This is a genomic window from Streptomyces sp. NPDC014991 (assembly GCF_043080665.1).
Taxonomy (GTDB): domain Bacteria; phylum Actinomycetota; class Actinomycetes; order Streptomycetales; family Streptomycetaceae; genus Streptomyces.
Genome location: NZ_JBIBVY010000016.1, coordinates 112,758 through 170,428 on the forward strand (window position 1 = coordinate 112,758; position 57,671 = coordinate 170,428).

Sequence of the window (57,671 nt, forward strand, 5' to 3'; positions counted from 1 at the left end):
GATGGCGTCGCGCTGCATGACCTGGACGACGGAGGAGGGGAAGTAGGTGCGGATGTCCCCGAGCCAGCGCGCCACGGACGGTGCCGAGGCGCCGAGCCCCGCCGAGCGCTCCCGGCCCGCCTGAGCGGTGGCACTCCTGCCGTAGAGCGCGGCCAGGGTGCCGTCCATCGCCGCGTCCCGGCCGGACAGGGCGCAGCCGGTGCCGTCGGCCTGGTCCCCGCCGAGCACCAGCCGCCAGCGCCGCAACCGCTCCCGCGCCGGGTCGGGCGGCTCGGTCGCCGTCGGTTCGGTCGTCCGGTTCGTCATGCGCCCACTCCCGCGAGGCCGATGTCGTTCGTCGTGTCACTGTCGGGGTCCAGGCCGAGCAGCAGTCGCAGCACCGGCAGGACGGCGTCGGCACGCCCGGTGTCCGGTTCGGCGGCGAAGCCGGGCACCGCGACTGTCCGGGTGGCGGTCCCGCCGCGCCGGTTTCCGGGGCCGCGCCGGACCAGCTCACCGAGGGTCCTGCGCACCCCCGGCTCGTACGCCGCGAACGTGCGCCGCAGCAGTGGCAGCACGTCCGTGAAGGCCGCCGCCGGCACCCCGGTCAGCCACGTGTCGAGCAGACCGAGCAGCCGCTCGTCGTGCACCAGCAGCAGTCCGCCCCCGCCGCCGGCGAACCCCTCGATCCAGGCGGCGGCAGCGGCGGGCGGCGTGCCCGGCGACAGCGCGAGCCCCATCAGCCGGGCCGCCTCCTCCGCCCGCAGCGCCCCGTCGTCCAGCAGCAGCCGCACGGCCCGCCCCCGGATGACAGCGGACGCGGTGTCCCGCAACGCCAGAGCCCGCAACACGGCCCGCCAACGCCCACGCAACCCGGCGTGACCGTCAAGCCGCCCTTCACCGTTCCGCTGGTCCCCGGTGTTCCCGCGATGCCCGGGGTTCCCACGGGCACCGTCGCCCTCAGGGGCGAGCTGGTCCCCGGCGCACCGCCGTTCCCCGGGGTTCCCGCGACCACCACCGCCCCCACCCTCGCCCTGACCGCCGCCGCTCCGCCGGCCCACGGCATCCCCGGGACCACCGCCCTTGTCCCTCTGCCCCCCGGCACTCCACTGCCCCCCGGGCTTCTCCCGGCCACCCGCGCCCCCGCTGTCCTCCTGGCCGTCGGGGTTCTGCTGATCCCCGGGGCTTCCGCGATCGCCACCGTCTCGGTCGCTCCCGGCGCTGCGCCGCCCCGCGGGGTTCCCGCGGGCCCCGTCGCCCGCGGGGGCCGGGGTGTCCGGGGCCGTCAGGCTCTCCGCCAGGAGTGCCACCGCGGTGTGGACGGCGTCCACGTGGCCGCGCATCTCCTCCGCCGCGTCCGCGTCCAGCGCGGCACAGGCCGGTGGCAGGCCGACGAAGACGCGCTCGGCGAGGGCCGCCGCGACCTCGGCCAGCGCACCGGTGTCGGTGCCGCGTACGTCGCCGTAGCGCAGGGCCCGGACCAGGGCGGGCAGGGCCTGGGCGAGGTGACCCACGTCCGTGTCGAGGGCGGCCCGGTCGGCCAGTACCCGCATGACCACGGGCAGCGCGTCCGGCAGGCCGGCCAGCAGGCACTGCTCGGCGAGCGCGGTGACGTCGGCGAGGGCACGCGCGGCGGTCGCGTCGGCCTCGGCCCTGGCCCGCGCCGCGGCGAGTACGGTCGTCCCCCACACGCCCGCCTCGGCGACCCGCACCGACAGCTCGGGCTCCCAGCGCAGCCGCCAGGTTTCCCGGAAGGTGCCCGTACTCCCCCGGGACCGGGCCGGCTCGCCCCAGCCGACGCCGAGCAGCCGCAACCGGTGCAGCAGCCTGCTGCGGCCCGCGTCGGTGTCCCCGCGCAGGTCCAGCTCCAGCTCGCGCTCCGCCGCCTCGGGCTTGAGCCGCAACGCGCGCTGCTGCCCGGCGAGGTCGCGCTGGAGCGGCACCGCGGGCGCCGACTCGGGCACCTCGCCCAGGACGTCCCCGACCACCAACCGGTCGTACACCAGGGACAGCGGCACGTCCGAGCCCTCGCACAGCACCGCGCGGACCGCGTCGGTGGTCTCCCCCAGGCCGGGCAGCGGGCGCCCCCGCAGCACCGCCAGGGTCTCCGCGAGCCGCACGGCCTCGATGACGTGCGCGGAGGAGACGATCCGGTCCTCCTCGCGCAGCAACCCCGCCACCTTGGTCAGCCAGCGCTCGACCGGCCGGTCGGCGGCGTGGAACAGATGCGCGTACCAGCCGGGCGATTCGACGCCCGCGCCGTAGCCGCCGGCCCGGGCCAGCCGGCGGTGCGTCCACGGCACCCAGGTCAGGTCCGTCCTCACCTTGGGCAGCCCCTTGAGCAGCGCCCGGTCGGCGGTGACGGTGGTCTTCTCGCGCAGCGCGGGCACGTGCCAGGCTCCGCACACGACGGCCACGGCGTCCCCCGCCTCCTTGCGGGCGTCGCGCAGCCGCAGCCGCATGTGCGCCTCGCGCACGAGGTCCCTGGGGCGCCCACCGGCGCCGTAGCGCTCGCGCAGCACGCCCATGGCCTCCGCCACCGCGGCGAACGGCGCGAAGGGGTCCCGGCCGCCCGGCCCCCGGTGCTCGACGACGTCCTCCCACCAGCGTTCCGGATCGTCGTACCCGGCGGACTCCGCGAGCACGGCGAGGGGGTCGACGCGGAGCAGGTCGCCGTCGGCGGCGAGAGCGGACGCGGGAACGGACACGGGAGCGCCGTCCCCGGCGGCGGAGGCGGACGCGGGACCGTCCTGCCCGCCCTCCGCATCCCTCTCGCCGCCCACGTCCGTCTCGCTTCGACCGGTGTCCTGCCACGCGAGCGTGTGCGTGGCGGGCAGATCGACGAAGCGGGCCGGGACACCGTGTTCGACGGCCCAGCGGATGGCCACCCACTCGGGACTGAACTCGGCGAACGGCCAGAAGGCCGAGCGGCCGGGTTCGTCCACGGCGTGGGCGAGCAGGGCGACCGGGGGTCGCAGCCCCGGGTCGGCGGCCAGTGCGATCAGCGCGTCGGCCTCGGGAGGGCCCTCGATCAGCACGACGCCGGGCCGGGCGGCGTCCAGCGCGGCCCGCACCGCGCGCGCGGAGCCGGGCCCGTGGTGCCGTACGCCGAGCAGCAGGGGCCCGGAGTCGTACGCCGTGCCCGCGCCGGTGCCGGTCATGCGCTCACCTCCCGGCAGGCGCGGTAGAAGTCCGTCCAGCCGTCGCGCTCGCGGACCACTGTCTCCAGGTACTCCTGCCAGATCACCCGGTCGGCCGCCGGGTCGCGGACGACGGCACCGAGGATGCCGGCGGCGATGTCACCCGGGCGCAGCACACCGTCACCGAAGTGGGTGGCGAGCGCGAGGCCGTTGGTGACGACGGAGATCGCCTCCGCCGTGGACAGCGTGCCGCTGGGTGACTTCAGCTTGGTGCGGCCGTCGGCGGTGACGCCGTCGCGCAGCTCGCGGAAGACGGTCACGACACGCCGGATCTCCTCGATGCCGTCGGGCGCGGCCGGCAGCTCCAGGGAGCGGCCGAGCTGTTCCACCCGGCGGGTGACGATGTCGACCTCGGCGTCGGCGCTCTCCGGCAGCGGCAGCACCACGGTGTTGAAGCGGCGGCGCAGCGCGCTGGAGAGGTCGTTGACGCCGCGGTCACGGTCGTTGGCGGTGGCGATGAGGTTGAAGCCGCGGACCGCCTGGACCTCCTCGCCCAGCTCGGGGACGGGCAGGGTCTTCTCCGACAGGATGGTGATCAGCGTGTCCTGCACATCGGCCGGGATGCGGGTCAGCTCCTCCACGCGGGCGGTCATGCCCTCCGCCATGGCGCGCATGACGGGGCTGGGGACCAGGGCGTCCCGGCTGGGGCCGTGCGCGAGGAGCCGCGCGTAGTTCCAGCCGTAGCGGATCGCCTCTTCCGGGGTCCCGGCCGTGCCCTGCACCAGCAGCGTCGAGTCTCCGCTGACGGCGGCGGCCAGATGTTCCGACACCCAGGTCTTGGCGGTGCCGGGCACACCGAGCAGGAGCAGGGCGCGGTCGGTGGCGAGCGTGGTGACGGCGACCTCGACGATCCGGCGCGGCCCCACGTACTTGGGTGTGATCACCGTGCCGTCCGGCAGTGTGCCGCCGAGCAGGTACGTCGCCACCGCCCACGGCGACAGCTTCCAGCGGGCCGGGCGCGGGCGGTCGTCCTGCTCGGCGAGCGCGGCGAGTTCGGCCGCGAAGGCCTGCTCGGCGTGCGGGCGCAGCACCTGCCCGGACTCGTCGCGGTCGGATGCGGCGGTCGTCGGTTCCACGGACTCCACGGACACAGACATGGCTGAGGCCCCCTCCAGCTCGGCCGTTTCGGATCTGCCACCCACCGTGCACCACGCCACTGACAATCGCTGTGACCTGCACGAATGCACTCGCCGGGGCGATTGTCAGTGGTGGGACCTACCGTCGGTGGCATGACTGAGCAGGGGGTGCGCTGGACCGCGGATCAGGTGCTGGCACTGGCGCCTGACGCCGCGTCACGCAAGGCGGGGAGCAGACTCGGCGTGGCCGGGCCGTGGTCCGGGGCGGGGAGCGGGAAGGGGTCGGTGTGGGGGCTGTGCAAGGGCAGCGGCAGCAGGCCGTACCAGACGGTGGTGGACCTGGCGGACGTGGCCGGGCCGGCGTACAGGTGCAGTTGTCCGAGCCGTAAGTTCCCGTGCAAGCACGCGCTCGGCCTGCTGCTGCTCTGGGCGGGCGGTGACGACGCGGTGCCGGGGTCCGCGCAGCCGCCGGACTGGGCAGAGCAGTGGCTCGCGGGCCGGCGCGGACGCGAGGCGCCGAGAGCGGCACAGGCCGACGATGGTTCGCCGGCCCGTGCCGCCGCTCCGGAGGGGGCCCGGAGGCGGGCCGAGCGCCGGGCCGAGCGGGTCACGGCGGGCGCGACGGAACTGGAACAGCGCCTGACGGATCTGCTGCGTGGCGGCCTGGCGGCGGCCGAACAGGCGGGGTACGGGCTGTGGGACGAGACGGCGGCCCGCATGGTCGACGCACAGGCCCCCGGGCTGGCCGCCCGGGTGCGGGAACTGGGGGCGATACCGGCCTCGGGTGCGGGCTGGCCCGCCCGGCTGCTGGAGGAGTGCGCGCTGCTGCACCTCCTCGACCAGGGCTGGTTGCGCCGCGACACACTGCCGGACGTCCTCGCGGCCACGGTCCGCTCCCGGCTCGGCCTGCCCGCCACGCCGGACGGCCCGCCGGTGCGTGACCGCTGGCTGGTCCTCGCCCAGTACGACACGGCGGACGCCAAACTGACGACCCGCCGGATATGGCTGTACGGCGCCGGGTCCGGCCACACCCGGCTGCTGTTGTCCTACGGCGCGGGCGGACGAGCGCCGGAGACGGCGCTGCCGGTCGGACTGGCCCTGGACGCGGACCTGTCCGCCTATCCGGGCGCCGGCCGGTCCCGGGCCGCCCTGGGCGAACGGTTCGCCGCCCCGGCCCCGGCCGCGTTCCGCCCGCCGGGCGTGACCGCCACGGAGGCGGCGGCCCGGTACGGCGAGGCCCTGTGCGACGACCCCTGGCTGGAGTCGGTCCCGGTGACGTTGGGCCGGGTGATACCGGTCCCGGACGGCGACCAGTGGCAGCTGGCCGACGCCGACACGGACACGGCCCTGCCACTGACCCGGGCCGCCCTTTCCCGTGCCGGCCTGTGGCGGCTGGTCGCCCTCTCTGGCGGCGCCCCCGTCACGGTCTTCGGCGAGTCCGGCCACCGCGGCTTCACCCCGCTCACCGCCTGGCCGGAGGGAACGGGCGACGCGGTGCCCCTGTGCTGACCGTGCGCGCAGAGCCCCCAGGGACACCCCGCCAGGCGAACGGAAGGGAAACACGATGAACGGAACACCACCCGGCAAGGACACCCCGGCCGACGAGGGGACACCGGCCCGCACGCAGACACCGGACAGCCGGGACAGCAGCGGGACCCGGGACGGCAGTGATGCCCCGGGCGACGACGCGACACCGGCCGACAGCGGGGACACGGCCGGCAACGGGAACCCGGGCCACGGGGGGTCCGGGGCCGGCACCCGCACACCGTCCGACGACGCGGCACCGGCCGACAGCCCGACGCCGGGCGTGAGCGCGGCGCCGGGCGGCAACGGGACACCGGCCGCCGGCGGGACACCGGACGGTCACGGGACCCCGGCGGGCGGCGCCGGGCCGGGCAGCGGCACGGGGTCGGTCGGCGCCGCGTCGGACCGCATGGCGCCCGCAGGTCCCGGCGGCTCCTGGGAGGACCTGGTGACCGCCGCGCTCCTCGGCACCGACCGGCGCGCACCGGCGTACGGCGCGCCCGGGCGCGCCGCGCCGGTCGCGCTTCTGGACGCGGCCGCCGTGGCGACCGTACGGCGGCGGGCCGGGCTACGGCCCGCGCGGGCGGCACGGCGGCCGGAGCGAGCTCCCGCGGACCCGCGGCCCGCCCTGCCCACGGCGGCGGCGCACCGGCTCACCACGCTGCTCGCCGACCGTTCCGCCGGCGCCGGCGGCCGGCGGGGCAGCTCCCCGGACCTCATGGAGCTGCTCCCGCAGTGGCTCGCGACGGCCAACGCGCACGGGTACGCGGCACCCCCGCAGACGCTGCCCGCGCTGCTGGACGCGGCCCGCGGCCGTACGGACCTGCGGCCGGCTGTGCTGGCGTTCGCGGGACCGCGCGCCCTGTGGCTGGCCCGGCTGAACCCGGACTGGCGCTTCGCCCTGCGCGCGGCCCCGGGCGGCGGCGCCACCCTGCCCGGCCCCGAGGACGCCGAGGCGGTGCGCCGGCTGTGGTCGGAAGGACTGTTCGCCGAGCGCGTGGCGCTGCTGGGCGCCCTGCGCGCCCGTACCCCGGCGCTCGGGCGCGACCTGCTGGCGTCGACGTGGGCGACGGAGCGGGCGGAAGACCGGCTGATGTTCCTCGACTCGCTGCGTACCGGCCTGTCGGACGCGGACGAGCCGTTCCTGGAGCAGGCGCTGGGCGACCGCAGCCGCAATGTCCGGGCGACCGCGGCGGACCTGCTGTCGGCGCTGCCGGGTTCCGCCCTCGCCGCGCGGATGGCCGTACGGGCCGCGGCATGTGTGGCCCTGGACCGTACGGGGAACTCGCCCGTGATCGTGGTGGAGCCGCCGCCCGAGTGCGACTCCGGCATGCGACGCGACGGTGTGGTGGCCACACCGCCCTCGGGCAGAGGGGAGCGATCGTGGTGGCTGGGGCAGGTGGTGGAAGCCGCCCCGCTCGGCACCTGGACCGGGCGGTTCGGCGGGCGGACGACCCAGGACATCGTGGCGCTGCCGGTCGCGGACGGCTGGCAGGGCGAGCTGCACGCGGCCTGGTGCCGGGCGGCGGTACGGCAGCGGGACGCCGCGTGGTCCCGGGCGCTGCTCGGCTCGCCGTCGGCGCCGGAGGCGGGCGGCCCGGGCGCGGTGTCCCTGGCGGAACGGGCGAAGCTGCTGGCAGCGCTGGCCCCGGCGGAGCGGGCCGCGTGGGTGGCCGGGTTCATCGCGACGCACGGCTTGTCGGAGGCGTTCCAGCTGCTCGGGGTGTGCGCCGTCCCCTGGGCCGCCCCGCTGGGCCGGGCGGTGGTGGACGCCCTGAACATCGCGCGGGACGCGGGCAGTTACCCGTGGAGCTTCAGCGGGGTGATGGGGCTGGCGGAGCGCTGCCTGGACCCGGCGAAGACCGCTCGGCTGGAGGCGCTGCTGGCGGTACCCGACGAGCGGGAGGACTCCGCGCCGGGGGCCGGCGGGTACTGGGCGGAGGCGTTCCAGCGCCTGGTCACGACGCTGCGGCTACGGGCGGTGATGGCACAGGAGCTGACACCGCCGCGCACCGGCGCCCCGGCTCGACCACTACCGGCAACCGTTCGGCCACCACAGACACCGGCACCACCACCCGCACCCGTCCCACCGCCGCGGGCAGTTCCTCCGCCGTCGCGGGAAGCCCCTCAGCCGCCGGACGCGGCCGGCTGACCGGCGTTCTCCCGCACCCACTCCACGATCGACGTCATGGTGGCGCCCGGCGTGAAGATCGCGGCGACGCCCTTCTCCTTCAGCGGCGCGATGTCCTCCTCCGGGATGATGCCGCCCCCGAAGACGAGGATGTCCGCCGCGTCCCGCTCCCTGAGCAGGTCGATGACCGCGGCGAACAGCGTGTTGTGTGCGCCGGACAGGATGGAGAGGCCGATCGCGTCGGCGTCCTCCTGGATGGCCGTGTCGACGATCTGTTCCGGGGTCTGGTGAAGCCCGGTGTAGATGACCTCCATGCCGGCGTCGCGCAACGCGCGCGCGATGACCTTGGCCCCACGATCGTGGCCGTCGAGCCCCGGCTTGGCGACGACCACGCGGATCGGACCGGCTGCCACACCCATCACTGCCTCCATCAAGCGACCACGGAAGCGATCGCTTCCGTCCCTACCGACAAGTACCGCACTTTTGGCGCGTCCCGCCACTGTCGCGAAGTGAACGAACGTTATCCCCAGCATCCCGCAACCCGCGGTTTCACGGCGCGCAGGGAGGGGGAAATCACATGGTGGGACATGAGGGCACACGGGGGATCGAGCCGTCTCCCGGCGTGCCGACAGGAGGTCGGCCATGAAGGTCACCGGGGTACTGCCACTCTTCCTCCCGGTCTGCCGCCGCCTGTGGCCCGGCAGACTGACCGGACTGTCCATGGCGCTGCTCAAGGCGACCGCCCTCGAGGCGGCGATCCTCGCCGGGCATCTCCTGCTGTATCCGACGGGCCTCGCCCAGGAGCGCCGCTCGGCGGCCCTGGCCGCGGCGAAGGGCGCCGCCCAGCTGCCGGCCCATCCGGGCACGCCGGTCGTGCTGCTGCACGGCTTCATCGACAACCGCTCGGTGTTCGTCCTGCTGCGCCGCACCCTCGCCCAGCACGGCAGGCAGCGTGTCGAGTCGCTGAACTACTCCCCGCTGACCTGTGACATAAGGGCCGCGGCCGACCTCCTCGGCCGCCACATCGAGGAGATCTGCGAGCGCACCGGCAGCGCCCGGGTCGACATCGTGGGACACAGCCTCGGCGGCCTGATCGCCCGCTACTACGTCCAGTGCCTGAGCGGTGACCTGCGCGTACGGACGCTGGTGACGCTCGGTACACCGCACTCCGGGACCAGGGTGGCACCGCTGGCCGACGCCCATCCGATCGTGCGGCAGATGCGGCCCGGATCGCCGGTGATCAAGGAGCTGGCCCGGCCCGCGCCCGGCTGCCGTACGCGCTTCGTGAGCTTCTGGAGCGACCTCGACTCCATGATGGACCCGCTGGAGACGGCCTGCCTGGAGCGCTCCGATCTGGACGCGCGCAACGTCCGGGTGACCGGCATCGGCCATCTCGCCCTGCCCGTGCACCCCGCCGTGGCCGCCGGGATACGCGAGGTCCTCGACGCTCCGCACCCCGGGGAGCGGGTCGGCGAGGGCCTGACCGTGGCCTGAGGCGGTTCCGACCGGGAAACGGTCCGTCTCTTGTAGCTGACTCGGAGTCACCCGACATCGAACAGTCTTCGAACGCAAGGCCAAGCTCGCGTTCCGCACCCCCCGAAACACATCCGAATGCCCGTTTCAGGCCCACGGGAAACAAGCCGAAGATTGTCGTGCCCGCGTACCGCCGGGTACAGTCGCCGCACTGCTCTGGCAGCCCCTGTTGTCGAGGCGAAAGAGAAGTTGGTGAACGATCGTCACCCGTCGGGGACCATGACCACCCCGGCCCCGGCTTCCGACGCCTCCACCGCGCACTACGCGCCGTACGGGGCACAGGAAGGCCCCTACGACGACCTCACCACGTACGGCGGCTATGACGCCACCGGTTTCACGAGTGGCTCCACGGGCACCACGGCCTTCGCCACCGACCCGCTCTTCGGCAGTTTTCCGGGCAGTGAGCACACCACCGGCGCGTACGACACGGCCCAGTGGCAGCAGAGCAGCGGCCAGCCCGCCGACTACGACCCGTACGCGGCCCAGCACCAAGCCGGTTACGACTCCGGCGTCTACGACACCACCGCCTGGACGGTCCCCGCGCAGGCCACCGGCAACGACGTCAGCGGCCAGTGGGACACGGGCGCATGGCTCCCGACCGACCGGCCCGGCGCAGCCGACCCCGCCCAGCAGTGGGAGTGGGGCACCCAGACCTTCGACACGGGCGCGTACGACGCCACGCAGTGGAACTCCGCCGGGCAGCAGGCCGGGACGGCGGAATCCGAGCAGGGTGGCGAGCCCTTCGACCAGCAGGCCACGGCGACGTTCGAGGCGGCCGGCGAGCCGCGGGCCGCGGCCTTCGAGCGGGTGCCGTACGAGGACACCGCCTACGACGAACAGCCTTCCGACGGGGACGAGCCGGACTCCACCGGCGAACTGCCCGCAGTGACCGGCCTGCTGGACGGCCAGGAGGACACCGGCTCGGCACCGGAGACGCGCGCCGGCTCACGCGGCGCGGCGCGCTCCCGGCGCCGTACGCCCGCGAAGCGCTCCGCGCTGCTGACCGTCGCCGTGCCCTCGGCCTGCGTGATGGGGGTCGCCGGAGTCGCCGCGGCCTCGGTCGGCGCGCTCGGCGACAGCTCGGAGGACACCACCGCCTCCGCCCCGGACGTGCAGGTGGTCAAGCCGTCGATCGCCAACAGCAAGCTGGACACCCAGCTCAGGACGCTCTCCGACGGCGCCCACGACTTCGCCGACCGCGCGAGCCGCACCCAGGAGCGGATCGACCTCGTGGCGCAGCAGGCGCTGGAGAAGAAGAAGGCCGCGGCGGAGGCCGCGCTCAAGGAACGGCTGCGCCCCAAGTTCGTGCTGCCGGTCGCACAGCGCGGACTCAGCGCGTACTTCGGCCAGGCGGGCGTCAACTGGATGTCGGTGCACACCGGCATCGACTTCCCGGTCTCCTACGGCACCACGGTGATGGCCGCCACCGACGGCACGGTCACCACCCAGTGGAACAGCGCCTACGGCAACATGCTGATCCTGACGTCGAAGGACGGCACGCAGACCTGGTACTGCCACCTGTCCAGCTACCGCGTCGCCTCCGGTACGACCGTCAAGGCAGGCCAGCCGATCGCCTACTCCGGCAACTCCGGCAACTCCACGGGCCCGCACCTGCACTTCGAGGTGCGCCCGGCGGGCGGGGCGGCCATAGACCCGTTGCCGTGGCTGCGTAGTCACGGACTCGATCCGACGTAGGGACCGGCAGGCCCCCGCCGCCCGGCGGGGGCCCTTTCGCACTACAGCTTCTCCACCGGCGCGTACCGCAGCAGCAGCCGCTTCGGCTTGGTGTCCCCGAAGTCGACCGTGGCCTCCGCGTTCCCACCCGTGCCCTTCACCCCGACGACCGTGCCCAGCCCGAACTGGTCGTGGGTGACCCGGTCGCCGACGGCCAGCGCGACCACCGGCTTCTCGGCCGTGCGCCGCGTGGCGAACCCCGACGCGCCCGATGCCGAGGAGCGCGAACGGGACGAGGACAGCGAGGACGCGATCCCGGACACCGGTCCGGACGACACCGGCGCCGCGGCCCCCGTCCGCTTCCACTCCAGGTGGACGGCCGGGATCTCCTCCAGGAAGCGGGAGGGCGGGTTGTACGACGGCTGGCCCCAGGCGCTGCGCAACGCCGACCGCGTGAGGTACAGCCGCTCCCGGGCGCGGGTGATGCCGACGTAGGCCAGGCGCCGCTCCTCCTCCAGCTCCTTGGCCTCGCCGAGGGCGCGCATGTGCGGGAAGACGCCGTCCTCCATGCCGGTCAGGAACACGACCGGGAACTCCAGGCCCTTGGCGGTGTGCAGCGTCATCAGCGTGATGACGCCGTCGCCGCCCTCCTCGTCGGGGATCTGGTCGGAGTCGGCGACCAGGGCGACCTGTTCCAGGAAGTCGGCGAGCGTGCCGGCCTCCCCTTCGCCGCGCTCCTGTTCGAACTCGAGCGCCACGGCCGCGAGTTCCTGGAGGTTCTCGATGCGGGTCTCGTCCTGCGGGTCGGTGGAGGCCTGCAACTCGGCCAGGTACCCGGTGCGTTCGAGCACGGCTTCGAGGACGGTCGCGGGGCCGGCGCCGGATTCGACGATCGTGCGCAGGTCCTCCATCAGCGTGTTGAACCGCTTCACGGCGTTCGTCGACCGCGCGGCCATGCCGTACGCCTCGTCGACCCGCTTCAGGGCCTGCGGGAAGCTGATCTTCTCCCGCTGGGCGAGGGCGTCGACCATGGCCTCCGCGCGGTCGCCGATGCCCCGCTTGGGCACGTTGAGAATGCGGCGCAGCGGCACCGAGTCCTCGGGGTTGGCGAGAACGCGCAGGTAGGCCAGGACGTCCCGGACCTCCTTGCGCTCGTAGAAGCGGACGCCGCCGACCACCTTGTACGGCAGGCCGACACGGATGAAGACCTCTTCGAAGACACGGGACTGGGCGTTGGTGCGGTAGAAGACGGCGACGTCCCCGGCGCGTGCCTCGCCCGCGTCGGTGAGCCGGTCTATCTCGTCCGCGACGAACTGGGCCTCGTCGTGCTCGGTGTCGGCGACGTAACCGGTGATGCGGGCGCCGTGGCCGGCGTTGGTCCACAGGTTCTTCGGGCGGCGGGACTCGTTGCGCTCGATGACCGCGTTCGCGGCGGAAAGGATCGTCTGCGTGGAGCGGTAGTTCTGCTCCAGCAGGATCGTCGTCGCGTTCGGGTAGTCCTCCTCGAACTGGAGGATGTTGCGGATCGTCGCGCCCCGGAAGGCGTAGATCGACTGGTCGGCGTCACCCACGACACACAGCTCGGCGGGCGGCAGGTCGCCCTCACCGGGCGGTACGTCGACGTCCTCGGCGGCACGCTCGCCCGTCCCCACCAGCTCGCGCACCAGGGCGTACTGGGCGTGGTTGGTGTCCTGGTACTCGTCGACCAGGACGTGCCGGAAGCGGCGGCGGTAGTGGTCGGCGACGTCCGGGAAGGCGCGCAGCAGGTGGACCGTCGTCATGATCAGGTCGTCGAAGTCGAGGGCGTTGGCCTCGCGCAGCCGCGACTGGTAGAGCGCGTACGCCTGGGCGAGGGTCTTCTCGAAGCCGTCGGTGGCCTGGGCGGCGAAGTCCTCCTCGTCGATCAGCTCGTTCTTGAGGTTGCTGATCTTGGCGCTGAAGGACTTGGGCGGGTAGCGCTTGGGGTCGAGGTCGAGATCCCGGCAGACCAGGGCCATCAGGCGCTTGCTGTCGGCCGCGTCGTAGATCGAGAACGACGAGGTGAAACCGAGCTTCTTGGACTCGCGGCGGAGGATGCGCACGCAGGCGCTGTGGAAGGTCATCACCCACATCGCGTTGGCGCGTGGGCCGACGAGCTGCTCGACGCGCTCCTTCATCTCGCCGGCGGCCTTGTTGGTGAAGGTGATCGCGAGGATCTGACCCGGGTGGACGCTCCGCTCGGCGAGCAGGTGGGCGATGCGGTGGGTGAGCACACGGGTCTTGCCGGAGCCGGCGCCGGCGACGATCAGCAGCGGCGAGCCGGCGTGCACGACCGCGGCGCGCTGGTTCTCGTTCAGCCCCTCCAGGAGTGCCGCCGCGTCGATCACGGGGCGCGGGGCGCCGTCGCGGTAGTGGGAGTCCCGGTCCGGCGGCACGTCGAACTTCCCGCCGAACAGATCGTCCGGAAGCGGCTCCGGAGCGTGGTCGTGCTCGGGCGGCGGCGGGAGCTCCTCGTCGTGCCCACGCGGGGGCTGGAGGTCCGCCAGGAAGCTGTCGTCAAAGAGGCTGCTCATCGCTCTCCGAGTCTAGGGCGCCCCACCGACAACCGGTCACCGTCCCGAAGGACGATCTTCGCCGCACAGGTCCCCCACGACCCTCACGCACCGGAAGCACCTGGTCACGCGTGCGTGAAACCTTCCCGAGGTCACGGAAATGTATCGGACATACTGCGCACCAACCTTCACAGAAGACACACGAGTTGGCTAGGTTGCCGTCAGGCCGCACGACCCCCCTCCGGCGAACGTCGCCGGGCCGCGCGGCCTCCGCCGAGTCCGGCGTGCCCCCTGAGCGGCGCCCGGAGCCGGGGACCCACCGAATCCTGGGGTGAATCGGCCGACTCCCGCCCGGGACGACGCCGTAGGGCAACCCTTCCGTCCGCCCGAACCCGACAGCTAACCCGGTAGGCGGCAGCTAGGAAGGAGTCGCCTCCCTTGGCGTCGCACCGCAAGCCGCGCCCCGGCGGAACCCCCGGAGCGGGCATCCGCACCCCCGCTCTCGCCACCGCCGCCCTCACCTCCCTGGCCGTGCTCTCCCAGACCGCGGAGGCCGGTGCCGAGGCCGGTCACGGCAGGCCGAGCCCGGAGGAGGTCGAGCGGAAGATCGACGACCTCTACCGCCGGGCGGAGTCCGCGACCGGGACGGCCGGAACGGCCGAGGAACCGGCCCGCGCTCCACGGCGGCAGGCCGACAGCCTCCAGCGACTCCGTGACGAGGTCGCCCGACGCGCGGCCCGGGCCCGCGCCGTCCCCGCCCCCCGCGGCCCCGTCCCCGCCGCGAACGCGGCCACCCTCCCGCCCGAGCGGGGCGGGGACGCCGTGGCACCCACCGGGAGAGCGGGCGCCGCGACACCGGCGGAGGGCCGGGCCGCCGTAACACCCGGACGGAGCGGGGGCGGCGTGGCGCCGGCCCCCGGGGGAGACGTCACGACGCTCGCACCGGCGGCACCGGCTGGGGACGCCGTCATGCCGGTTCGGGGCGTGGCCCTCGTACCGCCGGGCGAGGCCATGGTGCCGGGCCGGGCCGCAGTCGTCGTACCGCCCGCGGACTCCGCCGTACCGCCCGCGGACAGCCTGCCGGAGGTCACCGCGGGGGCTGGGAGGGACCCCAAGGCCGTGAAGGCCGCCGTGCAGCGAAAGCTCGCCCACGCGCGCGTGCTGCTGGCGCGCCGGACCGCCCAGGGCTCCGCGCCGTCCGGCACGGATGCGGCCAAGGCCGGGAAGGCCGTCGCCTTCGCCCGGGCCCAGCTCGGCAAGCCCTGCGTGTGGGGTGCCGCCGGCCCCGGCTCCTACGACTGCTCGGGCCTGACCCAGGCCGCCTGGAAGTCCGCCGGCGTCACCCTGCCGCGTACCGCCCGCGACCAGGCCGCCGCCGGCACCACGGTGCCGCCGGCCGACGCCCGCCCCGGCGACCTCGTCTTCTTCCACGACGACCGCCGCCACGTCGGGCTCTGCACGGGCGACGGCATGATGATCCACGCGCCCAGGCCGGGCGCGTACGTCCGTGAGGAGCCGATCTCCTCCGCCGGTGAGTCGGCCGTCCACAGCGTGGTGCGGCCGGTCTGACCTGCGGGGCCGGCGGGTCAGCCCTACCGGCCCTGAGTCGGCCGGCCTGCCGGCCCCGCGTGGACTGACCCTCTGGGCCGGCGTGGGCGACCTTCTGGGCCGGCGATCAGGTCCAGAGGACGGCGATGAAGATGTTCGCCGTGGTCAGCAGGCCGACCAGCGCGAACTGGCCCTTGTCGATCCGCTCCTCGTCGCGCTTTACGTAGACCAGCCCGAGGATCACGATCAGCAGGGCCAGCTTCACGCCGATCTTCAGGGTGTTGACGTGGTGGTCGTCGGCCTGGTTGAGGCCGACCAGCGCCACGCCCGTGACCAGCATGGTCAGCGCGCCGTGCAGCATTGCGGGCACGAACCGGGCCGTGCCCCGGCCCATCGCCTTCATCTGGGTGAGGAAACCGCCGAGCAGCGCGGCGATACCGACGATGTGCAGGCCGACGAAGAGATGGATGAGTACGTCCATGGGGCCGGAGCCTAACCAGGGGTGTCCCGGCCTTCCGTCACCGGCCCCACCCCAGGGCCCGTGACGGGGCCGGAGGTCGCCGGCGGGTGTCGCATATATGCGAGCCATAGCACCCCAGCATCCCCGCCAGTCCCGATCCCCACGCTTTGATCATCACGCAACGTCAAGGGAACGACTCCGGCCGGGCGACGCGATCACATGTGGTCACATCCCGGCCCGTCCAGAACAGTTCCGTACAGTGCGTTACCGGCTCGTCACCGTTCGGCCTAGCGTCCTCCCTCAGGTGACCGGCTCCCCACCCGCCCGGACCGGGGCGGCAGTCGGCCACCCGCGCCGAGAAGGACCCGGCGGCGGCCCGTCCCCCCTGTGCGGACCGCCGCCGGGCGCACTGACCGCTCGACATACGAGCCGTACGGAAGGACGTGACGGTCCAGGTGGCAGCGCACCGCAAGCCCCGGCAACGCTCGCTCAGTGGCCATACGGCCCGCACAGCCGCCACACTCGCCCTGGCCGGCGCGGCCACCGCGACGGGCTTCGACGGGACCGGCCACGCCGAGCCCCAGCTGACGCCCGGGCAGGTGAAGGGCGAGGTGGACCGCCTGTACCGGGAGGCCGAGACGGCCACCGAGAAGTACAACGGGGCGAAGGAGAGGGCCGAGGCCGCCCAGGGGCGGATCGCCGGGCTCCAGGACCAGGCCGCCCGCAGACAGCAGAAACTCAGCTCGGCCCGTGACGCTCTGGGCTCGGTCGCGGCGGCGCAGTACCGGGGCGGCGGCATCGACCCGGCCTGGCAACTGGCCCTCTCCAGTGATCCCGACCGGTACCTGGACGGCGCCTCGTTCGCGGAACGGGCCGGTCACCGGCAGGCCGCCGCCGTCTCCCGCGTACGCGACCAGCTGCGGGAGATCGAGCGGCTGCGCGGTGCGGCGCGCATCGAGCTGAGGTCGCTGCGCTCACGGCAGGCGGAGCTGAACCTGCAGAAGAGGACCGTCACCGGCAAGCTGGACGAGGCACGGCGCCTGCTCGCGCGACTGACGCCCCGGCAGATGAGCGAGGTCACCGGCGCCGACGCCACGGGCCGGCACGTCTCCCGGTCGGCCGCGGGCCCGCGGGACCCGGTGCGGGCCGGGAACTCACCGGCCACCACCGCACGCGCGGCGGCGGCCGTCGCCTACGCCTACGGCAAGCTCGGCAGCCCCTATGTGTGGGGCGCGACCGGCCCGAACGCCTTCGACTGCTCGGGGCTGGTCCAGGCCGCCTACCGCTCGGCCGGCGTCTCCCTGCCCCGCACCACCTACGCCCAGATCGACGCGGGCCGGCGGGTGTCCCGCTCCGAACTCCAGCCGGGCGACCTGGTGTTCTTCTACTCCGGGATCAGCCACGTCGGCATCTACGTGGGCGGCGGGCAGATGATCCACGCCCCCAACCCGTCGGCCCCGGTCCGCCTGGCACCGGTCGACCAGATGCCGTTCGCGGGAGCGGCCCGGGTGGCGTGAGCGTCGGGGCCACCAGGGCTGTGGTGAGGGGCGCGGTGAGGGCGGGGACGAAGGGGATGCGGGAGCGGTGCCGCAGGGGTCAGACCAGCCGGCGGGCGGTCGCCCAGCGGGTCAGCTCATGCCGGTTGGACAACTGGAGCTTGCGCAGGACCGCCGAGACATGGGACTCGACCGTCTTGACCGAGATGAACAGCTGCTTGGCGATCTCCTTGTACGCGTAACCCCGGGCGATCAGGCGCAGCACCTCACGTTCGCGCTGGGTGAGACGGTCCAGGTCCTCGTCCACCGGCGGGGCGTCGGTGGAGGCGAAGGCGTCCAGGACGAACCCGGCCAGCCGCGGGGAGAAGACGGCGTCGCCCTCCTGGACGCGGAAGACCGAGCCGACCAGGTCGGTGCCGGTGATCGTTTTGGTGACATAGCCGCGGGCACCACCACGGATCACACCGATCACGTCCTCCGCCGCGTCCGACACGGACAGCGCCAGGAAGCGGACGGGCCGTGCGGGATCCCCCATCAGGGCCGCACACCGGCGCAGCACCTCGACTCCACCGCCGCCCGGCAGGTGGACGTCGAGGAGGACCACCTCGGGCCGGGTCGCGTTGATGACCGATACCGCCTGGTCGACGTCCGCGGCCTCGCCGACCACCTCGACCCCGGTCTCGGCGGTCCGGCCGATCTCGGCACGCACGCCGGTGCGGAACATCCGGTGGTCGTCCACGAGCACCACCCGTACCTGCCGCCCGCCCGCGCCGCCGTCACCGGACCCCTCGGTCCCTGCCGTCTCAGCCGCCCCCGCCGTGCCGTTCGCCTCGGTCGCGTCGCTCATGACGTCCTCTCCACCCTCTCCATCTCCAGCTCGACCTCGGTCCCGCCCCCCGGCACCGCCCGCAGCCGGGCCGTACCGCCGTGGCGCTCCATACGGCCGATGATCGATTCTCTGACGCCCATGCGGTCGGCGGGTATCGAGTCCAGGTCGAAGCCGGGGCCCCGGTCGCGCACGGACACGAAGACCGTCTTTCCCTCGACTTCGGCGTACACCTGTACGGCACCGCCGTCGCCACCGTACTTGGCGGCGTTCACCATCGCCTCGCGCGCGGCCTGCATCTGCGCGCCGGTCCTCTCGTCCAGCGGGCAGTCGCCGACGACGACGACCTCGATCGGCACACCGTGCTTGTCCTCCACCTCGGCGGCGTTGCGCCGCACCGCCTCGGCGACCGTGTCCGGTTCGTCCGCCTCGTCCTTGCCGGTGCCCTCCGGCTTGTACAGCCAGGTGCGCAGGTCGCGCTCCTGGGCGCGAGCCAGACGGCGCACCTCACTCGCGTTGTCGGCGTTGCGCTGGATCAGGGTGAGGGTGTGCAGCACGGAGTCGTGCACGTGGGCGGCGACCTCCGCGCGCTCCTGGGCGCGGATGCGCATCAGGCGTTCCTCGGACAGGTCCTGGGTCATGCGGACCAGATACGGGCCGGCGAGCAGGGTGATGCCGACCAGGACGGCGAGCGCGGCCTGGAGGACCGCGCCGAGGTGGGCGGCCGAGCCCTGGAGGACGAAGACGGCCGAGACACCGGCCGTGACGAGCAGGACACCGCCGGCCGCACGCAGCAGCGTGAGGGTGCGACGCCGGCGGCCGACCTCGACCCAGCGGGCCCGGCGGGCGTTGTCCGCCTGGCGCCAGACGAGGGCGACACCGGCCGCGACGAGCACGGCGGGCACCAGATAGGCCTTGGCCGGGCCGTCCAGATTGACGCTGCCGACGAAGACCATGGACACGATGACCATGAGGAGCAGCGCGGCGATCTGCCCCCGGTCCGGCTTGCGGGTCACCAGCTTGCGCCGGCCGTCCGGTGAGGTCTCCGTGCCCACCAGCGACGGCTTCTGGCCGCCGACGCCGCCGACGCCCAGCGGGACGAAGAACCAGAACGCCGCGTACAGCAGCGCTCCGAGTCCGTCGGCCATGAACAGGCCGACGAAGACGAGCCGCACCCAGACGACGGGCAGCCCGAGATGACCGGCGAGGCCCCGCGCCACTCCGCCGAGCCAGCGTCCGTCGCTGCTGCGGTAGAGCTTGCGCGGTGGCCGCGGGTCGTCGAGGGGCGGGCTTGCGGCTTCCGGCATGGCATCGATGGTCACACGGCCGGTGGGGCGGGGCATCAGGGTCGGCCCCCGAGACGCCCCTGATCTTCCGCCGGAGCCGGCCGGGCTGGGCGGACATCCGGCGGTTCGGTGCCGGTCGAACGCTTCCCGGCCCGTCTCGGGGCCGATTTCAGGGTCGGCCCAGGGTTGTCCCGACTGCCGCCGGGGCGGGCGGGCCGTCACCATGGACGCATGACGGATCACGAGCACGCCGCGACGGGTCCGGGACCCGGCTCCGGCCCGCGCCCGGCCCCGGGCACCGGGCCGACGGATGCCGCGCCCGCCGCGACGGGAAAGACAGGAGCGGCCGGCCCCGGCACCCACAACCAGACCCGGACCAGCGCCTGCACCGACGCCGCTGCCGGCACCGGGACCGGCGAGCGGGAAGAGCGTCAGGACGCCACCGCGGTCCCCGAGCGGTTCCGGCGCGACCGTGGACACAAGATGATCGCGGGTGTGTGCGCGGGGCTGGGACGGCAGACCGACATGGATCCGGTGATCTTCCGGATCACCCTGGCCGTGCTGTCGGCGACCGGCGGCCTCGGCCTCATCTTCTACGGTTTCGCCTGGATGCTGGTGCCGTACGAGGACGAGGAGGAGAACGAGCTCCGCAAGCTGTTCACGGGCCGCGTCGACGGCCAGGCGCTGGCCGCCGTGCTGTTCGCCCTGGTCGGCTGCGGGATCTTCCTGACGATGCTGAGAAACGGCGGGGTGCTGGCGTTCGCCACGGTGCTCTCGCTGCTGCTCGCGGGCGCCGGGTACTGGTCGCGGCGCCGGGACGCCCCCGACCCCGACCCGCTGGCCGCGCAGGCCGCCGCCGACGCCCCGCCGGAGGCCCAGGCTCCACCGGTCGTCACCTACCCGTCCTGGTGGCGGGACCCGATCGTCAAGGACGGCACCCATGTCGGCGGCACCGGCTATCTGTGGGGGCCCGGTGACGCGCGGGACCGGGACCTCACCTCGGTCGTCGACGTCGGCATCGCCACCCCCTGGACGCACCAGGGGTCGGTGCGGCCGCCGCGCACCGAGCCGCCGATACCGCGCGGTCCCCGCTGGATCGGTGGCCGGCTGTTCCTGCTGGCCCTGCTGGCGGGCGGCCTGGGCACCGGGCTCAGCTGGGACAGCCACCCGCTCGGCACCAGCCTCCAGACCGGACTGGCGTGTGCGCTGGCGGTGTTCGGCCTGGGCATCGCGTTCAGCGCCTTCCTGGGCCGGACCGGGGCGGGCACGGTGTTCCTGGCGCTCGTCACGGCGGCCCTGCTGGCCGGCGCGGCGGTCCTGCCCCGGGACATCACCGGCGACTGGCGGGACATGTCCTGGAAGCCGGCGGCCACAGCGCAGCTGCGGTCCGCGTACGACCTCGGCACCGGCCGGGGCACCCTGGACCTGACCCGGGTGCGTCCGCCCGAGGGGCGGACGGTCTCGACGGACGCCCGGGTGGGCGCGGGACAGCTCAAGGTGATCGTGCCGGCGGACGCGACCGTGCGGATGAGCATCGATGTGGGCGTGGGCGACATCCGGTTGCCCGGGGACAACGGAAAGGACGTGGACGTGAAACCCGGCAGGCACAAGGACATGACGCTGGCGCCGGCCGAGGGCGCCGGGGACGCCGGCACGCTGGACCTGACGCTCGGCGTCGGTGTGGGACAGGTGGAGGTCAGCCGTGCTGCGTCATGAGTTCCAGCCCGGGAAGCTGGTCGCCGGGCTCTTCCTCACCGCCACCGGTGCTCTGTACGCGGGGGACGCGGGCGGTCTGTGGGACACACCGTGGTTCGCGGTCGTGCCGCTCGTGCTGGGCGGCCTCTGCCTGGCCGGCATCGCTGCCGTCCTGACCCGGGGGATACGCAGACGCGGAGGTGCCGAGGGCGGTCAGCGGTAGTCGCCGGCCACCTGCCGCCGGGCCCGCCAGGCAGCGTCCAGGGAGAGATAGGGGGCGCCGGCGAGGACCAGGGGGAGCCAGGCCATCAGGTAGGCGAGGTCGTTGCCGTAGTAGTAGGGGGTGGTCGCCCAGCTCACCGTCAGCCAGAGGCTGAGCGAGATCAGCGCACCGCCGAGCGCGGCCAGCCGGCCGAACAGACCCAGCAGGGTGCCGATGCCGACGGCCAGCTCACCGAGGGCGATGGCGTAGCCGAAGCCCACCGGGCTCTTCAGGGCCAGGTCGATCAGGGCCGGGAGGGCGGCGGATCCGCGGGCCGCGCGCAGGGTCTCGCCGATCGAGCCGGTACCGCTGGAGTGGAAGAACGCGCTGTCGGTGAGCTTGTTCAGGCCGGCGTAGACGAACGTGACCCCGAGGAAGACGCGCAGCGGCAGGAGGGCGTAGTGGGTGGCGACGTCCCGCCACGGGCGGGGACCGCTCAGACGGTTGGTGTACGTGTCCGTCCGCATGCCGTGAGTCATCGCTGCCAGCCGCCTCTCGCCCACCGTGCGTCCCTCGCCTGACGATACGTATGACGAACGGAGCCCGTTCAATCCTGTCCCGGACGATTTTCCGGATTTCCGACGTTCGTGCGGACGGCGGGGGGTGGGGCCGCCGGCCGGGCCCCGCCCCGCAGGCGGGCCGCGCCCCGGAGGCGGGCCGCGCCCCGGAGGCGGGCCGCGCCCCGGAGGCGGGCCGCGCCGGACTCCCCGCACTCTCCCCGCACCTGTACCTCCTCGCCCCTCTCATCCCTCACCCTCGCCCCTCACCCTCGGCCCTCTCGCCCCGCACCGCTCCCCCGTCGCTCACTCCGTCACGTGGACCGGGTACCGGTTGGTCGCCGCGCCCGCGGCGGTCACCACCTGGACGTCGACCGCGCCGGGCTCGACGTCGGCGGGTACGGGCACGGTCAGGGCGGTGTCCGTGGGGTTGCGGAAGCCGCCGGTGACGGGGACCAGAGGGACGTGGACGTCGACGGCGCCGATGCGGACCACCATGCGGGAGAGGTGGTCGGCGGTCTGGGCGCCGGGCGGGACGAAACCGGCGCCGCGGATCTCGATGTCGTCGCCGGTACGGACGGGTCCGTCGAGGTCGCCGGGTTCGCGGGCGCGGACCACCGAGAGGATCACGGGCCGGCCGCCCTCGGCGTACTTGCCGGCCAGATAGGTCGCGGCCGAGATGAGCACGACCACGGCCAGGCCCCAGGGCAGGTCGGGCAGCCGGTCGGGGCGGCGGGCCAGCCGTACTGCGGCGAACAGCAGGGCGACGGCGCTGATGGCGATGTACTGGATGTCGGCGAAGGCGCCCCGGCCGGAGTCGTCGGTGAGCAGGTCGGCGGCGCGCGGCCGGTGGGCCGGCACCTTCTGGAGCCGCTGGGTGAGGACGCGCAGGCCCACCACCCGGCGGACCAGGACGGCGATGCCGCACACCACGGCGAGGACGGTCAGCACACCCGCGCCGCGCGCGAGGCCGAGGCCCGAGACCAGGGCGTCACGTTCGGCCGGATCGGAGGCTGCGGCCAGGCGGGCGGCCAGCAGCAGGACGGCGTAACCGACGAACAGCACCCAGCAGACGGCCACGGTACGGGAGGTGGACATGCGGTTGTCCTCGCCGATCACCGGCGCGAGCGCTCCGCCGCGCGCCCGGTGGAAGAAGCAGGCGGCGGTCAGCGCGCCGGCGACGATGCACGCGGCGAGCAGAGCGGCGGTACGGGCACCGGTCCAGCCCGTGCCGATCGCGGTGAGCGCCTCGGTGAGCAGCAGCACGGTGACCGTGCCCCACACCGTGTACACCGTCCGCAGCCACAGCCGGGTGAGCCAGGTGGCGCCCTCGGCCCGGCCGCGTTCGGCGACGGCCTCGGCCCGCTGGGTCAGTTCCTCGGAGACCCACTGGCGGGACGCCGGGGCCGAGTGTGCCACGGCCGCCGGCAGTCCCCGGCCGGCCGCGAACTCGTCGCGCCGGCGCAGGAACGCGGCGACGGCCCGCCGATGTCCTTCCCCCGCGCCGTGCGGGCAGTCCCCGCAGGTGCAGCCGCCCTCGCCGCCCTCGGCACCCGTGTCCCCTCTCGCCTCCTGCACCGCCATGCCCGACGCCCGCCTTCCCCATGACCTGCCGCCATGGCCGCCGGCCCGCGCGGTGCGCGCGACCGCCCGGCAACTGCCCATTGTCGACAGCGAATTGTGCCCTACATCGGGGCTTCGGGGGCCGTGGTCCGGGGGCGCCGCGGGTGAAGCGGGGATCACCGTGTTGACTCGGCTGCGCACATTGCCGTACGGCCGGGATCATCCAGCCGGGGGAGTCCGTGGTGACGGAGGCGGCCGTGCCGGGGCTTCAGCTGAGCAGGTCCGGTTCGCTGCGGCTGATGTCCTGCCACAGCGGCTGGTAGTTGATCCAGGCCACCAGGTCGCCGCCGAGCTGTTCCCGGGTGGCGACGGCCAGCCTGTGGTCGATGAGCACCGGCCGGCCCGCCGCCTTCGCCATCAGCTGCACCTGGCAGGAGCGCTCCAGGGACAGGAACCACCAGGCCGCCGCGTCCACCGAGTCGCCGACGGTGAGCAGTCCGTGGTTGCGCAGGACGAGCGCCTTGCGGGAGCCGAGCGTGGCGGCGATCCGGCGGCCCTCCCCGGCGTCGACGGTGACACCCGTGTAGGCGTCGTACAGGGCGATGTCCTCGTAGAAGGCGCAGCTCTCCTGGGTGATGGGGTCGATGAGGTCACCGAGGGCGGCGAGCGCGCGGCCGTGCACGGAGTGGCAGTGGGCGACGGCGACGACGTCCGGACGGGCGGCGTGGACCTGGGCGTGGACCGTGAAGGCGGCCTGGTTGACGTGGTAGCGGCCCTCGACGACCTGCCCGTCCTGGTTGGCGAGGACGAGGTCGCCGACGGTGACGTGCCGGAACGGCATCCCGAAGGGGTTGACCCAGAAGCAGTCGGTGAACTCGGGGTCGCGGGCCGTGATGTGGCCGGACACCCCCTCCTCCAGGCCGGCCCGCCCGAAGATCCGCAGGGCGCCCGCGAGCCGCTCCTTGCGGTGCCGGCGTTCGTCCTCGGCCGACTCGTGCATGGGCGGCATGGCGAACCGAAGCTGGTCGGTGGGCAGCGGCAGGGGCGGTTTGGGCCCGTGCATAGGTCCTCCAGCACTGGGATTGCGGTACGGGCGGAAGTTACCTTCGGCCGGCGCAAAAGAGCAGAGCCGTCGTGTGAAGATGCCGTACGCCGCGGATACCCGACAGAGGATGTCGGCATTCTCGGCGAAGCTGGCCCGTATGAACTGGGCAGCTTTCAGCACCGCCGCACCCGGACTGGCGGCGACCACCGAGAAGCGCTTCGGCGCGTACCGGCACCACGTCCTCGTGACCCTCCGCAAGGACGGCTCCCCCCGCACGTCCGGCCTCGAGGTCCGTTTTCTCGGCGGGGAACTCTGGCTCGGCATGATGCCGGGCTCCCTCAAGTCCCTCGACCTGCGCCGCGACCCCCGCTTCGCCCTTCAGGCCAACCCCGGGGAGGGGACGGGCATGGGCGGTGGGGATGTGCGGATCAGCGGGCGGGCGTACGAGGTCGAGGACGGCGCGGCGAAGGCCGCTTACGTGGAAGAGGTGGAACCGCCGCAGCCGTTCCACCTCTTCCGCACCGAGCTGACGGAGGTCGTACGGACCTCCGTCGAGGACGACACATATCTGGTCACCCGGATATGGAAGCCCGGAGAGCCGGTGCGCACTCTCCGGCGGAGCTAGGACGTGGGGAGGACTACTCCCACTCGATGGTGCCCGGCGGCTTGGAGGTCACGTCGAGCACGACCCGGTTGACGTCCCGGACCTCGTTGGTGATGCGGGTGGAGATGCGGGCGAGGACGTCGTAGGGCAGCCGGGACCAGTCGGCGGTCATGGCGTCCTCGGAGGAGACCGGGCGCAGCACGACCGGGTGGCCGTAGGTGCGGCCGTCTCCCTGGACACCCACGCTGCGGACGTCGGCGAGCAGCACCACCGGGCACTGCCAGATGTCGCGGTCGAGGCCGGCCGCGGTCAGCTCCTCGCGGGCGATGGCGTCGGCCTCGCGCAGCAGATCGAGACGCTCCTTGGTCACCTCGCCGACGATGCGGATGCCCAGACCGGGGCCGGGGAACGGCTGGCGCTGGACGATCTCCTCCGGCAGGCCCAGTTCCTGGCCGACCATGCGGACCTCGTCCTTGAACAGCATGCGCAGCGGCTCGATCAGCTTGAACTCGAGGTCCTCGGGCAGCCCGCCGACGTTGTGGTGCGACTTGATGTTCGCGGCGCCGGTGCCGCCGCCGGACTCCACGACGTCCGGGTACAGGGTGCCCTGGACGAGGAACTCCACGGCCGGGCCCTCGTCGGCGATGATCTCGGCCTGGGCCTGCTCGAAGACGCGGATGAACTCGCGGCCGATGATCTTCCGCTTCTCCTCGGGGTCGGTGACCCCCTTGAGAGCGGTGAGGAAGCGCTCCTCGGCGTCGACGACCTTCAGCTGGACGCCGGTGGCCGCGACGAAGTCCTTCTCGACCTGCTCGGTCTCGCCCTTGCGCATCAGGCCGTGGTCGACGTAGACGCAGGTGAGCTGGTGGCCGATGGCCTTCTGGACGAGGGCGGCGGCGACGGCGGAGTCCACCCCGCCGGACAGACCGCAGATCACGCGCTTGTCGCCGACCAGCTCGCGGATCGCGGTGACCTGCTCCTCGATCACGTTGCCGGTGGTCCAGTCCGGCTTCAGGCCGGCACCGCGGTACAGGAAGTGCTCCAGCACCTGCTGGCCGTGCGTGGAGTGCATGACCTCGGGGTGGTACTGGACGCCGTAGAGCCGCTTCTCGTCGTTCTCGAAGGCGGCGACCGGGACGACGTCCGTGGACGCGGTCACCGTGAAGCCGTCGGGCGCGGCGGAGCAGGCGTCGCCGTGCGACATCCACACGTGCTGCTCGGCCGGGGTGCCCTCGAAGAGGGTGGAGGACGCCCGGGAGACCTGGAGGTCGGTGCGGCCGTACTCGCGGGCTCCGGTGTTGTCGACGGTGCCGCCGAGGCTCTGCGCCATCAGCTGGAAGCCGTAGCACATGCCGAAGACGGGGACGCCGGACTCGAAGATCTCGCGGTCGAGGCGGGGGGCACCCTCCTCGTACACCGACGAGGGGCCTCCGGAGAGGATGATGGCCGCGGGCTTCTTGGCGAGCATCTCCCGGACCGGCATGGTGCTCGGCACGATCTCGCTGTAGACCCGCGCCTCGCGGACGCGACGGGCGATGAGCTGGGCGTACTGCGCGCCGAAGTCCACGACCAGAACGGTGTCGGGGTTGGCGGCAGTGTGAGTCGCTGATGACACGGGGTGCCTTCTGGTGGTCGGGCGGGGGTCTGTGCTACCGAGTCTAACGGGGTGGCCGGGAAGGCTCCCTCTGTACCGGGCCCGTGGCATACTGGCGCCATGCTCCAGCACGTGATCTTCGTCTTTACCTATGGCACCGGGCCCGCCGGCTGCCATGGTCGTGCTGCTTGAGCGAACCGCCGAGCAACTTCCCAGGCGCCCCGGGCCGACAAGGCCCGGGGCGCCTGTCGTTTTCCGGGTTCTGCCGTTCCGGGGCATCCCTCTTCCCGACCGAGGAGCCCGACATGACCACCACCAGCCCGCACGCGACCGCCGTCGGTCCGCACGCGACCGCCCCCTCCGGCCCGCACGCGACCAGCCCGGAAACGGTCATCACCGACGCCCGGGAGCGCATCGACGTGCTCGACGACCGCATCATCGGCCTCGTCCAGGAGCGGATGGCCGTCTCCGCCGTCGTCCAGCAGTCCCGGATCGCCTCCGGCGGCCGGCGGGTGAACCTGTCCCGCGAGATGGAGATCCTCGGCCGCTACCGCGACGCGCTCGGCAGGCCGGGCACCTCCCTCGCCATGACCCTGCTGGAGCTGTGCCGGGGTCGCATCTGAGTTCGTCCCGACGGGGAGCCGCACACCGGCACACGGGCCCGGCCTCTCCGTCCCGCGGGGCCCCTTCGTCGTGCCCGCGACCGGACCGCGGCGCACACGTGACTCAGGTCACACGGGAACCTTGTGGTTCCGGAGCAACCCTTCGGCCTTCTCGCTGATCAAACCTGCGGGATCGACGAACGGCGCGGAGGGACCTGCCTTCGGAGGGGGAGGCAGGTCCCTCCGCGCCGTTCATCCGCGGGGCGCGCCTGACCGCGCCGTCCGCGCCGATCCGGTCACTTCTTCGGCGGCATCGCCGGCATCCCCAGGAACGGCAGCCGGAGCGCGCCGAACGCCTCCGGGGGGACCGCCGGGTTCTGCGGCTCCACCGGCTTCAGCCGCTCGTACGCCGCTCCCGGCGCCGGACGCGGATCCTCCTCGCCCTTGTTCGGCCAGAACGACATGGCCCGTTCGGCCTGCGCGGTGATCGTCAGCGAGGGGTTCACGCCCAGGTTCGCCGAGACCGAGGCGCCGTCCACCACCGAGATGCCGGGGTGGCCGTAGAGGCGGTGGTACGGGTCGATCACGCCCGTCTCCGCGGAGTCGCCGATGGGGCAGCCGCCGAGGAAGTGCGCGGTGAGCGGGGTGCCCATCAGCTCGCCGACGTTGCTGCCGGCGAAGCCGTTGATCTCGGCGGCGAGCGCGGAGGCGGCCTCGGTCGCGGCCCTGATCTGCTTGGGGTTGGGCGAGCCGTGCCCCTGGCGGGCGGTGAGCAGCCCCTTGCCGACACCGCCGGGCTTCAGGAACGTGGTCAGCGAGTTGTCCAGCGACTGCATGACGAGGCCGATGATGGTCCGCTCCGACCAGCGCCGGTTGGACAGGGAGCGGGCGACCAGCATCGGGTGCCGGGCCGCGTTCGCCAGCCAGGCCAGCACGCGCGAGGAGCCCTCCGCGTACGGCACCTGGAGGATCGACAGGCTGCCCATGGAGTTGGAACCCCTGCCGTAGCGGACCGGCTCGATGTGGGTGCTGGCGTCCGGGTGGATCGAGGAGGTGATGGCGACGCCCCGGGTGAAGTCGGCCCGTGGCGCGCCGGTGGCCCGGTGATAGCGGCGGTTGTCGGTCTGCGCGCCGACCAGCGCCTCGGAGTTGGTGCGGGTGAGGTCCCCGAGCCGGCGGGACAGGTACGGCAGTTGGCCGCCGGCCTTCATGCGGTGCAGCAGGGTCTGGGTGCCGTAGGTGCCGGCCGCGAGGACGACCCTGCGGGCGGTGAAGGTCCGGCCGTCGCCCTTCTTCTTCCGGTCCGTCGGCAGGGTCGTCACCGCGTAGCCGCCCCGCGAGTCGTCCGTGACGGACACGACGGTCGTCATGGGGTGGACGACCGCGCCCGCCTTCTCGGCGAGGTACAGGTAGTTCTCGTTGAGGGTGTTCTTCGCGCCGTGCCGGCAGCCGGTCATGCACTCGCCGCACTCGGTGCAGGCCTTCCGGTCGGGGCCGGCACCGCCGAAGTACGGGTCGTTCACCTGCCCGCCGGGCTGGGCCTTCACCTTGCCGTCGGCGTCCTTGCCGTCGCCGAAGAACACGCCGACCGGGGCGAGGTGGAAGGTGTCGGCGACGCCCATCCGCCGGGCCGCCGCCTTCAGGTGGACGTCGGAGGGGGTCATGGTGGGGTTGATCCGGACGCCGAGCATGCGCTGGGCCTGGTCGTAGTACGGCTTCAGCTCTTCCTGCCAGTCGGTGATGTCCCGCCACTGCGGGTCGTCGAAGAAGGCCTTCGGCGGTACGTAGAGGGTGTTGGCGTAGTTGAGCGAGCCGCCGCCGACGCCCGCGCCGGCCAGCACCATCACGTTGCCCAGCAGGTGGATGCGCTGGATGCCGTAGCAGCCGAGCCGGGGGGCCCACAGGTAGTTCCTCAGGTCCCAGGAGTTGCGCGGGAGGTCCTCGCGGGTGAAGCGGCGGCCGGCCTCCAGGACGCCCACCCGGTATCCCTTCTCGGTGAGGCGCAGGGCGGACACCGAGCCGCCGAAGCCTGAGCCGACGATGAGGACGTCGTAGTCGTATGCGTCCTGGGGCACGGGTGTCTCCTCGTCGAGTGTGCGTGCGGGCCGTCCGTGGTCTGTCGCGCTCGCGCGGCGGGGGCGCCCGCCGGATGCGGCCCCGCGCCCCTGCGCCGGGCTCACCGGAACCGGAATGCCTTCATGAGCCGCAGACTCGTGGTCATGAAGGCGGCGTACTTCTCGTCCGTCATGCCCAGCGAGGGCGCCATCGGCAGCAGCCGTTGCCGGGCCACCGTCTGGGCCTCGGTGTACTTGAGGATGCCCTCGGAGCCGTGGCGGCGGCCAAGGCCGGAGTCCTTCATGCCGCCCATCGGTGACTGGACGCTGCCGTAGGCGGGGGCGTAGCCCTCGTTGACGTTGACCGTGCCGGTGCGCAGGCGGGAGGCGACGTCCCGGCCGCGGCGGGCGTCCCTGGTCCAGACGGACGCGTTGAGGCCGTACGGGGTGGCGTTGGCGCGTTCGACGGCCTCGTCGTCGGTCGTGAAGCGGTAGACGGAGACGACCGGGCCGAAGGTCTCCTCCTCGCACACGGCCATGGAGTCCGCGACGCCGTCGAGGATGGTGGGTTCGAAGAAGTAGGGGCCGATGTCGGGGCGGGCCACCCCGCCCGCGAGCACCTTCGCGCCCTTGGCGACGGCATCCTCGACATGCCGTTCGACGGTCTTCAGCTGCCGCTCGCCGGCCAGCGAGCCCATGTCGGCGCCGTAGGCGAGGGCGCTGCCGAGCCGCATGGCCCGGGTGCGGGCGGCGAAGCGCTCCAGGAAGGCGTCGGCGACGGAGTCGTGGACGTACAGCCGCTCGATGGAGATGCACAGCTGGCCGGCGGAGGAGAAGCAGGCGCGGACGGCTCCGGCGGCGGCCTTCTCGATGTCGGCGTCGTCCAGCACCAGCATGGCGTTCTTGCCGCCCAGTTCGAGGGAGACGCCGACCAGGCGGGCGGCGGCACCGACGGCGACCTCGCGGCCGGTGCGGGTGGAACCGGTGAAGGAGACGTAGTCGGCGTGCCTGACCAGCTCCGGTCCGACGACCGGGCCCTCGCCGAGGACGACCTGGAAGACGCCGGCGGGCAGCCCGGCCTCGACGAGCAGGTCACGCGCCCACAGGGCGGTGAGGCAGGTCTCCGTGTCCGGCTTCATCACCACGGCGTTGCCGGCGGCGAAGGCGGGCAGGGCATCGCCGACGGACAGCTCGAGCGGGTAGTTCCAGGGGGCGATCTGACCCACGACCCCGCGGGGGTGCCGGAGTTCGGTGACCTGCGTCAGGGCGGGCACGGCCCCCGCGTGCCGCTTGGGGCGCAGGTAGGCGGCGGCCCGGCGGCCGTAGTGACGGGCGGCGACGGCGACGGCCTGCACCTCCTCGTGCGCGTGCAGGCGGGCCTTGCCGGTCTCCAGCTGGATCAGGTCCAGGACCTCGGCCTGTCGCTCCAGCACCAGGTCGTGGAAGCGGAGCAGGACGGCGGCCCGCTGCCGTACCGGGACCTTCGCCCACACGGCCTGCGCGGCACGGGCCGCGTCGAAGGCTCCGCGGACGTCGTCCGGGGTGGACTCGGGCAGGTCGGCCAGTTTCTCGCCGGTGAGGGGGGTGTGGTTGGTGGTACGGCCGGTGCCGGCGACCCCCTTGGTCAGCTGGGCCACCAGCTCCGGGGTGACCACGTCGGCGGCCGTGCGGACGCCTTGGGGAGCGGGCGCGAGCGGGTTGGTACCGGCGATGTCCGGGGCCTGGGTGTCCGTCATGACGCGCAGGGTATGCCGCGGCGGAAGCTTTGTGTACCCGTCGGTAACGGGGATTCACGGAGTACACACAACCTGCCAGTGATCACTGGCAGCGAATGCGCTGATCAGGGCGTCGAGTGGGCGCCCCTCAGTCGGTCTCGGTCTTCTTCGCGAGGAGGAGACCCAGTGCGGACAGGGGCGCGCGCCACGGGGCGGTCGCGGGCGCGGTGGCAGGGTCGGCCGCGGGCGCCGGGTCAGGGGCGGGGGCGGGTGCCGGGTCCTGACTCGGGGCGGCGGGCGCTCGGTCGGGTTCCGGTCCGGGGGGCAGGCCGAGGTAGTCGTGGAGTACGGCGGCGACCTCCTCGGCGTCCGGCCGCGCCGCCGGCTCCCCGGCGTGCAGGCTCTCCAGCAGCGGGCCCAACGGCCCCAGCGGCCCGGGGCCCGTGTCCCCCACGGCGGCACGCAACAGGGCGCCCAGGGACCACAGGTCGGAGGCCGGGCCGGCACCGGGTCCCGCCGCCCGCTCGGGGGCGACGAACCCGGCGGGCGACTCGTCCGCGTGCCCGTCCCCGATGCCGAAGTCGGTGAGGACGACCCGCCCGGTACCGGACTCCAGCAGCACGTTGGCCGGTTTGACGTCCCGGTGCACGATGCCGACGGCGTGGGCGGCGCGCAGCGCGCCCAGCACGGCCAGTGCGATGCGGGCGGCCTCGGGCGGCGGCAGGGGGCCACGGAGCAGCACTTCCCGCAGGGACTCGCCCGCCACCAGCTCCATCACGATCCAGGGGATGCCGTCCTCGGTGACGACGTCGTACACCGTCACGGCGGAGGGGTGCCGCACCCGGGTGGCGGCCCGGGCCTCGTGGCGGAGCCGGTGCGCGGCGCGCCGGCTCTCCTCGTCGGTGGCCGGATCGCCGGGCAGCACCGGCTCCTTGACGGCCACCAGGCGCCCACCCTGTTCGTCGCGGGCGCGCCAGACGGTGCCGGCCGGCCCGGATCCGAGGCGTCCGGCCAGCCGGTAGCGACCGCCGATCAGGCGTGCGTCGAGCGGGAGTTCGCCGTCTTCGGTCATGGCACATGAGTACCGTGCGCACCAGGGCCTTGTCGAAGCGGGCGGCCGGAACCGTGCGTCCGGCGCCGGTGCGGGCTGCCCGTCAGGGAACGCGGGCCGGTCACCCATCCGTGACCGAGAAGGTGTCGACGGCCACGTCGAAGTACTCCCGCGCCTCCCGCACGCTGCCGACCGGCGCCGACACCCACACGTCGTACAGCCGCCCGCCCTCCTCCCAGCACAGGTCGTAGGTGTGGCGCGGGCCCTCCGCCGCGCTGAAACCGTCCCAGGTGAACTCCCAGAAGGCGGCCGGGTGTCCGGCGTGCCTGGTCCGCGTGACCCGGCCGTCGTGGTAGCCGGGGTTGGTGGAGGCGCCGTTCGCGGCCGACCGCTTCATCACCCCGGTGGGGCCGCCCGGCTGGGGTGCGCCGACCTTGACACCCAGGCGGAAGGTCTCCCCCGGTGAGAGGTAGAAGACCCGCTCGCCCTGTGCGCTGCGGGTGAAGTCCTCCGGAACGGCGAGGGAGAAGCCGGCCGGGTCCCGGGCCGCGCGGTAACCGGACGGCGCGCTGTGCGAGTCGGCTGCGGTCGGGCGGGGTGCGGTGGAGGCGGTCGTCGGGGTGGGTGAGCGGGTGGGTGACGGCGTCGGCCGGGTGGCGGGTGCCGACGGGGACAGGGTCGTGCCTCCCGTGCCGGTCCGGGTGGCCGGGCTCGTCGCCGTACCGCCCGGGGTGCCGCCGCCCCCGCCCCCGTCCCGGTGCAGCAGCAGCGCCGCGGCCGACACGCCCGCCCCGGCCAGCGCGGCGACGAGCAGCGCCGCGACCAGCACACCGCGCGGCGACGACCTGGCCGGGAGCGCCTCCCCCGACGGCGGGGGCGAGGCGTACGGCGGCGACCCGCCGTGCGGGAGGTCCCACTGGGGCGGCGGGTGGTGCGCGGAGGGCCTCGGCGTCCGGCCGCCCGCGATGCGGTGGAGGCGCCCGCTGCCGTGCGTGCTCCCCGCCGCGCCCTGGCCGCCCGGCGCGTCCGGCGTCCGGCCCGTCTCCAGGTACGCGCCCAGCATCTGCTCGGCGTCCGCCGCGCCCAGCCGCCGGTCGGGGTCCCGCTCCAGCAGACCCAGCACGACCGGCAGCAGCGGGGCGGCCTGGGCCGGCGGCCGGATGTCGTCGGCGACGACGGCGTGCAGGATGCCGCCGAGCGAGTCGCGCCGGAACGGCGACTCGCCGCTGAGCACCGTGCACAGCAGCGCGCCCAGCGACCACAGGTCGGACTCCGGGCCGGTGCGCAGCCCGGACATCCGCTCCGGCGCGGTGTACTCGGGCGAGCCGACGAAGGAGCCGGTCTCGGTGAGCGTCGTGGCGCCCTCGACCTGGGCGATACCGAAGTCGGTGAGGACGACCCGGTCGGTGCCGGACTCGAGCAGGACGTTCGCGGGCTTGATGTCCCGGTGCAGGACTCCTGCCTCGTGTGCCGTACGCACCGCGCTGAGCAGGGCGATGCCGATCCGCGCGGCCTCGACGGCGTCGACCGGGCCGTGCCTGGCGATCCGGTCGGCGAGCGAACCGCCGTCGATCAACTCCATGACCAGGTAGGGTCGTTCGTCCTGCTCCACCACGTCGTGCACCACGATGATGTGCGGGTGCCGCAGCTGACAGACCGCGCGGGCCTCGCGGAACGTCCGGTCCCGGCGGCGGCGCGCGTCGTCGTCCGGGAGCGCGTCGTCCGGCAGGAGTTCCTTGACCGCCACGTGCCGGCCCAGCACCTGGTCGCTCGCCCGCCAGACGACGCCCATGCCGCCGCGCCCGATGCGTTCCTCCAGGCGGTAACGGCCCGCGATCAGCCGGAAGCCGGCTCCCTCGGTCCCCATGCGCCCCATCATGCCGCACCAGGGGCGTACCCCCCGGGGCGCCGACCGGCCAAGCCACGCCGCACAGCCTGCCTGTTTCGGCCGTCCGCGGCCCCCGCCGCGCGTCCGCGGCGCCCGGATCAGCCCCCGTTCGGCTGCTGCCAGCTCCGCAGCACCCACGGGAACTGCCTGCCGGTCGTCGCCCAGTCGGCGGCCGGCGACGACATGTAGATCACGTATTCGGTGCCCTCGCGCGAGAAGTACGTCTCCTCCACGGCGTGACGCGGCCCGGCGACGTAGGGCGGGTCCTTCTTCAGCGCGGTCCAGGTGTACTCCCACAACGCGCCGTCGCGGTCGCGGTAGATGTTCTCCTTCATGGTCACGCGCCGGTAGTCGACCAGCCGCTGGAGCTGCCGCTCGAGGTCCTCCTGGTGCGAGAGGGGCTTGGCGTAGTCCGGCGCGGTGTCGATGGCGATGCGGACGAAGTGCCTGCCGCCGTCGGGCGTGTAGTCGACCTGCTTGAGGTCGCCCTGGATGCCGTACACCTTGCGGGTCCAGCCCTTGGGCAGGGACAGGCTGAAGCCCAGCGGGTCGTGGTACGTCCGCCAGCCGGCGGGGACCGTGCCGGAGGAGCCGGGCGTGCCGCTGCCGCTCACGGACGGCTGCGGAGCCGGGCTGGAGTCGCCGCTCGTCCCGGTGTCCTGTTCCATCCCGCTCCACCACTGGATGCCCGCCGCCGCTCCACCGCCGAGCACCGCCGCGACGGCCACGACCAGTGCGAGGGTGCGCAGCCGGCGGCGGGGCCCGCCGCCCGCCCCGCCCCCTGCGGGTTGCTGCACCATGGTGACCACACCTGCCGTCGGCCCGCCGGGCGTGGTCGTACCGCCTGTGGCTGTACCGGACATGGGTGTGCCGGACGTGGGTGCGCCGGTGGTGGGTGCCGTCGCCCTCGGGCCGGTCACGGAACGGCCCGCGCCTGTGCCCGCGCCGTGGCCTGGACGGCCCGCCCCGGAGCCGTAGCCGGGGCCTGCCGGTGCGGGACCGTAACCGGAGCCGGTCGGTGCGGGGCCGTAACCGGAGCCGGTCGGTGCGGAGCCGTAACCGCCCGCCGGGGACCGGGAGTCGTAGCGCCCGCCCGCCGCGTCCGGGCCGTGACCGCTGTCCGGGCGCACGCCCGAGCTCCGGGTCGGGACGAACGCCTGTGCCGAGCGCGGCCGGCGGCCCTCCGCCGCCTCGGCGAGCATCTGCTCCGCCTCGCCCGAGTCCGGGCGCCGCGCCGGGTCCTTGCGCAGCAGCGCGGCGATGACCGGCCCGAGCGGACCGGCGTGGCGCGGCTCGTCGGCCTCCTCCTCGACGACCGCCTGCATGGTGCTCAGCGGCGAGGTGCGCCGGAACGGCGAACGCCCCTCGACGGCCGTGTACAGCGTGGCGCCGAGCGCCCACAGGTCCGAGGACGGGCCGGGATCGTGGCCGCGCACCCGCTCGGGCGCGAGGTAGTCGACCGAGCCGACGACCTCACCCGTACGGGTGATGGTGGAGTCGCCCTCGATCTGGGCGATGCCGAAGTCGGTGAGCAGGACCCGGCCGTCCTCGCCGAGGAGGACATTGCCGGGCTTGACGTCCCGGTGCAGCACACCGGCGGAGTGCGCGGCGCCCAGCGCGCGCAGCACCCACAGTCCGATCCGCGCGGTCTCCGCCGGCTCGATGCGGCCCCGCTCCTTGACCGCTTCGGCCAGCGAGTTGCCCTCGACCAGTTCCATCACGATCCACGGGCGGCCGTCGTGTTCCAGGACGTCGTGCACGGTGACGACGGCGGAGTGGTTGATGCGCGCGGCGGCACGCGCCTCGGCCCGGGTACGGGCGAGGAGGACGGCGCGGTCGCTGTCGGAGACGTAGAGCGCGGCGGTCAACTCCTTGACGGCGACCTGCCGGTGCAGCACCTCGTCGTGGGCGCGCCACACCCGGCCCATGCCGCCGCTGCCGATGGAGTCGGCGAGCCGGTAGCGGCCCGCTATGAGCAGGCCCTGCATCTGATTCACGTTGCCCCGCAATGCTCTTGACAGGCCCAGATTAAGGACCGGCCTGCCCGCAGGGAACCGGCGGGGTGCCAAGGTGACAGCACTGTGACGGTTGACGCCCCCGCACGCGTGCCCGAATCCCTCCGCACCGCCCAGCCGCCACACGGACCGCTCAAGTGCGGTGGCGGTACGTGGCGGTGGCCCGCTCGGCCGTCGCACCGGTACGGCCGGTGCGACCCGCTCAGCGGCTGTGCCTTCCGGGTACGCCCGTCCATGACCTGCTCAACTCGCTCAGCGGTACGCCCCCGTGACCTGCTCAACCACTCAGCCGGTACGTCGTGGTGGCCTGCTCGTACAGCCGGGTGACCTTGTCGCGCTCGGCCTCCGGGCCGCGCACCTGGATGACGTGGTAACGCCCGTTCAGCAGCAGCGCCATGTTCCGCACGAACAGGTCCCGCCCCTGCCCGTCGGTCCAGGTGAACTGCCCCTCCACCATCGTCCGTCCGCCCACCTCGATGGTCCGCAGCCCGGTGGCCGTGGCCCAGCTGGAGTCCCGGTACGGCTGGAGTTCGCGCTCCTTGTCCCGCTGATAGACCATCGGATCACTGCCGAACGCCGAGGTTCCGTCGCGTCCCGGTACGACGATCAGTTCGAAGTTCCCGTGCGTGTAGACCACTTGGCCGCTGCCGTTCTTCGGGGTGCGGTGCCAGCCCTCGGCGACGGCGACCTGGAAGCCGTCCGGGTCCTTGCGCAGGGTGAAACCGTCGGCGACGGCGGAGTCGCCGCCCGTCTGCGTCTCGGTCGCGGGCGCGGAGGCGGAGGCGCCGCCGTCCGGTGCGCCCTGCCCGGCCGACGCCTCCGCGGAGCGGGACGGCACGGGTCCGGTCTGCCCGGCGGCCCCGGTACGGCCACGATCCGCCGCGCCGCTCTGACCCTGTTTCGGCATGAAGAGCAGCGCGTAGGCGACCACGCCGGCCAGCAGGAGCAGGATCAGCAGGAGCAGGGTGCGGCCCAGGCTGCGCGGCGAACGGGCGCCCTCCCGGCCCCGCTTGTGCCGGCCGTGCGGATGGGCCGCGGGCAGCCCGGCGCGGCGCCGGCGCACCAGCTCGCCGCGGCGCCGGACGATCGGCAGCCGGCGCGGGTCGGCGGGCGGCACGGGCACGACGTGGATGCCGGCGTCCGGTTCGGGCGCGGAGCGCACCAGCGACCGCAGCCAGCCGCTCAGCTCCTCGGTCTCGGGTCGCTCGGTGGGGTCCTGACGCAGCAGCGATTCCACGACCGGCCGCAGCGGGCCGCACTCCTCGGCGAAGGCGGGTGGCTCCGCGCAGACCAGCTGGACCAGCTCGGCCGTCGACTCCTCCGGGTACGGCGCGTGCCCCTGCACCGCCCGGAACAGCAGCGCGCCCAGCGCCCACAGGTCGGTGGCCGGGCCGATCGGCGCCGCCAGCTGCCAGTTCTCGTGCACGGGCCCGGCCTGTTCCGGCGCCCACCGCTCGGTCACCGGCCCCACGACGGTCATCCGCACCTGCCGGGCCCGCTCCGCGGCCAACGCCGTAGCGGGCCCGCGCCGCACGACATCGCCCTCGTCCCAACGGGCGGCCGACGACGCGGTGACACCGGAGGCCACGCCCGTCCGGCCGGCAAGCGCGGAGTGCTCATCGTGCCGGCCGGGGCCGGGAACGGCGGTGGGTTCCCCGTGACGGCCGGGGCCGGGAACCGCGCCGGGGTACCTGCCGGGATCGGGGTCCGGCGTCCGTCCCGGGCCGTGTCCCTGTCCCGGCACGGGCGCGTGTCCCGGCTCCCCCGGGGGGAACCCGGGCCGCTGCGCTCCGCCGCCCGGGGCCGGGGCCGTACCACCCGGACCGGTGCGCCGCGCGGCGCCGTGCCACGGGGCGCCGCGCACTCCGTACGGGTCGGCCATCCGCTCGGACGGCATCGCGCTGCCCGTCTCCGAGGCGTACGGCGACGGCGCCGGGTCGTCGGCTCGGCGGGCACCGGTCCCTGCCTCGGTCGGCGGACGGGCCGCGGGCAGGGCGGCGCGCCCGTTCTGCTGGGCCTCTTGCACCCGGGCGGCGGCCCGGGCGCCCGCACGGTAGGCGGCGATGGCCCCGGCCCGGGCGGCGCGGATGTCCGCCCCGCTCTCCAGGGCCCGCTGCCCCGCCGGCCCGGACGCACCGGCACCGGTCACCTCGCCGGTCCCGGGGTCCGGCAGCCCGCCGGCAGCCCGCGCCTGGATGGCGGCCCGGCGCGCCGCCTCGGGATCGGCCCCCGCGGCCGGCCCACCACCCGGACCGGCCCCGGCGAAGCCCCCGGAACCGCCGGAGACCGCGGGCACACCGAGGACTCCGGGAACGCCGGGAGTTCCCGCGTCCCGCACGCCTCCCGGAACATCGCCCCCGCGTCCGTCCCCCGCGTCCGTCCCGCCCGCCGTGAACCCCTCCGGAACCGGCACCGGGTCGTACCCGCACAGTGCCTCCTCCGCCGCGCCGACCGCGAGACCGGTCAGCATCACGCGGCCGTCGTCGCAGACGAGGACCGTGCGGGCGGTGAGGTTGCGGTGCACCCAGCCGTGGGCGTGCAGCACCCGGAGCGCCATGAGGACGTCGGAGGCGACCTCGGCCGCCCGGTACGGCGACAGCGGTGCCTCGGTGAGCAGGGCGGCCAGCGGGCGCGCGGCCACCAGCTCGCTGACGATCCACAGCGACCCGCCCTCGGCGAACACGTCGAAGACCTGGTCGAGACGCGGGTGGTCGGGGATACGGGCGGCGGCCTGCGCCGCCTCGACGGCACGGCGCACCGCCGGGTCGGCGGGCTGCCGGGTGGCGGTCCTGGCCTCGGGCGTCCGGCGGGATGCGCGCTCCCGTGCGGTGAACCCCTCGGGCAGCCCCTCCGCGTCGAGGACCTCGGCCTCGACGACCTCCGGCAGCGGGACCTGCCGGACCAGGACCTCCTGACCGCTGTAGGTGTCGAAGGCGCGGGTCTCGGTGAGTTCGTACGCGTCGGACGGCGGGAGTGGCAGGCGGTAGCGGTCGGCGAGCACCCGACCCGCGTAGTCGTCCACTTGGCCTCCCCCGGCCGCCCGAGTTCCGTCACTTCCGTCCGTCGTACGGCCCGTCTCGCACACGCTTGCGGCTGCGTACGGTCCGCGACCATTCACGATACGTGCCGGAGGCAACCCGCACGGAGTGGATGACGGATTCTCGCGCACCAAACCGGCGCGCCCCGCCTACGACTTGGGCGTGAAGGACTTCGTGAGCGTCTTCCAGGTGTCCTTGCGCAGATCGCCGTGCCAGTCGGCGCCCTTCGCGGTGTACATCAGCGCGTAACCGAGGTGGTCGTTCACCACGAAGCCACGGTCGATCGTGCGGTACCCGGTGCCGCCCTCGTCGTAGGTGAACTCCCAGTCGGCCGTGTTCCAGCCGCGGTAGCCGACCTTCTCGATGCGAATCTTGTGGTACTGGGAGCGCACCATGTAGCGCTCCTGGTTCTTCCAGTCCGCCACCGGGTCGCCCTTGGGCGTGCCGGTCCAGGCGACGAGCAGTTTCTGTCCGGCGGGCCCGGTGTAGCGGTCGCCGGCGGCTCCGGTGGTCCGGTACTGCCATCCCTTCGGCAGCCCGATCGAGTAACCCTGGCCGCTCTTGCGGGTCGAGACCGCCGGAGCGCTCCCGCCGTCCTTGCCGGCGTCCTTGCCGCCGTCCTTCCCGCCGGACGTGCCGGAGTCGTCGGCCGACGGGCTCGCGCCGGAGTCCGGCCCGGTGGCCGGGGCCGACCCGGTGCCGGCCGGTGCCGCACTCGCGCCGTCCGTCCGCTTCCCGGTGGCCGTGCCACCGCCCGTCTTCCTGTCCTCCTTGGTGGACGCGCCGGCGCTCGCCGCGGCCTTGGCGCCGTTGTTCCCGGCGTTCTTGTCGTCGCCGCCCAGCGTGAGGGCGAGCACGGTGCCGAGCACCGCGAGAGCGACGATCACGGCGATGATGACGAGCGTGCGCCTGGGCACCACGTCGGTCAGCGGTGCCCTGGGCACCGGCCGCGGCGGCAGGTCCAGGTCCGGCGGCGGCACCACGGGCCAGCCGGAACTCCGCTTGGCCGGACCGCGGTCCGGCGCGGATCCGGAACCCTTCGCGGGAACGGCCGGCTTCCCGGCCGGACCGGCGGCCGCCGGTCCGGCCGAGGCGGACCGCGCCTCGGCAGCCGCGCCGCCGGCCGCCGGGGCCGCCGCCTCGCTCGTGGTCCTCGGCCGCGACGCCGCCGCGCCGGCCGCCTTGCGGACCGAACGCAGCGCCCCGCGCAGTTTCTCCCCGGCCTCCTCGGCACGCTTGCCGTCGGGCGGACCCGGCTGCGCCGGCAGCGGAACCACGCGTGTGGCGTCCATCGGCTCCTGCTCGGGCGCCTGGATCACCGCGTTGAGCATCGCCCGGGCCGCGGCGTCGTCGAGCCGCTGGGCCGGGTCCTTGGTCAGCAGGCCGTAGATGACGTCCCGCAGCGGTCCCGCGTGCTTCGGCTCGTCCAGCGACTCGGTCATCACCGCGGTGAGCGTGGCGATGGCCGAGCCCTTGTCATACGGCGGCACCCCCTCGACCGCCGCGTACAGCAGACCGCCGAGCGACCACAGGTCGGCCGCCGGTCCGGGCTTGTGGCCGCGGGCGCGCTCCGGGGAGATGTAGGAGGGGGCGCCGACCAGCATGCCGGTGGAGGTGATGGACGGGTCGCCCTCGACCTGCGCGATGCCGAAGTCGGTGAGCACGACCCGGCCGTCCTCGGCGATGAGCACGTTGGACGGCTTCACGTCCCGGTGCAGGATGCCCTGGCGGTGCGCGGAGCGCAGCACGTCGAGGACGGCGAGCCCCACCTCGGCGGCGCGCTTCGGCTTCAGCAGGCCGTCCTCGCGGATGACCTCGGCGAGTGACTTGCCCTCCACCAACTCCATGACGATCCACGGCCGGTCGTCCTCGTCGACCACGTCGAAGACCGTCACCGCGCTGTTGTTGCGGATCCGGGCGATCGCCTTGGCCTCGCGCAGGGTGCGCGTGATCAGGCGCCGCTTCTCCTCCTCGTCGATGTTCGTCGGGAACCGCAGCTCCTTGACGGCGACCGTCCGGCCGAGGGTCTCGTCCTCCGCGCGCCAGACCGTGCCCATGCCGCCGCGGCCCAGCACGTCTCCCAGCCGGTACCGCCCGGCGAGGAGACGCCGCTCGCCGTTGTCCTGACGAGTCTCCTGACGGGGTGTTCCCGCCCGCTCCGTCTCCGACATGCGTCCCCTCATACAACCCGCCCTGACAGAGCCTCCATTGTCTCTTACCCCGCAAGTGGCCGATGCCCAGGGTGCCCATGGCCGAAGTCCGCCCCCCGCGCCCCCGAAGCCCTGGTGAAGCGGGCGTTCCGCTTACCGGGATGATGGGCCGCAAGAGGGGAGAAACCGGGATGCCGACGCTTCGGACACTCCCGGCCATACCGGCGTCCCAGGTGCTGCCGGTACCCCATACGGCCCTCCCGGGCCGCAGCGGTGAACGTTCGCCGCGCCCGTGGTGCCCCGGCCGGCCGGGGATCACCGGCTCCCCGTCCGCCCGCTGAGGCGGCGTCCGCCGGGGCTGCCCCACGGGCGCGGCACCGGCGGCCGGCACCTCACCCCGCGGGCCCCGGCACTTCACCCCGCGGGCCGGCCGGCTTCACTCAAGTCACGCAACGAGCGTGGTCACTGAGCACGTCTCAGGCACATCGCACTCGATCTCCCTCCGGCCCACCCGGGCCGCCCCTCTGCTCCGGCACCGGCTACGCCAACCGCGCCCGACCCGCGAACGGCCGGCGCGGCGGGTGAGCCGGTGACCGTCCCGGTCGGCCCGGAGCGCTTCCGTCCGGCTCTGCCCGCGGCCAGGTTCTGCCCTGGCATCCGGTAGAACGAGCCGGTTCCGAACGAGGATCCCGATGCGCGACACTCGTTCGAGTGAAAGCTTCCCGGCCGGGGGCGCCAGCGGTGTTCAGGTGAGCGGCACGATGTCCGGCGCTCCCAGCCGGGCCGCGTCCGCCGTCTGGTCGTCCGGCTGGAGCTGGGACTCCCGCTCGGCCTCCACGCGCTTCTCGTAGTGCTCGACCTCGCGCTCGATCCGGTCCTGGTCCCAGCCTAGGACCGGCGCCATCAGCTCGGCCGCCTCCCGGGCGCTGCGCGTGCCCCGGTCGAACGTCTCGATGGAGATGCGGGTGCGGCGGGTGAGGACGTCGTCCAGGTGACGGGCGCCCTCGTGCGAGGCGGCGTACACCACCTCGGCGCGCAGGTAGTCGTCGGCGGCCCGCAGCGGCTCACCGAGCGCGGGGTCGGCCGTGACGAGGTCCAGGACCTCCTCGGCCATCGAGCCGTAACGATTCAGCAGGTGTTCCACGCGGACCACGTGGAGTCCGGTGCGGGCAGCGATCCGCGCCCGCGCGTTCCACAGCGCCTGGTAGCCCTCCGCGCCCAGCAGCGGGGTCTCCTCCGTCACGCAGTCGGCGACACGCGCGTCGAGACCGTGCACGGCCTCGTCCACGGCGTCCTTCGCCATCACCCGGTACGTCGTGTACTTGCCGCCCGCCACGACCACGAGCCCCGGCGCCGGGTGGGCGACCGTGTGCTCACGGGAGAGCTTGCTGGTGGCGTCGGACTCGCCGGCCAGCAGCGGGCGCAGCCCGGCGTACACGCCCTGCACGTCGTCGCGGGAAAGCGGCACGGCAAGCACCGAGTTGACGTGTTCCAGCAGGTAGTCGATGTCGGCGCTGGACGCGGCCGGATGTGCCTTGTCGAGGTCCCAGCCGGTGTCGGTGGTGCCGACGATCCAGTGCCGGCCCCAGGGGATGACGAACAGGACCGACTTCTCGGTGCGCAGGATCAGGCCGGTGGTGGAGTGGATGCGGTCCTTGGGGACGACCAGGTGGATGCCCTTGGAGGCGCGGACGTGGAACTGGCCGCGCTCCCCCACCATGCCCTGGGTGTCGTCGGTCCACACGCCGGTTGCGTTGACGACCTGCCGGGCCCGGATCTCGTACTCCCCGCCGGCCTCCACGTCCCGCACCCGGGCGCCGACGACACGCTCGCCCTCGCGCAGGAACCCGGTCACGCGCGCGCGGTTGGCCACCTTCGCGCCGTACGACGCCGCCGTGCGCACCAGGGTGGTCACGAAGCGGGCGTCGTCGACCTGGGCGTCGTAGTACTGAAGGGCGCCGACGAGGGCGTCCTTGCGCAGGCAGGGGGCGACACGCAGGGCGTGACGGCGGGTCAGGTGGCGGTGCACCGGCAGGCCCCGGCCGTGGCCGCGGGCCATGGACATCGCGTCGTAGAGCGCGACGCCCGAGCCGGCGTACAGCCGCTCCCAGCCCTTGTGCTGGAGCGGGTAGAGGAACGGCACCGGCTTGACCAGGTGCGGGGCGAGCCGCTCCAGGAGCAGGCCGCGCTCCTTGAGGGCCTCGCGGACGAGCGCGAAGTCGAGCATCTCCAGATAGCGCAGGCCGCCGTGGATCAGCTTGCTGGACCGGCTCGACGTGCCGGACGCCCAGTCGCGGGCCTCGACCAGGCCGGTGGTCAGGCCACGGGTGACGGCGTCCAGTGCGGTGCCGGCACCGACCACTCCGCCGCCGATCACCAGGACGTCCAGCTCGCGCTCCGCCATCGCCGCCAGTGCCTCGGCGCGCTGCGCCGGCCCCAGAGTCGCTGTCCTCACCGCTGCCTCCCGATGTCGCAAGACGTGCTCACGTCGGCCGCACCCGGTGGGCGAAGCCCGGTTCATCCCCTTCTCATGCCCAAATTCTGACCGCGTCGTCCGACTTCGGCCACCAGGTGCTGACACCCTGTGGACAACTCCCGCAGAACCCCTGGAAGACACACGAACACAATCACACATAACGGTCATATGTGTACCTAGTCTGACAGTGCACTCGCTCGTCTTGTCCACAGCGGTTGCGTACCTGTTCCGCTTCGGCTACTGGGAAGGACGGCCCACGCCATGCCCGCAGACCTCGCCGTCATCGGACTCGGTCCCTACGGCTTGCCGCTCGCCCAGGCCGCCGTCGCCGCCGGCATCGCCACCATCGGATACGCCACCGGCCCCGAGGCCGGCTCGCTCAGCCCGGCCGAGCTGCGCCGGATGCACGCGTCGGGCTTCCGGCCCGGCACCGACCCGGCCCAGCTCGGCCGGGTGCGCACCGCGGTGATCTGCGCGCCCACCCCGCGCGGCGCCGACGGCGGACTCGACCTCGGCCAGGTCGAGGCGGCGGCCCGCACCCTGGCCGAGCAGCTCCGCCCGCACACCACGGTCATCCTGGAGTCACCCGTGCTGCCGGGCACCACGGAGGAGTTCCTGCGCCCGCTGCTGGAGAAGGGCTCGGGTCTGCGCGCCGGCCGCGACTTCCACCTCGCCTACTCCCCCAGCCGGGTCGACCCCGGCAGCCGCGACCACACCCCCGCCGGCACGCCGAGGGTCATCGGCGGCCTCACCCCCGCCTGCACCGAGTCGGCCGCCGCGTTCTACGGCCGGCTCACCGACAAGGTCGTCCGCGCGCGCGGGCTGCGCGAGGCGGAGACGGTACAGCTGCTGGAGACCAACTACCGGCACGTCAACATCGCGCTCGTCAACGAGATGGCCGTCCTCTGCCACGAGCTGGGCGTGGACCTGTGGGACGTCATCCGCTGCGCGGAGACCAAGCCCTTCGGCTTCCAGGCGTTCCGGCCCGGTCCGGGCGTCGGCGGCCACGGCGTCCCCCAGGACCTGACCGGCCACGCGACCCGCACCCTGCGCATGGTCGAACTGGCCCAGCAGGTCAACAACCGGATGCCCCGGTACGTCGTCCGGCGCGCCGCCACGCTCCTCAACGAGCACGGCAAGTCCGCGCGCGGCGCCCGCGTCCTGCTCCTCGGCGTCACCTACAAGCCCGACCTCGCCGACCAGCAGGGCACGCCGGCCCAGGAGATCGCCGTACGGCTGATGGAGCTGGGAGCGGCCGTCAGCTACCACGACCCGTACGTGCCCGCGTGGAGCGTCCTGGACCGCCCGGTCCCGCGCGTGGACTCCTTCTACGAGGCCGCCGCCGACGCCGACCTCACGATCCTGCTCCAGCAGCACCGCACCTACGACCTCCAGGGGCTGTCGGTGAAGGCGCAGCTGCTGCTGGACACGCGGGGCGCCACGCCCACGGGGGCGGCACACCGGCTGTGAACGGGCGCGTGTCCCGCGGCGGCGGCCCGCCACCCGGCAACCGGCACGCGCACCGGCCGGGGCACGCGCGAGGGGCCCGACATGCGCGAGGGGCCGGCCACCCGTCCGGGTGACCGGCCCCTCGGGCGTCGTGGGAACCAGGGTCTTCCGTTCGGACGGGGCTGGCTCAGGGAGCGGTGCCAGGGCCCGCGAGCCCGGCATGATCCGAACGAGAGGGCCTAGCGGCGGTGCTGGGAGTCCGCCACCGTGACCTCGACCCGCTGGAACTCCTTCAGCTCGCTGTAGCCGGTGGTGGCCATGGCGCGGCGCAGGGCGCCGAAGAAGTTCATCGAGCCGTCGGGGATCCGGGACGGGCCGGTGAGGATCTCCTCGATCGTGCCGACCGTGCCGAGGTCGACCTTCTTGCCGCGGGGCAGCTCCTCGTTGACGGCCTCCATGCCCCAGTGGTGGCCCTTGCCGGGCGCGTCGGTGCCCCGGGCCAGCGGGGAGCCCATCATCACCGCGTCGGCACCGCAGGCGATCGCCTTGGGCAGGTCGCCGGACCAGCCGACACCGCCGTCCGCGATCACGTGCACGTACCGGCCGCCGGACTCGTCCATGTAGTCACGGCGGGCCGCGGCCACGTCGGCGACGGCGGTGGCCATCGGGACCTGGATGCCGAGCACGTTGCGCGTGGTGTGCGCGGCGCCGCCGCCGAAGCCGACCAGCACGCCGGCCGCGCCGGTGCGCATCAGGTGCAACGCGGCGGTGTACGTGGCGCAGCCGCCGACGATGACCGGTACGTCCAGCTCGTAGATGAACTGCTTCAGGTTCAGCGGCTCGTGCGAGGACGACACGTGCTCCGCCGACACCGTCGTACCGCGGATGACGAAGATGTCGACGCCCGCGTCCACGACCGCCTTGGAGAACTGGGCGGTGCGCTGCGGGGAGAGCGCGGCGGCGGTGACCACACCGGAGTCGCGCATCTCCTTGATGCGGGCGCCGATCAGCTCCTCCTTGATGGGGGCGGAGTAGACCTCCTGGAGACGGCGGGTGGCCGTCTCGGCGTCCAGCTCGGCGATCTCGTCCAGCAGCGGCTGCGGGTCCTCGTACCGGGTCCACAGACCCTCGAGGTTCAGCACGCCGAGGCCGCCCAGCTCACCGATGCGGATCGCGGTGGCCGGGGAGACCACGGAGTCCATCGGGGCGGCCAGGAAGGGCAGCTCGAAGCGGTAGGCGTCGATCTGCCAGGCGATCGAGACCTCCTTCGGGTCCCGCGTACGGCGGCTGGGGACGACGGCGATGTCGTCGAAGGCATACGCCCGGCGGCCGCGCTTGCCGCGCCCGATCTCGATCTCAGTCACGTCTTGGGCCTTTCCCTGATGCGTTTCAGCGTCTTCCAGTATCGCCGACGGACACGGCAACGGCGGCCCCGCGTGGTGCGGGGCCGCCGTCGACGGCCGTCACGCGCGCGTGCAGGCGCGTGCGTGCTGCCTGAGAGCTACCTCTTGCTGCTGTAGTTCGGCGCCTCGACCGTCATCTGGATGTCGTGCGGGTGGCTCTCCTTCAGACCCGCCGAGGTGATCCGCACGAACCGGCCGCCCGTCTGGAGCTCGGGCACGGTCCGGCCGCCGACGTAGAACATCGACTGGCGCAGGCCGCCGACCAGCTGGTGGACGACGGAGGACAGCGGGCCGCGGTAGGGCACCTGGCCCTCGATGCCCTCGGGGATCAGCTGCTCGTCGGAGGCGACGCCCTCCTGGAAGTAGCGGTCCTTGGAGAACGACCTGCGCTCGCCACGGGTCTGCATGGCGCCGAGGGATCCCATGCCGCGGTACGACTTGAACTGCTTGCCGTTGATGAACAGCAGCTCGCCCGGGGACTCCTCGCAGCCCGCGAGCAGCGAGCCGAGCATGACCGTGTCGGCGCCGGCGACCAGGGCCTTGGCGATGTCGCCGGAGTACTGGAGGCCGCCGTCGCCGATCACCGGGACACCGGCGTCCTTGGCGGCCAGCGCGGCCTCGTAGATGGCGGTGACCTGCGGGACGCCGACGCCGGCGACCACACGGGTCGTACAGATGGAGCCGGGGCCGACGCCGACCTTGATGCCGTCGGCGCCCGCGTCGACCAGGGCCTGGGCGCCGTCGCGGGTGGCGACGTTGCCGCCGATCACGTCGACACCGGAGGAGTTCGACTTGATCTTGGCGATCATGTCGCCGACCAGCCGGGAGTGGCCGTGCGCGGTGTCCACGACGATGAAGTCGGCACCCGCCTCGATCAGGGCCTGGGCGCGCTCGTAGGCGTCACCGGCCACACCGACCGCCGCGCCGACGAGCAGGCGGCCCTCGGCGTCCTTGGCGGCGTGCGGGTACTTCTCCGCCTTGACGAAGTCCTTGACCGTGATCAGGCCCTTGAGGACGCCCTCGTCGTCGACCAGGGGCAGCTTCTCGATCTTGTGCTTGCGCAGCAGCTCCATGGCCTCGGGGCCGGAGATGCCGACCTTGCCGGTGACCAGCGGCATCGGGGTCATGACCTCGTGCACGCGGCGGCTGCGGTCGTTCTCGAACGCCATGTCGCGGTTGGTGACGATGCCGAGGAGCTTCTTGTCCCCGTCGGTCACCGGCACCCCGCTGATGCGGAACTTCGCGCACAGCGCGTCCGCCTCGGCGAGGGTGGCCTCCGGGTGGATGGTGATGGGGTCGGTGACCATGCCGGACTCGGAGCGCTTCACCAGGTCCACCTGGTTGGCCTGGTCCTCGATGGAGAGGTTGCGGTGCAGGACGCCGACGCCGCCCTGGCGGGCCATCGCGATCGCCATGCGGGCCTCGGTCACCTTGTCCATGGCGGCGGACAGCAGCGGGATGTTGACCCGCACGTTCTTGGAGACGTACGAGGCGGTGTCGATCTCGTCGGGTGCCATGTCCGACGGGCCCGGCAGCAGCAGCACGTCGTCGTAGGTCAGCCCGAGTGTCGCGAATTTTCCGGGCACTCCGTCGACGTTGGCAGTCATGACACCTTCCCCAAATGGCCTTGCTCGGTGCGGATGTCCATGCTAACGGGAAGCGTCGCCAGCAAATTCCACGATGCCGGGTCGCTTCAGGCTTCGTACGTTCGTACGGAAACCGCGGCGCGCCTGTTCAGCGACGGGCCAGCAAGGCCCCGCACAGGGGGGATTACTGTTCGGCGAGCGCACGCAGGCGGCTCAGTGCCCGGTGCTGGGCCACGCGGACCGCGCCGGGTGACATTCCCAACATCTGCCCCGTCTCCTCCGCGGTCAAGCCCACGGCGATGCGCAGCAGGAGCAGTTCGCGCTGGTTCTCGGGGAGGTTGGCCAGCAGTTTCTTGGCCCACTCGGCGTCGCTGCTGAGCAGGGCCCGCTCCTCGGGGCCGAGGGAGTCGTCGGGCCGCTCGGGCATCTCGTCGGACGGCACCGCGGTCGACCCGGGATGGCGCATGGCCGCCCGCTGGAGGTCGGCGACCTTGTGGGAGGCGATGGCGAAGACGAACGCCTCGAAGGGGCGGCCGGTGTCGCGATAGCGGGGCAGGGCGAGGAGCACGGCCACGCAGACCTCCTGGGCGAGGTCCTCCACGAAGTGGCGTGCGTCGCCGGGGAGCCGGGACAGCCGGGTGCGGCAGTAGCGCAACGCCAGCGGGTGCACATGGGCGAGCAGATCGTGCGTGGCCTGCGCGTCGCCGTCGACGGCCCGGTGCACGAGCGCGCCGATCGGCCCGTGGGCCGTGCCCGCCTCGTCGTCGCGCATCGGTCCATGGTGCCTTGCGGCCGTCCGGTCCGTCGCATCGTGTCCGTGGTTGTGCACCGAAGCGTTATGAGCAGGTGCGCCGGCACTCATTCCCTGCGCCCTCCCCTTCCGCTCGACCGACTCGTCCCCGAGAGACTCCACACCTCAAGGATGCGGCATCCGCGCCGAAACGAGCAGCGCGCGTCCGGCGGGCCGCCTCGCACCTCGCCTGTCGGGAGATGGGGCGGGCTGGTGTTCCGGGGCGCGTACGCCCGGAGCGTGTGACCCCGGAGCGCGCGCCGCAGGCGGTTGCCGCCGGCGCATCCCGTACGAGCACGGACACCGTCACTCGGGCGGACGCCGGATGCGATCGCACGGGGCGCCGTTACCCCCGGAAACCATACGGGCACGCACACCGGGTGCCGACCCGGGGCGGGGCCGGGAAGCGGCCCCCGGTCGGCCCGGGATGCGGTTCCGCCGTACGGACCGCGCGGGCCGGAAGCCCGGAGCGGCCGCGCGGACCGGGCCTCCGGAAACCGGGGACGACTGCGTGCGCCGGGTCCACCGATGCCGCACGACATCCACATCCCCGCGGCATCGCGAAGGAACTCACGGCGACCCGAGGCGACACCCGGCGACCCGAGGCGACACCCGGCGACCGGGGGCGGCCTCCGGTGCCCCACCGCGCTTCCGGCGACCTGACGGCACCGACCCGGCACTCGCGCGGCACCCGTTCCGCTTCCCCCGGGCGGTCCGTCCGCCGTCGGGTCGGCCGGCCGGTGGCGAGGGAGATCGGGAGGGAGAACGGTAGGCGGGGCGCTGCCGGGCGGGGCCCGGCAGGAGACGCCCCGCGGAGGCGCCCAGCCGCTACCGGACCAGTCCCCAGCGGAAGCCGAGGGCCACCGCGTGGGCCCGGTCGGAGGCACCGAGCTTCTTGAACAGGCGCCGGGCGTGGGTTTTCACGGTGTCCTCGGAGAGGAACAGCTCGCGGCCGATCTCGGCGTTGGAGCGGCCGTGGCTCATGCCCTCCAGCACCTGGATCTCGCGCGCGGTGAGCGTGGGCGCGGCGCCCATCTCGGCCGAGCGCAGTCGGCGCGGGGCCAGGCGCCAGGTGGGGTCGGCGAGGGCCTGGGTGACCGTGGCCCGCAGTTCCGCGCGGGACGCGTCCTTGTGCAGGTAGCCCCGCGCGCCCGCGGCGACCGCCAGGGCCACGCCGTCGAGGTCCTCGGCGACCGTGAGCATGATGATGCGCGCGCCCGGGTCGGCGGACAGCAGCCGGCGCACGGTCTCTACGCCGCCCAGGCCGGGCATGCGCACATCCATGAGGATGAGATCGGAGCGGTCGGCGCCCCAGCGGCGGAGGACTTCCTCGCCGTTGGCCGCCGTCGTCACGCGCTCGACACCGGGCACGGTCGCGACCGCGCGGCGGAGCGCCTCTCGGGCAAGCGGGGAGTCGTCGCAGACGAGGACGGATGTCATGACCGCCCTCCGCAGCTGATGCGCGTCACCTTGAGCCTCCAGGCTGGTACGGAATCGTCACCTGTGCGGTCGACCGTCTCGGACGCCTGCCCGAGCGCTTGTTTCTTCAACCGCCTCCGCACTCTCAACGACGGTCACTCGAAAGAGTTACGGGGCCGCGTGCCGTCTTCGGCACTCTATGTGAGGGCGTCGACACGGTGCAGACATGCCCGCCGGACCCTCAACTTTTCATCACAACGTATGACCCATTCAGCCGCTTTTCTTCCCGTTTCGTGGTGTCCGGGGCTAGATTCGCAATGAGTCATATTTTCATCTCCTTAGATCGGAGAAGTACGGTCGTTGGCACCGTTTCCGCCCAGAACGGCTACAAGGGGTCACGTAATGGCAGATTTCTCCCGCCTTCCCGGACCGAACGCGGACCTGTGGGACTGGCAGCTGCTGGCTGCCTGTCGCGGCGTGGACAGCTCGCTCTTCTTCCACCCCGAGGGCGAGCGCGGGGCGGCTAGGAGTGCTCGCGAGAACTCGGCCAAGGAGGTCTGCATGAGATGCCCGGTCCGTGCGCAGTGCGCCGCGCACGCACTGGCGGTGCGCGAGCCGTACGGCGTCTGGGGCGGCCTGACCGAGGACGAGCGCGAAGAGTTGATGGGGCGGGCCCGCCACCGCCTGGTGTCGGCGTCGACCACCAGCGGTGACACCGCCCCTGAGCATTGAAGGAACGTTTCTGCAAGAATCCACGACCCACTCCTCAGCGGGCACGCGCGCGCGGCCGTGACCCGCCGGGCAGCTGCTGCACACGGGCGAGGAAGCCTGGACGCGCCCGCCCGCCTGCGCCCCGCCGGCCCCGGCCGGCTGTCCGCGCCGCGCTAGCCGCGTCCTGCGGTCCGCGCCGCGCGGGCCAGCTGTTCCAGCGTCGCCGCCACGGCCGGCACCCGTGCCAGGTCGGGCAGGGTGAGGGCGACGATCTCCCGCCGTACCGCCGGTTCCAGCCGGACCGTCCGCGCACCCCTCGGCCGTACCGACTCCACCGCCAGCTGCGGCAGTACGGCGACCCCCAGATCCGCGCCGACCAGGCCGACCACCGCCGGATAGTCGTCGGTGGCGAAGTCGATGCGCGGAGTGAAACCCGCCTTCTCGCACACCGCGACCAGCTGGCCGCGGCAGCGCGGGCAGCCCGCGATCCAGGGCTCGGCGGCCAGCTCGCCGATGGCGACGGCGTCCGCGCGCGCCAGCCGGTGCCGTTCGGGCACCAGGGCGACCAGACGGTCAGTCAGCAGGGGCCGTACGACGAGATCGTCCCAGTCCTCGGCGACCGGCGCGCCCTCGTAACGGAAGGCCAGGGCCAGGTCGCAGTCCCCCTCGCGCAACAGTTCCACGGACCTCGGGGGTTCGGCCTCCTCCAGGGAGACGCGGGTGCCGGGATGGGCGGCGCGCAGGGCGGCCAGGGCGGTCGGGACCAGCGTGGAGCTTCCGCTGGGGAAGGAGACCAGCCGGACCCGGCCGGCGCGCAGACCGGCGATGGCGGCGACCTCCTCCTCCGCCGCGGTGAGCCCGGCGAGGATGCCGGAGGCGTGCCGGACGAGGGCCTCGCCCGCCTGGGTGAGGCGCATCTCGCGGCCGGCGCGGACCAGCAGCGGGGTGCCGACGGAAGCCTCCAGAGCCTTCATCTGCTGGCTGACGGCCGGCTGGGTGCAGCCCAGCTGGCGCCCCGCCGCGGAGAAGGAGCCGGTGGTGGCGACGGCGCGCAGAACGCGGAGATGACGGGCCTCGATCACTCCCGGAGTATAAGACGGCCTTGGGCGGGACGTCCGATCACGCTTCGGCACTTTGAGGGCCAGGTCCCGTACCGTGCGAGGAATGAAGGTTCTCTCGGTGAATCTGGGCCGCCCCCGGCGCGTGCCCTACACGGGTCAGCCGGACGGGCTGACCGGTATCGACAAGCGGCCGGCCGACGGGCCGGTGCGGGTGGCGGCGCCCGGGCCCAAGGGGATCGGCGGGAGCGGACTCGCCGGGGACGCGGTGTGCGAACGGCGCTACCACGGCGGGAACGACCAGGCGGTGTACGCGTTCGCCCGTGAGGACCTCGACGCGTGGGAGCGCGAACTCGGCCGGCCGCTGGCCGACGGCTGCTTCGGCGAGAACCTGACGACGGAGGGCCTGGACGTCTCCGGGGCGCTGATCGGCGAGCGCTGGCGGATCGGTCCCACGGTGGTGCTGGAGGTGACCTCGGGCCGTGTTCCCTGCCGTACGTTCCAGGGCCATCTGGGCGAGCGCGGCTGGGTCAGGAGGTTCACACGGAAGGGCGCATCGGGTGCCTACCTCCGGGTGATCGAGCCGGGCGAGATCCAGGCGGGCGACGCCGTGGAGATCGTGCACCGGCCGGACCACGGGGTGACGGCGGCGTTGCAGTTCCGCGCGGTCACCACCGACCGGGACCTGCTGCCGGGGCTGCTCGTCGCGGGCGACGCCCTGCACCCGCAGACGCTGGCGGCGGCCCGCGCGTACCTGGCGGCGCGAACCGATTGAGGGGCCGTCACCGCATCGGACCCCGTCGGCCCGGGTCACTACGCTTGGGCCATGACAACGGCTCTGATTACGGGATCGACCGCGGGAATCGGTGCCGCGTTCGCGCGGCGGCTCGCGGCTGACGGGCACGACCTCGTCCTGGTGGCCCGGGACACCGGGCGGCTGCGCGAGCAGGCGACCGAACTGCACGACCGGCACGGCATCGAGGTGGAGGTGCTGACCGCCGACCTGTCCGAGGACAAGGGCATCGAGGCGGTCGCCGACCGGCTCGGCGACCGGAAGAACCCGGTCGACCTGCTGGTGAACAACGCCGGCTTCGGCAACAAGGGCCGCTATCTGGACGTGCCCATGCCGGACGAGCTGAAGATGCTCAAGGTGCACTGCGAGGCGGTGCTCCGGCTGACGTCGGCGGCGGCCGGGGCGATGCGGGAGCGGGGCCGGGGCGGGGTGGTGAACGTCGCCTCCGTGGCCGCCTTCGTCCCGCGCGGTACGTACGGCGCGTCCAAGGCGTGGGTCGTGCAGTTCACCCAGGGCGCGGCGAAGGACCTGGCCGGCAGCGGGGTCCGGCTGATGGCGCTGTGCCCGGGCTTCGTGCGCACCGAGTTCCACCAGCGGGCCGGCATGGGCACGGACAACATCCCGGGCTGGATGTGGCTGGACGCCGACAAGCTGGTCACGGCGGCCCTTGCCGACCTGGCGCGCGGGAGGACGGTCTCCGTACCGGACCCCCGGTACAAGGCGCTGATGGGCCTGGTGAAGGTGACGCCGCGCGCGCTGCTGGGCGGGATCAGCTCGAAGACCGGGCGCAAATACGGGCCGCAGTAGCGCAGGGATGACGCCGCCGTCCCGGTGCCCAGTGGGAGGACGGGGGGACGCCACCGGGCCGGGCGGACCGGGGAAGGGGGACGGCGAGGCGCACGGCGGACAGGGCGAAGGCCCGGTCCCTGGCCGGGACCGGGCCTTCACTCGGGCGCGTGCTCGCTCAGTGAGCGTGACCGTGGCCGTGGCCCGCGGCCTCCGGCTCCTCTTCCTTCTTCTCGACGACCAGGGTCTCGGTCGTGAGCAGCAGGGAAGCGATGGAGGCGGCGTTCTCCAGGGCGGAGCGGGTGACCTTGACCGGGTCGATGACGCCGGCCTTGATCAGGTCGCCGTACTCGCCGGTGGCGGCGTTGTAGCCCTGTCCGGGCTCCAGGTCCGCGACCTTGGAGACGATGACGTAGCCCTCCTGGCCGGCGTTCTCGCCGATCCAGCGCAGCGGCTCGACCACGGCCTTGCGGACCACGGCGACACCGGTGGCCTCGTCGCCGGTCTTGTCCAGGTTGCCGGCCAGGACCTTGGAGGCGTGCACCAGGGCGGAACCGCCACCGGAGACGATGCCCTCCTCGACCGCGGCGCGGGTCGCGGAGATGGCGTCCTCCAGGCGGTGCTTCTTCTCCTTCAGCTCCACCTCGGTGGCGGCGCCGACCTTGATCACGCACACGCCGCCGGCCAGCTTCGCGAGGCGCTCCTGGAGCTTCTCGCGGTCCCAGTCGGAGTCGGTGTTCTCGATCTCCGCCTTGATCTGCGCGACGCGGCCGTGGACGTCCTCGGTCTTGCCGGCGCCGTCGACGATCGTGGTGTCGTCCTTGGTGACGGTGATGCGGCGGGCCGAGCCCAGCACGTCGATGCCGACCTGGTCGAGCTTGAGGCCGACCTCCTCGGAGATGACGGTGCCGCCGGTGAGGGTGGCGATGTCCTGGAGCATGGCCTTGCGGCGGTCACCGAAGCCGGGGGCCTTCACCGCGACGGCGTTGAAGGTGCCGCGGATCTTGTTGACGACCAGGGTCGACAGGGCCTCGCCCTCGACGTCCTCGGCGATGATCAGCAGCGGCTTGGAGGCACCGGCCTGGATGACCTTCTCCAGCAGCGGAAGCAGGTCCGCGATGGCGGCGATCTTGCCCTGGTGGATGAGGACGTACGGGTCCTCCAGGACGGCCTCCATGCGCTCCTGGTCCGTCACGAAGTACGGGGACAGGTAGCCCTTGTCGAAGGCCATGCCCTCGGTGAAGTCCAGCTCCAGACCGAAGGTGTTGGACTCCTCGACGGTGATGACACCGTCCTTGCCGACCTTGTCCATCGCCTCGGCGATCAGCTCGCCGACCTGCTGGTCCTGGGCGGACAGCCCGGCCACGGCGGCGATGTCGGACTTCTCGTCGATGGGGCGCGCCGTGGCCAGCAGCTCGTCGGAGACGGCCTTGACCGCGGCGTCGATGCCCTTCTTCAGGGCGCCCGGGGAGGCACCGGCGGCGACGTTCTTCAGGCCCTCGCGCACCAGCGCCTGGGCGAGCACGGTGGCGGTGGTGGTGCCGTCACCAGCGATGTCGTTGGTCTTGGTCGCCACCTCCTTCACCAGCTGGGCGCCGAGGTTCTCGTACGGGTCCTCGAGCTCGACCTCGCGGGCGATCGTGACACCGTCGTTGGTGATGGTGGGGGCGCCGAACTTCTTGTCGATGACGACGTTGCGGCCGCGGGGGCCGATCGTCACCTTCACCGTGTCGGCAAGCTTGTTGACGCCGCGCTCAAGGGCGCGACGGGCGTCCTCGTCGAACTTCAGGATCTTCGCCATGACAGCGGGAGCCCTCTCCGAAATCAGTGGGTGAAAAGAGACTGCGCCCCGGGCGCCCGGCTTCTTGTCGATTCGCGGGGGCCAGGGGCGCAGCTCAGAGCAGCGAAGTGCTTGAGGTGACTACTTCTCGATGATCGCGAGGACGTCGCGAGCCGAGAGGACGAGGTACTCGTCGCCGTTGTACTTCACCTCGGTGCCGCCGTACTTGCTGTAGAGGACGACGTCACCGACCTTGACGTCGAGCGGCAGACGCTCGCCGTTCTCGAACCGGCCCGGGCCCACGGCGAGGACGGCGCCCTCCTGGGGCTTCTCCTTCGCGGTGTCCGGGATGACCAGGCCAGAGGCCGTGGTCTGCTCGGCGTCCAGCGGCTGGACCACGATGCGGTCCTCGAGCGGCTTGATGGCAACCTTGGAACTGGTGGTCGTCACGATCCGACCTCCCCCTTCGGAGATCTCACGGGGTTGACTGTCTGAGGTGGCGACCAGGTCGATCCGTCGTCGCGGGTGCCGGATCTGCCCGTCGCTGTGTTGGCACTCTCGACTGCCGAGTGCCAGGGCCGAGACTATGACCGCGATTAGCACTCGGTCAAGCGGAGTGCCAATGCGCGCGGCGCGTCGTCCCGATTCGGGGGGTGGCGGAGCGCCCCGCCGACGTACCGGCGGCCGGTGCCGCTCCTACAGATAGTCCTCGAGGCGTCCGACGGTCAGCCCGCGTTCCTGCACCTTGCGCAGCACCCGCGCCGTGCGTTCGCGCAGGGACGGGCCCGTCGACTCGTCCGGGCCCACGAGGACGATGTCGCCGGGGCGCAGCCGGTGCGGGCCGTGGCTGTAGACGAGGCCGGCCGGGGTCAGGGCGGCGCGCCACAGGGCGACCGCCGTGATGCCGCAGTCCGCCGCCGCGCGCAGGGTGGTGGTGTCGTACGAGCCGTACGGCGGGCGGAAGAGGCGCGGGCGGACGCCGAGGCGGGCGCGGAGCCGGTGCTGCTGGCCGCAGATCTCGGCGCGCTGGGAGGCGTACGGCGTGCCGGCCGGCGCCCGGTGGTCGAGGGTGTGGTTCTCGATGCCGGCGCCGAGTGCGCGCAGGCGGGCGAAGTGTCCGTAGCCGGGGCCGGCGACGCTGTCGGTGAGGAACATGCTGACCGGGAGCCGCAGTTCGCGGACCATGTCGACGAAACGGGGGTCCCGTTCGGCGCCGTCGTCGTAGGTGAGGAAGACGACCCGGTCGCGGGTGGGGACGTGGTCGGCCACCGGGGGCAGGGTGTGTGCCCCCGGGCGCACGGAGAGCGGCCGGGCGGGGTGCAGCGGGGCACGCGCGAGCGGTTCGGTCAGCCCCCAGTGGCGGTAGCCGCGGTCGGGGGCCGGGCCGTGCGGGCGCACGCCTTCGGCGGCCTTCTTGCCGAGCCGCTCGATGGGGTCGACGGACGGGGCGCAGCCCGTCAGGAGCAGGGCCGCGGCGAGGACCGCGGCCGGGCCCCGCGGCCTCACAGGTAGTCCTCCAGGCGGGCCACGGCGTAGCCCTCGCGCGTGACCTTGTCCAGGAAGCTGCGCATGTCGTCCACCATCGTGCCGTTCCAGTCGTCGCGGCCGCGGAAATGGGTGAGGACGATGTCGCCGGGGTGCAGGCTGCGGTCCCACTCGCGGTACTCCCAGTGGTCCACGAAGACCTCTTCGTCCCAGATGGGCGCGTATTTGATCCCGCAGGACCTGGCGGCGCGCAGGGTGTCACCGTTGTAGTTGCCGTACGGCGGGCGGAAGACGGTGGGCGCCTTGCCGAACTGCTTCTTCATGATGTCCTGCATGCCGCAGATCTCGTGCCTCTGCTCCTCGTAGGACAGTCCGGGCAGGTAGGGGTGGGTCAGGGTGTGGTTGTTGAGGGTGACGCCCTCTGCCTGCATCCTGCGGAAGTAGCCGTAGTCCTCCTTGACGAGGTAGTCGCTGAGGAAGGCCGTGTACGGGATCTTCAGCTCGCTCATCATGCGCAGGAACGCGGGGTCCTTCTCCGCGCCGTCGTCGATGGTGAGGAAGACGACCTTCTGCCGGGTGGGGATGGTCGTGAAGACCGGTGGGAGCCGCTCCTCCTCCTGCCCGTCCACCTCGAAGCCGTCCCGGGCGGTGATCTCGGGCTTCCTCGCGGGCGGGGCCGGGGGGGTGAGCGGGGTGCGGTCCAGGCCCCAGCGGTGGGCGGCGGCGGCCAGCCGGGCGTGTTCGGCGGCCTGGCGTGCGTGTTCGGCGGCCTGGCGGGTGCGCGGGTCCGGGGCGCGGGCGGGGCCGCCCTGTCCGGCGGCCGGTTCGGTGCCGCCGGCGCAGCCGGTGAGGAGGGCGGCGGCGGCCAGCGCGAGAGCTCCGCAGCGGACGGCCACCG

General features: G+C 73.4%; 43 protein-coding genes and 1 riboswitch (2 of these 44 cut by a window edge). Of the genes, 14 read left to right on the top strand and 29 right to left on the bottom strand.

The window, feature by feature from the left end:
* The 3 genes in view from ACF1BE_RS24140 to ACF1BE_RS24150 are tightly spaced (each overlapping or abutting the next) and all read right to left on the bottom strand, a layout consistent with a single transcriptional unit that may run on beyond the window.
* Positions 1-306 carry the beginning of a VWA domain-containing protein gene (locus ACF1BE_RS24140; RefSeq protein ID WP_392201094.1) on the bottom strand. Its footprint begins 882 nt before the window's first position, so only the first 306 of its 1,188 coding nucleotides appear in the window; the start codon lies at positions 304-306; its stop codon lies off the left edge, out of view.
* A complete protein-coding gene (locus ACF1BE_RS24145; RefSeq protein WP_392201095.1) occupies positions 303-3,140 on the bottom strand; it encodes a DUF5682 family protein in 2,838 nt (945 codons plus the stop codon). The genes ACF1BE_RS24140 and ACF1BE_RS24145 overlap by 4 nt, the downstream gene beginning before the upstream one ends.
* Positions 3,137-4,276, bottom strand: a complete 1,140-nt coding sequence (locus tag ACF1BE_RS24150; protein WP_392201096.1) for an AAA family ATPase — start codon at positions 4,274-4,276, stop codon at positions 3,137-3,139. The genes ACF1BE_RS24145 and ACF1BE_RS24150 overlap by 4 nt, the downstream gene beginning before the upstream one ends.
* Before the next feature lie 132 nt (positions 4,277-4,408).
* Between ACF1BE_RS24150 and ACF1BE_RS24155 the strand changes: the two genes are divergently transcribed.
* A complete protein-coding gene (locus tag ACF1BE_RS24155) occupies positions 4,409-5,764 on the top strand; it encodes an SWIM zinc finger family protein (RefSeq protein ID WP_392201097.1) in 1,356 nt (451 codons plus the stop codon).
* A gap of 424 nt (positions 5,765-6,188) precedes the next feature.
* The gene (locus ACF1BE_RS24160; protein ID WP_392201154.1) at positions 6,189-7,931 is read left to right on the top strand and encodes a DUF5691 domain-containing protein; all 1,743 of its coding nucleotides are present in this window, start codon (positions 6,189-6,191) and stop codon (positions 7,929-7,931) included.
* Here ACF1BE_RS24160 and ACF1BE_RS24165 read toward each other — a convergent pair.
* The gene (locus ACF1BE_RS24165; protein WP_356818597.1) at positions 7,907-8,329 is read right to left on the bottom strand and encodes a cobalamin B12-binding domain-containing protein; all 423 of its coding nucleotides are present in this window, start codon (positions 8,327-8,329) and stop codon (positions 7,907-7,909) included. The two genes, ACF1BE_RS24160 and ACF1BE_RS24165, sit on opposite strands and share 25 nt — an antisense overlap.
* Before the next feature lie 223 nt (positions 8,330-8,552).
* On the opposite strand from ACF1BE_RS24165, the gene ACF1BE_RS24170 reads away from it, so the two are divergent.
* Both ACF1BE_RS24170 and ACF1BE_RS24175 read left to right on the top strand, forming a co-directional pair.
* Entirely contained in the window at positions 8,553-9,404 is an 852-nt protein-coding gene (locus tag ACF1BE_RS24170) for an esterase/lipase family protein (RefSeq protein WP_392201098.1), read from the top strand.
* Between the two features lie 231 nt (positions 9,405-9,635).
* Positions 9,636-11,138: a M23 family metallopeptidase gene (locus tag ACF1BE_RS24175; protein WP_392201099.1), complete on the top strand. Its 1,503-nt coding sequence runs from the start codon at positions 9,636-9,638 to the stop codon at positions 11,136-11,138.
* Between the two features lie 41 nt (positions 11,139-11,179).
* On the opposite strand, the gene pcrA is transcribed toward ACF1BE_RS24175, so the two are convergent.
* Positions 11,180-13,669, bottom strand: a complete 2,490-nt coding sequence (pcrA, locus tag ACF1BE_RS24180) for a DNA helicase PcrA (RefSeq protein ID WP_392201100.1) — start codon at positions 13,667-13,669, stop codon at positions 11,180-11,182.
* Positions 13,670-13,909: 240 nt separating this feature from the next.
* Positions 13,910-14,078, top strand: a riboswitch (cyclic di-AMP (ydaO/yuaA leader).
* 8 nt (positions 14,079-14,086) lie between these two features.
* Between pcrA and ACF1BE_RS24185 the strand changes: the two genes are divergently transcribed.
* Positions 14,087-15,217, top strand: a complete 1,131-nt coding sequence (locus tag ACF1BE_RS24185; RefSeq protein WP_392201101.1) for an NlpC/P60 family protein — start codon at positions 14,087-14,089, stop codon at positions 15,215-15,217.
* Positions 15,218-15,323: 106 nt separating this feature from the next.
* Here the strand turns inward: ACF1BE_RS24185 and ACF1BE_RS24190 are convergent, their stop codons facing one another.
* Complete coding sequence (locus tag ACF1BE_RS24190; protein WP_392201102.1) at positions 15,324-15,677, bottom strand: hypothetical protein; 354 nt, start codon at positions 15,675-15,677, stop codon at positions 15,324-15,326.
* A 434-nt stretch (positions 15,678-16,111) separates the two neighbouring features.
* Between ACF1BE_RS24190 and ACF1BE_RS24195 the strand changes: the two genes are divergently transcribed.
* On the top strand, positions 16,112-17,173 hold the full coding sequence (locus ACF1BE_RS24195; RefSeq protein ID WP_392201155.1) for an NlpC/P60 family protein: 1,062 nt from the start codon (positions 16,112-16,114) through the stop codon (positions 17,171-17,173).
* 79 nt (positions 17,174-17,252) lie between these two features.
* On the opposite strand, the gene ACF1BE_RS24200 is transcribed toward ACF1BE_RS24195, so the two are convergent.
* Both ACF1BE_RS24200 and ACF1BE_RS24205 read right to left on the bottom strand, forming a co-directional pair.
* Positions 17,253-17,999 carry a LuxR C-terminal-related transcriptional regulator gene (locus ACF1BE_RS24200; RefSeq protein WP_392201103.1) on the bottom strand — a complete coding sequence of 249 codons (747 nt, stop codon included), beginning with the start codon at positions 17,997-17,999 and terminating at the stop codon, positions 17,253-17,255.
* The gene (locus ACF1BE_RS24205) at positions 17,996-19,321 is read right to left on the bottom strand and encodes a PspC domain-containing protein (protein ID WP_392201104.1); all 1,326 of its coding nucleotides are present in this window, start codon (positions 19,319-19,321) and stop codon (positions 17,996-17,998) included. Before ACF1BE_RS24205 ends, ACF1BE_RS24200 begins: the two co-directional genes overlap by 4 nt.
* Positions 19,322-19,495: 174 nt before the next feature.
* Between ACF1BE_RS24205 and ACF1BE_RS24210 the strand changes: the two genes are divergently transcribed.
* Together ACF1BE_RS24210 and ACF1BE_RS24215 are read left to right on the top strand one after the other, a co-directional pair.
* A complete protein-coding gene (locus ACF1BE_RS24210) occupies positions 19,496-20,980 on the top strand; it encodes a PspC domain-containing protein (RefSeq protein ID WP_392201105.1) in 1,485 nt (494 codons plus the stop codon).
* The gene (locus tag ACF1BE_RS24215) at positions 20,967-21,182 is read left to right on the top strand and encodes a hypothetical protein (protein ID WP_392201106.1); all 216 of its coding nucleotides are present in this window, start codon (positions 20,967-20,969) and stop codon (positions 21,180-21,182) included. Before ACF1BE_RS24210 ends, ACF1BE_RS24215 begins: the two co-directional genes overlap by 14 nt.
* Here ACF1BE_RS24215 and ACF1BE_RS24220 read toward each other — a convergent pair.
* From ACF1BE_RS24220 to ACF1BE_RS24230, 3 genes are all read right to left on the bottom strand, one after another.
* Positions 21,173-21,700 carry a DoxX family protein gene (locus ACF1BE_RS24220; protein ID WP_392201107.1) on the bottom strand — a complete coding sequence of 176 codons (528 nt, stop codon included), beginning with the start codon at positions 21,698-21,700 and terminating at the stop codon, positions 21,173-21,175. The genes ACF1BE_RS24215 and ACF1BE_RS24220 overlap by 10 nt on opposite strands.
* Positions 21,701-22,024: 324 nt before the next feature.
* Complete coding sequence (locus ACF1BE_RS24225; RefSeq protein WP_392201108.1) at positions 22,025-23,302, bottom strand: hypothetical protein; 1,278 nt, start codon at positions 23,300-23,302, stop codon at positions 22,025-22,027.
* Positions 23,303-23,549: 247 nt separating this feature from the next.
* On the bottom strand, positions 23,550-24,344 hold the full coding sequence (locus tag ACF1BE_RS24230; RefSeq protein WP_392201109.1) for a class II aldolase/adducin family protein: 795 nt from the start codon (positions 24,342-24,344) through the stop codon (positions 23,550-23,552).
* Between the two features lie 139 nt (positions 24,345-24,483).
* On the opposite strand from ACF1BE_RS24230, the gene ACF1BE_RS24235 reads away from it, so the two are divergent.
* Positions 24,484-24,951: a pyridoxamine 5'-phosphate oxidase family protein gene (locus ACF1BE_RS24235; RefSeq protein WP_392201110.1), complete on the top strand. Its 468-nt coding sequence runs from the start codon at positions 24,484-24,486 to the stop codon at positions 24,949-24,951.
* Positions 24,952-24,964: 13 nt separating this feature from the next.
* Here the strand turns inward: ACF1BE_RS24235 and guaA are convergent, their stop codons facing one another.
* On the bottom strand, positions 24,965-26,545 hold the full coding sequence (gene guaA, locus ACF1BE_RS24240) for a glutamine-hydrolyzing GMP synthase (protein WP_392201111.1): 1,581 nt from the start codon (positions 26,543-26,545) through the stop codon (positions 24,965-24,967).
* A 284-nt stretch (positions 26,546-26,829) separates the two neighbouring features.
* Here guaA and ACF1BE_RS24245 point away from each other — a divergent pair, with 284 nt between their 5' ends.
* Positions 26,830-27,147: a chorismate mutase gene (locus tag ACF1BE_RS24245; protein ID WP_392201112.1), complete on the top strand. Its 318-nt coding sequence runs from the start codon at positions 26,830-26,832 to the stop codon at positions 27,145-27,147.
* Between the two features lie 275 nt (positions 27,148-27,422).
* Here ACF1BE_RS24245 and ACF1BE_RS24250 read toward each other — a convergent pair whose 3' ends face one another.
* The 8 genes from ACF1BE_RS24250 to ACF1BE_RS24285 all read right to left on the bottom strand — a co-directional run bounded on the left by ACF1BE_RS24250 (position 27,423) and on the right by ACF1BE_RS24285 (position 43,492).
* Positions 27,423-29,201, bottom strand: coding sequence for a GMC family oxidoreductase N-terminal domain-containing protein (locus tag ACF1BE_RS24250; RefSeq protein WP_392201113.1), 1,779 nt, complete (start codon positions 29,199-29,201; stop codon positions 27,423-27,425).
* Positions 29,202-29,302: 101 nt separating this feature from the next.
* Positions 29,303-30,916 carry a succinic semialdehyde dehydrogenase gene (locus tag ACF1BE_RS24255; RefSeq protein WP_392201114.1) on the bottom strand — a complete coding sequence of 538 codons (1,614 nt, stop codon included), beginning with the start codon at positions 30,914-30,916 and terminating at the stop codon, positions 29,303-29,305.
* A gap of 127 nt (positions 30,917-31,043) precedes the next feature.
* Positions 31,044-31,967: a serine/threonine-protein kinase gene (locus tag ACF1BE_RS24260; protein ID WP_392201115.1), complete on the bottom strand. Its 924-nt coding sequence runs from the start codon at positions 31,965-31,967 to the stop codon at positions 31,044-31,046.
* Between the two features lie 100 nt (positions 31,968-32,067).
* On the bottom strand, positions 32,068-33,813 hold the full coding sequence (locus tag ACF1BE_RS24265) for a protein kinase (protein ID WP_392201116.1): 1,746 nt from the start codon (positions 33,811-33,813) through the stop codon (positions 32,068-32,070).
* Between the two features lie 119 nt (positions 33,814-33,932).
* A complete protein-coding gene (locus ACF1BE_RS24270; protein ID WP_392201117.1) occupies positions 33,933-35,822 on the bottom strand; it encodes a protein kinase in 1,890 nt (629 codons plus the stop codon).
* A 304-nt stretch (positions 35,823-36,126) separates the two neighbouring features.
* Positions 36,127-38,871, bottom strand: a complete 2,745-nt coding sequence (locus ACF1BE_RS24275) for a protein kinase (protein ID WP_392201118.1) — start codon at positions 38,869-38,871, stop codon at positions 36,127-36,129.
* A gap of 165 nt (positions 38,872-39,036) precedes the next feature.
* Positions 39,037-41,058, bottom strand: a complete 2,022-nt coding sequence (locus tag ACF1BE_RS24280) for a serine/threonine-protein kinase (RefSeq protein ID WP_392201119.1) — start codon at positions 41,056-41,058, stop codon at positions 39,037-39,039.
* Positions 41,059-41,782: 724 nt separating this feature from the next.
* Positions 41,783-43,492, bottom strand: coding sequence for a glycerol-3-phosphate dehydrogenase/oxidase (locus ACF1BE_RS24285; RefSeq protein WP_392201120.1), 1,710 nt, complete (start codon positions 43,490-43,492; stop codon positions 41,783-41,785).
* 282 nt (positions 43,493-43,774) lie between these two features.
* Here ACF1BE_RS24285 and ACF1BE_RS24290 point away from each other — a divergent pair, with 282 nt between their 5' ends.
* Positions 43,775-44,983, top strand: coding sequence for a nucleotide sugar dehydrogenase (locus ACF1BE_RS24290; protein ID WP_392201121.1), 1,209 nt, complete (start codon positions 43,775-43,777; stop codon positions 44,981-44,983).
* 218 nt (positions 44,984-45,201) lie between these two features.
* On the opposite strand, the gene ACF1BE_RS24295 is transcribed toward ACF1BE_RS24290, so the two are convergent.
* From ACF1BE_RS24295 to ACF1BE_RS24310, 4 genes are all read right to left on the bottom strand, one after another.
* Positions 45,202-46,326, bottom strand: coding sequence for a GuaB3 family IMP dehydrogenase-related protein (locus ACF1BE_RS24295; RefSeq protein ID WP_392201122.1), 1,125 nt, complete (start codon positions 46,324-46,326; stop codon positions 45,202-45,204).
* Between the two features lie 137 nt (positions 46,327-46,463).
* Entirely contained in the window at positions 46,464-47,972 is a 1,509-nt protein-coding gene (gene guaB / locus ACF1BE_RS24300) for an IMP dehydrogenase (RefSeq protein WP_392201123.1), read from the bottom strand.
* 163 nt (positions 47,973-48,135) lie between these two features.
* Positions 48,136-48,723 carry a sigma-70 family RNA polymerase sigma factor gene (locus ACF1BE_RS24305; protein WP_392201124.1) on the bottom strand — a complete coding sequence of 196 codons (588 nt, stop codon included), beginning with the start codon at positions 48,721-48,723 and terminating at the stop codon, positions 48,136-48,138.
* Positions 48,724-49,569: 846 nt separating this feature from the next.
* Entirely contained in the window at positions 49,570-50,181 is a 612-nt protein-coding gene (locus ACF1BE_RS24310) for a response regulator transcription factor (protein WP_003948568.1), read from the bottom strand.
* A gap of 381 nt (positions 50,182-50,562) precedes the next feature.
* Here ACF1BE_RS24310 and ACF1BE_RS24315 point away from each other — a divergent pair, with 381 nt between their 5' ends.
* Complete coding sequence (locus ACF1BE_RS24315; protein ID WP_392201125.1) at positions 50,563-50,892, top strand: WhiB family transcriptional regulator; 330 nt, start codon at positions 50,563-50,565, stop codon at positions 50,890-50,892.
* Between the two features lie 152 nt (positions 50,893-51,044).
* Here the strand turns inward: ACF1BE_RS24315 and ACF1BE_RS24320 are convergent, their stop codons facing one another.
* The gene (locus tag ACF1BE_RS24320) at positions 51,045-51,953 is read right to left on the bottom strand and encodes a LysR family transcriptional regulator (RefSeq protein ID WP_392201126.1); all 909 of its coding nucleotides are present in this window, start codon (positions 51,951-51,953) and stop codon (positions 51,045-51,047) included.
* An 82-nt stretch (positions 51,954-52,035) separates the two neighbouring features.
* Here ACF1BE_RS24320 and ACF1BE_RS24325 point away from each other — a divergent pair, with 82 nt between their 5' ends.
* Positions 52,036-52,704 (top strand): MOSC domain-containing protein, encoded by a 669-nt coding sequence (locus tag ACF1BE_RS24325; protein ID WP_392201127.1) that lies wholly within the window; start codon positions 52,036-52,038, stop codon positions 52,702-52,704.
* Between the two features lie 51 nt (positions 52,705-52,755).
* Complete coding sequence (locus tag ACF1BE_RS24330; protein ID WP_392201128.1) at positions 52,756-53,529, top strand: SDR family NAD(P)-dependent oxidoreductase; 774 nt, start codon at positions 52,756-52,758, stop codon at positions 53,527-53,529.
* Positions 53,530-53,686: 157 nt separating this feature from the next.
* Here the strand turns inward: ACF1BE_RS24330 and groL are convergent, their stop codons facing one another.
* The 4 genes from groL to ACF1BE_RS24350 form a co-directional block, all read right to left on the bottom strand.
* On the bottom strand, positions 53,687-55,309 hold the full coding sequence (gene groL, locus ACF1BE_RS24335; RefSeq protein WP_392201129.1) for a chaperonin GroEL: 1,623 nt from the start codon (positions 55,307-55,309) through the stop codon (positions 53,687-53,689).
* Between the two features lie 120 nt (positions 55,310-55,429).
* Entirely contained in the window at positions 55,430-55,738 is a 309-nt protein-coding gene (gene groES / locus ACF1BE_RS24340; RefSeq protein WP_066995800.1) for a co-chaperone GroES, read from the bottom strand.
* 246 nt (positions 55,739-55,984) lie between these two features.
* Positions 55,985-56,794, bottom strand: a complete 810-nt coding sequence (locus ACF1BE_RS24345) for a polysaccharide deacetylase family protein (protein WP_392201130.1) — start codon at positions 56,792-56,794, stop codon at positions 55,985-55,987.
* A protein-coding gene (locus ACF1BE_RS24350) for a polysaccharide deacetylase family protein (RefSeq protein WP_392201131.1) crosses the window boundary here: on the bottom strand, positions 56,791-57,671 show its 3' portion. The gene runs 46 nt beyond the window's last position; the window shows 881 of its 927 coding nt (coding positions 47-927); its start codon lies off the right edge, out of view; its stop codon occupies positions 56,791-56,793. Before ACF1BE_RS24350 ends, ACF1BE_RS24345 begins: the two co-directional genes overlap by 4 nt.

Excerpts from the sequence above, each read along its gene's own strand:
- ACF1BE_RS24145 (WP_392201095.1), bottom strand. The coding sequence starts at position 3,140 with ATGACCGGCACCGGCGCGGGCACGGCGTACGACTCCGGGCCCCTGCTG.
- ACF1BE_RS24150 (WP_392201096.1), bottom strand. The coding sequence starts at position 4,276 with ATGTCTGTGTCCGTGGAGTCCGTGGAACCGACGACCGCCGCATCCGAC.
- ACF1BE_RS24155 (WP_392201097.1), top strand. The coding sequence starts at position 4,409 with ATGACTGAGCAGGGGGTGCGCTGGACCGCGGATCAGGTGCTGGCACTG.
- ACF1BE_RS24160 (WP_392201154.1), top strand. The coding sequence starts at position 6,189 with ATGGCGCCCGCAGGTCCCGGCGGCTCCTGGGAGGACCTGGTGACCGCC.
- ACF1BE_RS24165 (WP_356818597.1), bottom strand. The coding sequence starts at position 8,329 with ATGGGTGTGGCAGCCGGTCCGATCCGCGTGGTCGTCGCCAAGCCGGGG.
- ACF1BE_RS24170 (WP_392201098.1), top strand. The coding sequence starts at position 8,553 with ATGAAGGTCACCGGGGTACTGCCACTCTTCCTCCCGGTCTGCCGCCGC.
- pcrA (WP_392201100.1), bottom strand. The coding sequence starts at position 13,669 with ATGAGCAGCCTCTTTGACGACAGCTTCCTGGCGGACCTCCAGCCCCCG.
- ACF1BE_RS24190 (WP_392201102.1), bottom strand. The coding sequence starts at position 15,677 with ATGGACGTACTCATCCATCTCTTCGTCGGCCTGCACATCGTCGGTATC.
- ACF1BE_RS24200 (WP_392201103.1), bottom strand. The coding sequence starts at position 17,999 with ATGAGCGACGCGACCGAGGCGAACGGCACGGCGGGGGCGGCTGAGACG.
- ACF1BE_RS24205 (WP_392201104.1), bottom strand. The coding sequence starts at position 19,321 with ATGCCCCGCCCCACCGGCCGTGTGACCATCGATGCCATGCCGGAAGCC.
- ACF1BE_RS24210 (WP_392201105.1), top strand. The coding sequence starts at position 19,496 with ATGACGGATCACGAGCACGCCGCGACGGGTCCGGGACCCGGCTCCGGC.
- ACF1BE_RS24220 (WP_392201107.1), bottom strand. The coding sequence starts at position 21,700 with ATGACTCACGGCATGCGGACGGACACGTACACCAACCGTCTGAGCGGT.
- ACF1BE_RS24225 (WP_392201108.1), bottom strand. The coding sequence starts at position 23,302 with ATGGCGGTGCAGGAGGCGAGAGGGGACACGGGTGCCGAGGGCGGCGAG.
- ACF1BE_RS24230 (WP_392201109.1), bottom strand. The coding sequence starts at position 24,344 with ATGCACGGGCCCAAACCGCCCCTGCCGCTGCCCACCGACCAGCTTCGG.
- ACF1BE_RS24235 (WP_392201110.1), top strand. The coding sequence starts at position 24,484 with ATGAACTGGGCAGCTTTCAGCACCGCCGCACCCGGACTGGCGGCGACC.
- ACF1BE_RS24245 (WP_392201112.1), top strand. The coding sequence starts at position 26,830 with ATGACCACCACCAGCCCGCACGCGACCGCCGTCGGTCCGCACGCGACC.
- ACF1BE_RS24255 (WP_392201114.1), bottom strand. The coding sequence starts at position 30,916 with ATGACGGACACCCAGGCCCCGGACATCGCCGGTACCAACCCGCTCGCG.
- ACF1BE_RS24260 (WP_392201115.1), bottom strand. The coding sequence starts at position 31,967 with ATGACCGAAGACGGCGAACTCCCGCTCGACGCACGCCTGATCGGCGGT.
- ACF1BE_RS24265 (WP_392201116.1), bottom strand. The coding sequence starts at position 33,813 with ATGGGGACCGAGGGAGCCGGCTTCCGGCTGATCGCGGGCCGTTACCGC.
- ACF1BE_RS24270 (WP_392201117.1), bottom strand. The coding sequence starts at position 35,822 with ATGCAGGGCCTGCTCATAGCGGGCCGCTACCGGCTCGCCGACTCCATC.
- ACF1BE_RS24280 (WP_392201119.1), bottom strand. The coding sequence starts at position 41,058 with ATGTCGGAGACGGAGCGGGCGGGAACACCCCGTCAGGAGACTCGTCAG.
- ACF1BE_RS24290 (WP_392201121.1), top strand. The coding sequence starts at position 43,775 with ATGCCCGCAGACCTCGCCGTCATCGGACTCGGTCCCTACGGCTTGCCG.
- guaB (WP_392201123.1), bottom strand. The coding sequence starts at position 47,972 with ATGACTGCCAACGTCGACGGAGTGCCCGGAAAATTCGCGACACTCGGG.
- ACF1BE_RS24305 (WP_392201124.1), bottom strand. The coding sequence starts at position 48,723 with ATGCGCGACGACGAGGCGGGCACGGCCCACGGGCCGATCGGCGCGCTC.
- ACF1BE_RS24310 (WP_003948568.1), bottom strand. The coding sequence starts at position 50,181 with ATGACATCCGTCCTCGTCTGCGACGACTCCCCGCTTGCCCGAGAGGCG.
- ACF1BE_RS24315 (WP_392201125.1), top strand. The coding sequence starts at position 50,563 with ATGGCAGATTTCTCCCGCCTTCCCGGACCGAACGCGGACCTGTGGGAC.
- ACF1BE_RS24325 (WP_392201127.1), top strand. The coding sequence starts at position 52,036 with ATGAAGGTTCTCTCGGTGAATCTGGGCCGCCCCCGGCGCGTGCCCTAC.
- ACF1BE_RS24330 (WP_392201128.1), top strand. The coding sequence starts at position 52,756 with ATGACAACGGCTCTGATTACGGGATCGACCGCGGGAATCGGTGCCGCG.
- groL (WP_392201129.1), bottom strand. The coding sequence starts at position 55,309 with ATGGCGAAGATCCTGAAGTTCGACGAGGACGCCCGTCGCGCCCTTGAG.